50 protein-coding genes are annotated in these 57,024 nt (G+C 63.1%); 23 read left to right on the top strand and 27 right to left on the bottom strand.

Annotated elements, in window-relative coordinates:
* Window positions 1-256 precede the first annotated feature (256 nt).
* Window positions 257-1,036: a helix-turn-helix transcriptional regulator gene (locus tag AC1DZP_RS11080; RefSeq protein ID WP_477302293.1), complete on the bottom strand. Its 780-nt coding sequence runs from the start codon at window positions 1,034-1,036 to the stop codon at window positions 257-259.
* A 160-nt stretch (window positions 1,037-1,196) separates the two neighbouring features.
* Between AC1DZP_RS11080 and AC1DZP_RS11075 the strand changes: the two genes are divergently transcribed.
* The 5 genes from AC1DZP_RS11075 to AC1DZP_RS11055 all read left to right on the top strand — a co-directional run bounded on the left by AC1DZP_RS11075 (window position 1,197) and on the right by AC1DZP_RS11055 (window position 8,462).
* The gene (locus tag AC1DZP_RS11075) at window positions 1,197-3,326 is read left to right on the top strand and encodes a hydantoinase/oxoprolinase family protein (protein WP_477302920.1); all 2,130 of its coding nucleotides are present in this window, start codon (window positions 1,197-1,199) and stop codon (window positions 3,324-3,326) included.
* 13 nt (window positions 3,327-3,339) lie between these two features.
* Window positions 3,340-5,544 (top strand): hydantoinase B/oxoprolinase family protein, encoded by a 2,205-nt coding sequence (locus AC1DZP_RS11070; RefSeq protein WP_477302291.1) that lies wholly within the window; start codon window positions 3,340-3,342, stop codon window positions 5,542-5,544.
* Entirely contained in the window at window positions 5,541-6,026 is a 486-nt protein-coding gene (locus tag AC1DZP_RS11065; protein ID WP_457150140.1) for an acetone carboxylase subunit gamma, read from the top strand. The genes AC1DZP_RS11070 and AC1DZP_RS11065 overlap by 4 nt, the downstream gene beginning before the upstream one ends.
* 77 nt (window positions 6,027-6,103) lie before the next feature.
* Window positions 6,104-6,931, top strand: a complete 828-nt coding sequence (locus AC1DZP_RS11060) for an SDR family NAD(P)-dependent oxidoreductase (RefSeq protein WP_477302289.1) — start codon at window positions 6,104-6,106, stop codon at window positions 6,929-6,931.
* Between the two features lie 217 nt (window positions 6,932-7,148).
* A complete protein-coding gene (locus AC1DZP_RS11055; protein ID WP_477302287.1) occupies window positions 7,149-8,462 on the top strand; it encodes an O-antigen ligase family protein in 1,314 nt (437 codons plus the stop codon).
* Window positions 8,463-8,849: 387 nt separating this feature from the next.
* On the opposite strand, the gene AC1DZP_RS11050 is transcribed toward AC1DZP_RS11055, so the two are convergent.
* Together AC1DZP_RS11050 and AC1DZP_RS11045 are read right to left on the bottom strand one after the other, a co-directional pair.
* Window positions 8,850-10,115 carry a polysaccharide biosynthesis/export family protein gene (locus AC1DZP_RS11050; protein ID WP_477302285.1) on the bottom strand — a complete coding sequence of 422 codons (1,266 nt, stop codon included), beginning with the start codon at window positions 10,113-10,115 and terminating at the stop codon, window positions 8,850-8,852.
* Between the two features lie 82 nt (window positions 10,116-10,197).
* Complete coding sequence (locus tag AC1DZP_RS11045; protein WP_095082866.1) at window positions 10,198-10,875, bottom strand: sugar transferase; 678 nt, start codon at window positions 10,873-10,875, stop codon at window positions 10,198-10,200.
* Window positions 10,876-11,476: 601 nt separating this feature from the next.
* Between AC1DZP_RS11045 and AC1DZP_RS11040 the strand changes: the two genes are divergently transcribed.
* Window positions 11,477-11,752 carry an exopolysaccharide production repressor exox gene (locus AC1DZP_RS11040; protein ID WP_095082865.1) on the top strand — a complete coding sequence of 92 codons (276 nt, stop codon included), beginning with the start codon at window positions 11,477-11,479 and terminating at the stop codon, window positions 11,750-11,752.
* Between the two features lie 6 nt (window positions 11,753-11,758).
* Here AC1DZP_RS11040 and AC1DZP_RS11035 read toward each other — a convergent pair whose 3' ends face one another.
* The 6 genes from AC1DZP_RS11035 to AC1DZP_RS11010 form a co-directional block, all read right to left on the bottom strand.
* Window positions 11,759-13,603 carry an ABC transporter ATP-binding protein gene (locus AC1DZP_RS11035; protein ID WP_477302283.1) on the bottom strand — a complete coding sequence of 615 codons (1,845 nt, stop codon included), beginning with the start codon at window positions 13,601-13,603 and terminating at the stop codon, window positions 11,759-11,761.
* Between the two features lie 8 nt (window positions 13,604-13,611).
* Window positions 13,612-14,613, bottom strand: coding sequence for a phosphoenolpyruvate carboxykinase (ATP) (locus tag AC1DZP_RS11030; RefSeq protein WP_477302281.1), 1,002 nt, complete (start codon window positions 14,611-14,613; stop codon window positions 13,612-13,614).
* On the bottom strand, window positions 14,610-16,553 hold the full coding sequence (locus tag AC1DZP_RS11025) for a lasso peptide isopeptide bond-forming cyclase (RefSeq protein ID WP_477302279.1): 1,944 nt from the start codon (window positions 16,551-16,553) through the stop codon (window positions 14,610-14,612). Before AC1DZP_RS11025 ends, AC1DZP_RS11030 begins: the two co-directional genes overlap by 4 nt.
* Complete coding sequence (locus AC1DZP_RS11020) at window positions 16,550-16,927, bottom strand: lasso peptide biosynthesis B2 protein (RefSeq protein ID WP_477302277.1); 378 nt, start codon at window positions 16,925-16,927, stop codon at window positions 16,550-16,552. Before AC1DZP_RS11020 ends, AC1DZP_RS11025 begins: the two co-directional genes overlap by 4 nt.
* Window positions 16,928-17,051: 124 nt before the next feature.
* Window positions 17,052-17,396, bottom strand: a complete 345-nt coding sequence (locus AC1DZP_RS11015; protein ID WP_477302275.1) for a PqqD family protein — start codon at window positions 17,394-17,396, stop codon at window positions 17,052-17,054.
* 131 nt (window positions 17,397-17,527) lie between these two features.
* The gene (locus AC1DZP_RS11010; protein ID WP_095082854.1) at window positions 17,528-17,680 is read right to left on the bottom strand and encodes a lasso peptide; all 153 of its coding nucleotides are present in this window, start codon (window positions 17,678-17,680) and stop codon (window positions 17,528-17,530) included.
* A 517-nt stretch (window positions 17,681-18,197) separates the two neighbouring features.
* Here AC1DZP_RS11010 and AC1DZP_RS11005 point away from each other — a divergent pair.
* The 8 genes from AC1DZP_RS11005 (at window position 18,198) to AC1DZP_RS10970 (ending at window position 26,670) form a co-directional block, all read left to right on the top strand.
* The gene (locus tag AC1DZP_RS11005; RefSeq protein ID WP_477302273.1) at window positions 18,198-19,328 is read left to right on the top strand and encodes a nucleotidyltransferase family protein; all 1,131 of its coding nucleotides are present in this window, start codon (window positions 18,198-18,200) and stop codon (window positions 19,326-19,328) included.
* Window positions 19,329-19,418: 90 nt separating this feature from the next.
* Window positions 19,419-20,441 carry a glycosyltransferase family 2 protein gene (locus AC1DZP_RS11000; protein ID WP_477302271.1) on the top strand — a complete coding sequence of 341 codons (1,023 nt, stop codon included), beginning with the start codon at window positions 19,419-19,421 and terminating at the stop codon, window positions 20,439-20,441.
* Window positions 20,442-20,731: 290 nt separating this feature from the next.
* Window positions 20,732-21,136: a hypothetical protein gene (locus AC1DZP_RS10995; protein WP_477302269.1), complete on the top strand. Its 405-nt coding sequence runs from the start codon at window positions 20,732-20,734 to the stop codon at window positions 21,134-21,136.
* Between the two features lie 151 nt (window positions 21,137-21,287).
* Entirely contained in the window at window positions 21,288-22,151 is an 864-nt protein-coding gene (gene exoK, locus AC1DZP_RS10990) for an endo-1,3-1,4-beta-glycanase ExoK (protein WP_477302267.1), read from the top strand.
* A 67-nt stretch (window positions 22,152-22,218) separates the two neighbouring features.
* Window positions 22,219-23,550 carry a UDP-glucose dehydrogenase family protein gene (locus tag AC1DZP_RS10985; protein ID WP_095082841.1) on the top strand — a complete coding sequence of 444 codons (1,332 nt, stop codon included), beginning with the start codon at window positions 22,219-22,221 and terminating at the stop codon, window positions 23,548-23,550.
* A 67-nt stretch (window positions 23,551-23,617) separates the two neighbouring features.
* Window positions 23,618-25,060: a GMC oxidoreductase gene (locus AC1DZP_RS10980; RefSeq protein ID WP_477302265.1), complete on the top strand. Its 1,443-nt coding sequence runs from the start codon at window positions 23,618-23,620 to the stop codon at window positions 25,058-25,060.
* A 14-nt stretch (window positions 25,061-25,074) separates the two neighbouring features.
* On the top strand, window positions 25,075-25,524 hold the full coding sequence (locus AC1DZP_RS10975) for a hypothetical protein (RefSeq protein ID WP_095082836.1): 450 nt from the start codon (window positions 25,075-25,077) through the stop codon (window positions 25,522-25,524).
* A gap of 66 nt (window positions 25,525-25,590) precedes the next feature.
* Entirely contained in the window at window positions 25,591-26,670 is a 1,080-nt protein-coding gene (locus AC1DZP_RS10970) for a glycosyltransferase (RefSeq protein ID WP_477302263.1), read from the top strand.
* A 23-nt stretch (window positions 26,671-26,693) separates the two neighbouring features.
* Here AC1DZP_RS10970 and AC1DZP_RS10965 read toward each other — a convergent pair whose 3' ends face one another.
* Together AC1DZP_RS10965 and AC1DZP_RS10960 are read right to left on the bottom strand one after the other, a co-directional pair.
* Window positions 26,694-27,716 carry a phosphoribosyltransferase gene (locus AC1DZP_RS10965; RefSeq protein ID WP_477302261.1) on the bottom strand — a complete coding sequence of 341 codons (1,023 nt, stop codon included), beginning with the start codon at window positions 27,714-27,716 and terminating at the stop codon, window positions 26,694-26,696.
* Window positions 27,717-27,769: 53 nt separating this feature from the next.
* Window positions 27,770-29,266: a lipopolysaccharide biosynthesis protein gene (locus AC1DZP_RS10960; RefSeq protein ID WP_477302259.1), complete on the bottom strand. Its 1,497-nt coding sequence runs from the start codon at window positions 29,264-29,266 to the stop codon at window positions 27,770-27,772.
* A gap of 186 nt (window positions 29,267-29,452) precedes the next feature.
* Here AC1DZP_RS10960 and AC1DZP_RS10955 point away from each other — a divergent pair, with 186 nt between their 5' ends.
* From AC1DZP_RS10955 to AC1DZP_RS10930, 6 genes are all read left to right on the top strand, one after another.
* Entirely contained in the window at window positions 29,453-30,661 is a 1,209-nt protein-coding gene (locus AC1DZP_RS10955) for a glycosyltransferase (protein ID WP_477302257.1), read from the top strand.
* Window positions 30,662-30,686: 25 nt separating this feature from the next.
* Window positions 30,687-31,682, top strand: a complete 996-nt coding sequence (locus AC1DZP_RS10950) for a glycosyltransferase family 2 protein (RefSeq protein WP_477302255.1) — start codon at window positions 30,687-30,689, stop codon at window positions 31,680-31,682.
* Complete coding sequence (locus AC1DZP_RS10945) at window positions 31,682-32,623, top strand: glycosyltransferase family 2 protein (RefSeq protein WP_477302253.1); 942 nt, start codon at window positions 31,682-31,684, stop codon at window positions 32,621-32,623. The genes AC1DZP_RS10950 and AC1DZP_RS10945 overlap by 1 nt, the downstream gene beginning before the upstream one ends.
* A complete protein-coding gene (locus AC1DZP_RS10940) occupies window positions 32,613-33,563 on the top strand; it encodes a glycosyltransferase family 2 protein (protein ID WP_477302251.1) in 951 nt (316 codons plus the stop codon). The genes AC1DZP_RS10945 and AC1DZP_RS10940 overlap by 11 nt, the downstream gene beginning before the upstream one ends.
* Window positions 33,564-33,637: 74 nt before the next feature.
* Window positions 33,638-34,534: a UTP--glucose-1-phosphate uridylyltransferase gene (locus AC1DZP_RS10935; RefSeq protein WP_095082814.1), complete on the top strand. Its 897-nt coding sequence runs from the start codon at window positions 33,638-33,640 to the stop codon at window positions 34,532-34,534.
* A 235-nt stretch (window positions 34,535-34,769) separates the two neighbouring features.
* Complete coding sequence (locus AC1DZP_RS10930) at window positions 34,770-37,163, top strand: polysaccharide biosynthesis tyrosine autokinase (RefSeq protein ID WP_457150023.1); 2,394 nt, start codon at window positions 34,770-34,772, stop codon at window positions 37,161-37,163.
* A 251-nt stretch (window positions 37,164-37,414) separates the two neighbouring features.
* Here AC1DZP_RS10930 and AC1DZP_RS10925 read toward each other — a convergent pair whose 3' ends face one another.
* Together AC1DZP_RS10925 and AC1DZP_RS10920 are read right to left on the bottom strand one after the other, a co-directional pair.
* The gene (locus AC1DZP_RS10925; protein WP_477302249.1) at window positions 37,415-38,500 is read right to left on the bottom strand and encodes an acyltransferase family protein; all 1,086 of its coding nucleotides are present in this window, start codon (window positions 38,498-38,500) and stop codon (window positions 37,415-37,417) included.
* A gap of 92 nt (window positions 38,501-38,592) precedes the next feature.
* Window positions 38,593-40,500 (bottom strand): propionyl-CoA synthetase, encoded by a 1,908-nt coding sequence (locus AC1DZP_RS10920; RefSeq protein ID WP_477302247.1) that lies wholly within the window; start codon window positions 40,498-40,500, stop codon window positions 38,593-38,595.
* A gap of 114 nt (window positions 40,501-40,614) precedes the next feature.
* On the opposite strand from AC1DZP_RS10920, the gene AC1DZP_RS10915 reads away from it, so the two are divergent.
* Window positions 40,615-41,412, top strand: a complete 798-nt coding sequence (locus AC1DZP_RS10915) for a DUF2259 domain-containing protein (protein ID WP_477302245.1) — start codon at window positions 40,615-40,617, stop codon at window positions 41,410-41,412.
* A gap of 300 nt (window positions 41,413-41,712) precedes the next feature.
* Here the strand turns inward: AC1DZP_RS10915 and dhaK are convergent, their stop codons facing one another.
* The 14 genes from dhaK to AC1DZP_RS10845 all read right to left on the bottom strand — a co-directional run bounded on the left by dhaK (window position 41,713) and on the right by AC1DZP_RS10845 (window position 54,495).
* Window positions 41,713-42,699, bottom strand: coding sequence for a dihydroxyacetone kinase subunit DhaK (dhaK, locus tag AC1DZP_RS10910; RefSeq protein WP_477302243.1), 987 nt, complete (start codon window positions 42,697-42,699; stop codon window positions 41,713-41,715).
* A gap of 45 nt (window positions 42,700-42,744) precedes the next feature.
* On the bottom strand, window positions 42,745-43,167 hold the full coding sequence (locus AC1DZP_RS10905) for a hypothetical protein (protein WP_457150028.1): 423 nt from the start codon (window positions 43,165-43,167) through the stop codon (window positions 42,745-42,747).
* A complete protein-coding gene (gene ptsP / locus AC1DZP_RS10900; protein ID WP_477302241.1) occupies window positions 43,164-44,780 on the bottom strand; it encodes a phosphoenolpyruvate--protein phosphotransferase in 1,617 nt (538 codons plus the stop codon). Before ptsP ends, AC1DZP_RS10905 begins: the two co-directional genes overlap by 4 nt.
* Window positions 44,764-45,066 (bottom strand): HPr family phosphocarrier protein, encoded by a 303-nt coding sequence (locus AC1DZP_RS10895; protein WP_477281789.1) that lies wholly within the window; start codon window positions 45,064-45,066, stop codon window positions 44,764-44,766. Before AC1DZP_RS10895 ends, ptsP begins: the two co-directional genes overlap by 17 nt.
* Before the next feature lie 22 nt (window positions 45,067-45,088).
* A complete protein-coding gene (dhaM, locus tag AC1DZP_RS10890) occupies window positions 45,089-45,478 on the bottom strand; it encodes a dihydroxyacetone kinase phosphoryl donor subunit DhaM (RefSeq protein WP_184873275.1) in 390 nt (129 codons plus the stop codon).
* Window positions 45,475-46,077 carry a dihydroxyacetone kinase subunit DhaL gene (dhaL, locus tag AC1DZP_RS10885; RefSeq protein ID WP_477302918.1) on the bottom strand — a complete coding sequence of 201 codons (603 nt, stop codon included), beginning with the start codon at window positions 46,075-46,077 and terminating at the stop codon, window positions 45,475-45,477. The genes dhaM and dhaL overlap by 4 nt, the downstream gene beginning before the upstream one ends.
* 72 nt (window positions 46,078-46,149) lie before the next feature.
* The gene (locus AC1DZP_RS10880; RefSeq protein ID WP_477302239.1) at window positions 46,150-47,790 is read right to left on the bottom strand and encodes a dihydroxyacetone kinase subunit DhaK; all 1,641 of its coding nucleotides are present in this window, start codon (window positions 47,788-47,790) and stop codon (window positions 46,150-46,152) included.
* A 79-nt stretch (window positions 47,791-47,869) separates the two neighbouring features.
* Window positions 47,870-48,883, bottom strand: coding sequence for an ABC transporter ATP-binding protein (locus AC1DZP_RS10875; RefSeq protein ID WP_457150032.1), 1,014 nt, complete (start codon window positions 48,881-48,883; stop codon window positions 47,870-47,872).
* Entirely contained in the window at window positions 48,876-49,988 is a 1,113-nt protein-coding gene (locus AC1DZP_RS10870) for an ABC transporter ATP-binding protein (protein WP_457150033.1), read from the bottom strand. Before AC1DZP_RS10870 ends, AC1DZP_RS10875 begins: the two co-directional genes overlap by 8 nt.
* Before the next feature lie 2 nt (window positions 49,989-49,990).
* Window positions 49,991-50,197 carry a hypothetical protein gene (locus AC1DZP_RS10865; protein WP_457150034.1) on the bottom strand — a complete coding sequence of 69 codons (207 nt, stop codon included), beginning with the start codon at window positions 50,195-50,197 and terminating at the stop codon, window positions 49,991-49,993.
* On the bottom strand, window positions 50,194-51,144 hold the full coding sequence (locus tag AC1DZP_RS10860) for a carbohydrate ABC transporter permease (protein WP_095082780.1): 951 nt from the start codon (window positions 51,142-51,144) through the stop codon (window positions 50,194-50,196). The genes AC1DZP_RS10865 and AC1DZP_RS10860 overlap by 4 nt, the downstream gene beginning before the upstream one ends.
* Window positions 51,141-52,088 carry a carbohydrate ABC transporter permease gene (locus AC1DZP_RS10855; RefSeq protein ID WP_184873362.1) on the bottom strand — a complete coding sequence of 316 codons (948 nt, stop codon included), beginning with the start codon at window positions 52,086-52,088 and terminating at the stop codon, window positions 51,141-51,143. The genes AC1DZP_RS10860 and AC1DZP_RS10855 overlap by 4 nt, the downstream gene beginning before the upstream one ends.
* Before the next feature lie 109 nt (window positions 52,089-52,197).
* Window positions 52,198-53,529 carry an ABC transporter substrate-binding protein gene (locus tag AC1DZP_RS10850; RefSeq protein ID WP_477302237.1) on the bottom strand — a complete coding sequence of 444 codons (1,332 nt, stop codon included), beginning with the start codon at window positions 53,527-53,529 and terminating at the stop codon, window positions 52,198-52,200.
* 276 nt (window positions 53,530-53,805) lie between these two features.
* On the bottom strand, window positions 53,806-54,495 hold the full coding sequence (locus tag AC1DZP_RS10845; RefSeq protein WP_477302235.1) for a PIG-L deacetylase family protein: 690 nt from the start codon (window positions 54,493-54,495) through the stop codon (window positions 53,806-53,808).
* 28 nt (window positions 54,496-54,523) lie between these two features.
* Here AC1DZP_RS10845 and AC1DZP_RS10840 point away from each other — a divergent pair, with 28 nt between their 5' ends.
* The gene (locus AC1DZP_RS10840; RefSeq protein ID WP_457150037.1) at window positions 54,524-55,414 is read left to right on the top strand and encodes a DMT family transporter; all 891 of its coding nucleotides are present in this window, start codon (window positions 54,524-54,526) and stop codon (window positions 55,412-55,414) included.
* A 47-nt stretch (window positions 55,415-55,461) separates the two neighbouring features.
* Window positions 55,462-57,024, top strand: a 1,563-nt coding sequence (hrpB, locus tag AC1DZP_RS10835; RefSeq protein WP_477302233.1) for an ATP-dependent helicase HrpB, incomplete at its 3' end; no start/stop codon positions are given.

The following is a 57,024-nucleotide window of genomic DNA, read 5'->3' as shown; positions in this document are numbered from 1 at the left end:
GCCGCAGGTTCCGCCGGTCGCATGGCGAGCCCATGGCAGGTCATCGCGCATGCCGAACTGTCACTCGGTGTCATGGCTTTCCCATATCTTTCTTGCGTTCTCGTCGATTCGGACGTTGGCAATCATACGCGTGTAGCGCTCCCTTCGTTGCCCCCGTCACGCAGAATTGTAGCTGTATCCACCGACGCAGGGAATGGTCCGGTGGATGGCGCTGTCACATCGCCACCGACGGAAAGGCACGTCTACGCAGGAGCTTCTATCGGTCCACCTGGTGCTGGAAGAACTGCAGGAACAGTTCCCGCTCGGTGGTGATGTCGAGTTTTTCGTAGATGCGGCGGCGATGGTTCTTGACCGTGCCGACGGTGATGCCAAGGCGCTCGGCGATGTTCGCCGTCGGGTGGCCGGCCAGGATCAACTGGACCAGTTCCCGTTCGCGCAGCGACAGTTCCGGCCACAGGCTTGCCGGGATGGTCGGCTCCTGCCGGGGCGAGGCGCCGGGGCCGGTCGGCGCCGAGGTGCGGGAGAACTCGCTTCCGCGTGCCTTGATGTCGAGCGCATGCAACGCCTCGAACACCGGCAGCCGTTCGTCCAGCAGGGCGATCTCGCTGTCCTTGAATGCGGTGGTCGAGCGGTCGAGGAAGATGCCGAGGCACCAGTCGCCGCCATCGGCCAGCATGATGCCAACCTCGTCGCAGATTTCCGACTGCGCCAGGAAGCCGGCAATGTACTGGCCGCGCTTGGCCGCGTCGTCGGCAAGCCGCTTCAGCGGCATGATGCCGAGCCGTCGCTCGCGCCGCCACGAAGCATAGAACGGGTCGAACACGTAGTAGCTGGCGAGATAGCGCTGCACCATCTCGTCCGAGAAGCGCCGGTGCTTGACGAATTCCGGTGTCTGCGTCGCCGAATAGCGCGTCACGGTGACGAGGTCGTGCGCGATGTCCGCGCCGATCAGGTCGATCAGGCAATCGACATGCCTGTCCGTGCCGGTGGCGGCGATCGCTTTGGCGAGYGGCGCCCAGATGGTCCCCATGCGCATGCCCTTTTCTCGGCGATGTCGGTCAGCCCGTCATTGTGTCTTTAGGCATATGGCGCGAGGCCACCCGTCGAATCTAGCCTAGCGACAACTTAGACCAGATTCCGAGGCGACCGTGACCCAGCCCAACCTCACCGGCCCCATCGTTGGCAATCAGCCGATCATTGGCAATCCAATTGTCATCGGTATCGACGCCGGCGGCACCATGACCGACACCATCCTTGTCGATCAGGACGGCCACTTCAAGATAGGCAAGTCGGCGACGACACCGAAGAACGAAGCCGAAGGTTTCCTCGCTTCGGCCGAGGACGCGGCGGACGCCTGGGGCATCTCGCTGGAGCAGCTGTTTTCCGGCGTCAATGTCGTGCTCTATTCCGGTACCGGCATGCTCAACACGCTGCTGTCGCGCACCGGGCGCCGGCTCGGCCTGATCACCACCAAGGGCCTCGAGGACATGATCCTGATGGGTCGCGGCCTGCAGGCCTGGGCCGACTATTCCTACGCCGACCGGCTGCATGCGGTCACCCACCATCATCCCGATCCGCTGGTGCCGCGCCGCCGTACCCATGGCGTTACCGAACGCATCGACCAGTTCGGCGACATCGTGCTGCCGCTCTACGAGCATGAGGTCGCGGTGGCGGCGAAAAAGCTGATCGCCGACAAGGTCGAGGGGATCTGCATCATGACGATCTTCTCGCACGTCAATCCGGTGCACGAGAAGCGCATTGCCGAGATCTGCCGCGAAGAGATCGAAAAGGCCGGCGCCGAGATCACCGTTTACACCAGCCACGAGGTTCGTCCGGTCATCCGCGAACAGTCGCGGCTTAACTCGGTGCTGATCGAGGCCTACGCCACCTCACGTGGCCGCAAGCAGCTCAAGGGGATCGAAGACGTCTCGAAGAAATACGGCTTCAAGTATGGCGTGCAGACGCTGCTCTCCTTTGGCGGCCTGACCTCGATCAATCATCCGCGCCTGCATGAAACCATGATTTCAGGCCCGATCGGCGGCATTCTCGGTGCTGCCTATGTCGGCAAGCTGATCGGCAACGACTCGCTGATCTGTTCGGACATGGGCGGCACTTCCTTCGACATGGGCGTCATCACGCGCGGCCAGACGCGGATCGAGAACGAGCCGCTGATGGACCGTTTCAAGCTCAACGTGCCGACGCTCCATCTCGACACCATTGGTGCGGGCGCCGGCATGATCCTCAAGGTCGATCCGCTGACCAAAAAAGTCAGCCTAGGGCCGGAAAGCGCTGGCTCCGATCCCGGCCCGATCTGCTTCGCCAAGGGCGGTACCGAGCCGACCATCGCCGATTGCGACGCCATTCTCGGTCGGCTGAACCCGTATTACTTCCTCGGCGGCAAGGTCGTGCTGCAGGTCGAGAAGGCCCGCAAGGCTTTCGAGGAAAAGTGCGCCAACGTGCTCGGCGTCGGTGTCGAGGAGGCCGCCGAAGGCATGATCGACATGCTGGAGGCCGACGCCAACAACGCGCTGCGCCGCGTCATCTCGGGCCAGGGCATCCATCCGTCGGAATTCACGCTGCTGTCCTATGGCGGCTCTGGCCCGCTGCATCTGGCCGGCTGCTCCAGGGGCATCGGCTTCAAGGACATCATCACCTTCCAGTTCGCCGCCGCCTTCTCCGCGTTCGGCTGCACAACGGCCGATTTCATGCGCCGGCATTCGGTATCGACGCAGCACGACATCCCCTCGCGCGCCGACGAGGCGACGCTTGCCGCTTTCGGCGCCAAGGTCACCACGGTCTGGAACGATCTGACCAAGGCCGCGGTCGACGAGATGATTGCCGACGGCCATGCGCGCGAAAAGATTAGGACCGCACCGTTCCTGATGATGCGCTACACCGGCCAGCTCGAGGACGTCGAAGTGATGGCGCCGCTCGCTGAGGTCAACTCGGCCGACGACATGCGCAAGGTGCTCGACGAGTTCGAGGCGGTCTATGCCAAAGTCAACCACCGCGTGTCGCGCTATGGCGAGGCCGGCTTCACCATCACCGAGCTCGGCCTGATCGCCACCGCCGATAAGGTCAAGCCGGTGCTGCTCAAGCGGCCGCTCGGTGCCTCCAATCCGGCTGCCGCCCACAAGGGCGTGCGCGAGGCCTATATCAGTGGGCGCTGGCACAAGGCCAACCTCTACGAGATGGATCTCTTGCAGCCCGGTCACGAAGTGATCGGCCCGGCCATCATCGAACACCCCGCCACGACGCTCGTCGTCCATCCGCAAGACCGTGTCCATGTCGATGAATGGACGCTGCTGCACTACACCCACGCTTGAGAGGGCGATCGCCATGTTGGACAAACCTGCCTCGGCCCTGCGCCTTCGCGAAAGACTGCTCGACTCCGAGCGGCTGATGGAAGAGACCGGCTGCTATGACGGCATCACGGAACTCACGCTGCGCAACCAGGATCCGCTGAAATTCGAGACGCTGCACACCAAGTTGCGCGCCTATTGCGTCTCGGCACGCGAAATGGCCCGCCGCATCTCGGCCTCGCCCGGCGTGCGCGAGGTCGGCGAAATGGTGGTCGCCATCTACACCCCCGAGGGCGATGCCATCGCGCTGTCCAACGGCATCATGGTGCATGTCCACACGATGAGCCGCTTCATCAAGTGGATGATCAAGAACAATTACGAGGAAAACCCGCGCATCCACGAAGGCGACATCTTCGCCAACAACGACGCCTTCATTGGCACCGTGCAGGTGCCAGACGTCATGGACGTGGTGCCGATCTTCCACGAGGGCACCTTGGTCGGCTGGGCCGGTGCCGTCTGCCATGAGCTCGAGGCCGGCGGTATCACGCCCGGCGGCGACGTCTGCCTGGCGCAGGAGCGCTTCACCGAAGGCCTGTTCGTCTGCGCCGAGAAGATCGGCGAGAACGACGAGATCCGCCGCGACTATGTCATCCGCTGCGAGCGCAATCTGCGCATGCCGATCTACTGGGTGCTGGACGAAAAGGCCAAGGTCGCCTCCTGCATCGACATGCGCGAAAGCGTCAAGCAGCTGATCTCCGAGATCGGCCTCGACTACTGGATGAAGGTGTCCAAGGAGTTCATCGAGGAAGGCCGCCGCGCCCAGCTTGCCCGTACCCGCCAGCTCACCGTGCCCGGCATCTATCGCGGCCACACCTTCTATGGCCACGTCACCGCAGGCAAGCCCGGCTTCCAGCTGCTCGGCGATCCGGACTGGCTCTACAACATCCCGATCGAGATGGAGATCACCACCGACGGCAAGATCACCATGGACTTCGAGGGCACCCAGCCCTGGGGCTACCATTCGATGAACTGCACGCCGGCCGGCATGGATGGCGGCATGTTCGTGACCTTGACCCAGCACATGAATTTCGAGGGCCTGGTCAATGACGGCGCCTGGATGGCGACCGAGCTGAAATTGCCGCACGGCACCTGGACCAACCCCGACAACGAGATGGTGGCGACAGCCACATCGTGGGCGCTGCTGCTGCCGGCCTATGGCGTGTTCCAGCGGCTGCTGTCGCGCAGCTTCATTGCCCGTGGTTTCGTCGAGGAGGCATTCGTCGGTCAGGTCAACAGCCCGATGATAGAGATGGGCGGCGAAAGCCAGTACGGCACGCCGTTCGGCATGGCGCATTTCGAATGCGCCGCTGCCGGCTCCGGTGCGCTCGCCATCAAGGACGGTCTCGACACCGCCTATGTCGGCTGGAACCCGGAATCCGACATGGGCAACATCGAGGTCTGGGAACAGTCGATGCCGATGGTCTATATCGGCCGCTCGATCGTGCCGAATTCCGGCGGCGCCGGCAAATATCGCGGCGGCTGTTCCTTCGTCTCGACCTGGCTGATCAACAAGACTTCGCATCTACGGCTCCACACCTCGGAACACTCCTCGCGTGTGTTCGACAATGGCGGCATGTGCGGCGGCTATCCGGCGCCGACCTGTCAGAAGCACCGCGCCGTGCGCAATTCCAACATCCATGAACTGGCGGCCAGGGGCGAACCGCTGGCGCATGCGCCAGGCATCGACCCCCATGAGTCGGACTATGAGAAGAATATTGGCGGCGACCATGTCGTGGTCGAGGGCCCCTACATCACCTCGCCGCACAAGGAGGGCGATATCTTCAGCCATTCCTACAATGGCGGCGGCGGCTACGGCGACGTGCTGGAGCGCGATCCGATCAAGACGGCCTGGGATGTCGAGAACGGCTTTCTCACCCGCGAAGCGGCGGACAGCGTGTTCGGCATCGTGCTGAAGGACGATGAAGACGGTTATCCCACGGCCGATATCGATGCGACCGTGACGCGTCGCGCCGCCATGCGCAAAGAGCGTCTGGCGAAAGCAATCCCGGTGGCGGACTGGATCGCCACCGAGCGAGGTCGGGTCGAAAAGGCCGACTTCGCGCCGGAGGTGAAGAAGATGTACGCCAGCGCGATCAAGCTGTCGTCGCGCTTCACCAAGGATTTCAGTGATTTCTGGAACGTCGACGCCAGGTCGATCTTCACGCCGGGAGCAAAGCCATGACCTCGTACAGCAAGGAAGTCATCCGCGATCTGGCTGCCGGCCAGCTGCCCTGGCCGCAGACCCGGCGCATCATGAGCGCCTACAAGGACGATGACCGCTTCTTCAAGATGGTCGCCGTCTATCAGGATCGCGTCGCCTGGAAGGATACGATCCTGCTGCCGGTCTCGGATCACCTGTTCATCTGCCAGAGCGGCGATGAGCGGATAACCCGCTGCGAGTGCGGCCACTCCTTCGGCGACTACCGCAAGAACTGGAAGCTCAACGCCGCGATCAACGTGCGCAACACCGAGCAATCCCTGCGCGAGATCTATCCGAACAGCGATCTTCCCGATCCCGAATGGATGGAAATCCGCGAATTCATCTGCCCGCAGTGCGGTACCTTGCACGAGGTCGAGGCGGCGGCGCCGGGCTATCCGATCGTGCATGATTTCGAACCCGATCTCGAAGGCTTTTATCGCGAATGGCTGGGCAAACCACTTTGACGACACTGATCTTGTGAGGCGCATCGCAGGCAAGGTAGCCTGGTTGCCCGCACCGAATTGTCTGGAGACCATGCCTGATGACAAACCTTTCCGGCCGCAGCGCGATCATCACCGGCGGGTTTTCCGGAATGGGCTTTGCCATTGCCACGGCACTCGCTGAGGCTGGCGCCAATGTCGCCGTCGGCTCCTACATCGCGCCCGCCGGCGCCGACAAATCCGATGCCGCCTATTATCCCGGCGCCGACGAAATCGTGCGCGTGCGTTCGGCTCTTGCCGCCCATGGCACCAGCGTTCACGCCGCCCATCTCGACGTGCGCGACAGCGACGTCACCAGCCGATTCGCGGCGGAAGCCGAAGCCGCTATCGGCCCCGCCGACATATTGGTCAACGCCGCCGGCACCACCGCCGAGCAGCCGGTCTGCGGCCACTCCGACGCGCTGTGGGACAAGATCGTCGACACCAATCTGACCGGCGCCTTCCGCGTCACCCGTGCCGTGCTGCCCGGCATGATCGGGCGCGGCTGGGGCCGTATCGTCAACATAGGCTCGACCGCCGCCTCCGTCGGCTGGAAGGACAACCCGGCGTATTGCGCTTCCAAGGCCGGCCTGCTCGGCCTGACCCGCTGCGTGGCGCTGGAAGGGGCGGCGCATGGCGTCACCTGCGTCATGATCAGCCCGACCTGGGTTGAGACCGAACTGATGCGCCGCAACGTGGCGCAGGTCGTCGAGCGCGAAGGCAAGGGGCGCACGGCGGAGCAAGCCATGGCCGAAATCGCCAGCGGCAACCCGCAGCAGCGCCTCCTGCAGCCACAGGAGATCGCGGCTCTTGCCGTCTTCCTGTGCTCGGATCTGGCCAAGGGCATCACCATGGAAAACATACAGATCACCGGCGGGGCACTGTGGTAGCGCTGATCCAGGCAGCTGTGTGGCCGGACAAGCGCCGGCTGATCTCGGCAATCGCCTCGCTGTAAGACAAGGTGACCGGATTTGCCATTGAGCGCAGGGCGCGATAGGTTATATTGCACTGCACCATGGAGACGCCGTTTATTGCACGCCCTTGTTTGCGGATATGCCGACAGGCCCACAGCCTGCCGGCCTTGGGTCGCGCCGGCGGGACTCTGAGATGAAGATTCCAAAGTCCCTGCTGGTCGATCCCGAGAAGAATTCGGTCTATGGCAGTTTTGCCGTTGCCGTCTCGATCTGGGCATTTTCCTATTCGGTCATTTTCGGCCAGATACTGATCCTCGCTTACTACGCGGTCTGGCTGCCGCTCATCCTGGTCGACTACCAGCGGTTCCTGCGGCACCTGTCCAGTGCCTGGCTGCCACTGCTGTTTGCCGCCTATGTCTGCTTCTCGGTCTTCTGGTCGCAGGCGCCCGGCGTCACGGCGAGGACGTCGATCCAGTATTTTTCCCATATCGCCTGCGCCTACGTCGCGGCGCGCACCGTCAGCGTGCGCACATTGACCATAGGCGCCCTGATCGGGATATTTGTCGTCCTGCTCTATTCGCTGCGGGTCGGAAACTATTCCGAGGACGTTCTCGACGGGACCTACAACTTCGTCGGCGCTTTCGCCTCCAAGAACCAGATTGGCTTTGTCGCCTCGCTCGGCATCTACTTCTGCGTCGTTTTCGTTGCTTTTTACAGGCGCGGCTGGCGGAGCGTCATCCTGGCGGTGCCTATCGTGCTGGTGTCGGCCTATCTGCTGGTCATTGCGCATTCCGCCACCTCGATGGCCTCGATACCGGCGGTCCTGGCGCTGGTCGCGCTTCTTACCATGAGCAAGCTCCTGTCGCGGCGCTATCGGCGGGTGATCTTCCTGATCGGCGCCGGCCTGCTGGTCGTGGTTGCCTTCGTCGCCTTGAATCTCGGGCTGATGGACTTCGTCCTTGGCCTCTTCGGAAAGGATTCGACGCTCACCGGGCGAACCTATCTGTGGGAGCAGGGCTGGAACGCCGTGCAGAAAGCACCGATTCTCGGCATCGGCTATGCCGCCTATTGGGTGCAGGGCTTCGCCGAAGCCGAGCGGCTGTGGAACGAATTCTACATCACCACCCGCACCGGCTTCCACTTCCACAACACCTATATCGAAGCCCTCGTCGAACTCGGCTTCGTCGGAGCGACGCTGGTCTCGCTGATCATGCTGCGCACGCTCTACGGCCACGTCTCGGCGGTGATCTTCAAGGCATGGCAAGCGGATTCGGTGATTCTCTTCGGCGTGATGGTGCTGCTCCTGATCCGCTCCTTCGTCGAGGTCGAGATTCTCAACCCCTACATCATGGGCTCCTTCCTGATGTATTTCAGCTTCTTCAAGCTGGCGCGGCTGCCGGTCACCCGCACGCGGTGGAGCCCCGCCTTCGAGCAGGCTGAGGCGGCCAAGAGAGAGGCCGCCTGGCCCCGGCATGTGAATGGTCCGGCGGCCGCCAACCCGTCCTGAGCCAGTGCTTGGCGCTCAAAACTGCGCAGCGGTTTTGACATGCATCAAAACAAAGGCTTGAAGCGCGTCGCATGAATCCCTTCAAACGCGACGCGCTTTATCGTTTGGGAGGCGGAAGCAGGGCCAACGGCGGTTTCGCCTGGGAGCCTCGCCCAGGCAGGCCTGGCCCAAGGCGGGATCCATCCCTGGCGGGATGGATCGAAACGCCGGATCGTGCCGGGGTTTCCGGGTCTGCTGGCTAGAACAATTCCAGGAAAGTATGAAACGGTTTTCCCGGGAAAAGCGCGTAGCGCGTTCCCTTAGGGAATCGCGTCAAAGCAAAGAGTTGGAGCGGTTCGCTGTTTCCGTGAAACAGTGAACTGCTCAAGGGGTCTACTGGCTGGGGGTCTACTGGCTGGTCAGCGGCGCCAGCTTGACCTTGATCACGTCGCCGGGCAGCACCGGCGTATCTTCCTTCGCCGAGATTTCGCTGCTCTTGCCGTCGACGACCCGCACCAGTGCGTAGAGCAGGCTGGGTTGCTGGTCGGTGTCACTGGCGGACCTCATCGAGGGATCGCTGGCTTGGGCCATCAGGCCTTTCTGCATATTCACCTTGAGCGCGGCCTCGTTGAGGTCGGCTTCGGTCTGCTGCCGGTCGGTGGCGAGATTTGAACTCAAGGTGTTCTGGGCATCGATGGCGTCCTGCGTCGCCTTGCTGATCGCCTGCTTGGCGGTGAGGATGGCCGTTTCGTAGTCCAGGATCTTGCCCTGCAGGTCGGCGACGGACTGCCGCGAATCGAGCAGCCGGGCGTTGGCGATCAGGCCTTTCTGTGCCAGCGGGCCGATGCTGGTGAGCTGCTGCTGTGCCAGGTCGACCTGCTGCTGCTGGTTGACGATCTTCTTCTGCAGCGACTCGATTTCGGACTGCAGAACCCCCTTCAGATCGCTGAGCGCCTCAAGCTTCAGCTTCAGCGCCTTTTGGTCGGACGTCAGGATCGTCATCTCGTCCGCGACGATGGCTGGCAGTCTGGGATCGCCCTCGGCCTCCTTCGGCACTTCGAAACTCGCCTTGCCGGCCATATCGGCGTCGATACGGGCGCGCTTGACGAGCAGCCGAATGCGCTGGTCGTCAGAGATATCGAAATTGCCCTTGGCGGTGACCAGGTCCTTGCCAAGCTGCGGGCCAAAGTCGGCGTTTCGCCTGATCCCCCCGGCGACACTGATGGCCTTCAGCACCGTCAGCTCTGGCACATAGGGAAATTGGCCGGGGTTCTGGACTTCGCCCGAAATGTAGAATGGCCGGTACTGCGCCATTTCGACAGAGGCTTCCGGCTTGTCCGACAGAGCGAGCTTGCGCTGCAATGCCTGGCCGATTGCCGCTGCGATTTCGGACGTGGTCTTGCCGGATGCCGGAAGCTCGCCTGCGAACGGCACCGACAGCGTGCCGGAAGGGCCAACCGTGTACTCGCCATTCACCGCCGACCAGTCACGGAATGTGCCTTCGACCGTCTGCCATTCGGCAACGCGGATGGTGAGCTTGTCCTGCGATCCGAGACGGTATTCGTCGGCCGCGGCGATGTGGGGGATGACCAGCGACATGGCAACGCAAGTGGCCAGCAAACGCACCCGCCGCAGCCGGCCGGAAACCGGGCCGCTGCGAAGGGCTTCAAACATATCTGTTTTCAACTGAACGTTCCGATCCGCTTTAGCCCCATCGCCCGATGATGCTTGCCGCGAAAGCCTGGCATCGCGGCGGTCAGTAAGAGCCGCGTGACATCCAGACGGCGGGGACTGTCTTGATGATGATGCGAACGTCCTCGAACAGCGACCAGTTCTCGACATAGTGGCGATCGAAGGCGACGCGGCTGTCATAGGAGACGTCGTTGCGACCGCTGACCTGCCACAGACCGGTCAGGCCCGGGCGGGATTTCAGATAGTAGACGGCGGAGGTGCCATAGATCTCGAGCTCGTCGCGCACGACCGGACGCGGCCCGACAAGGCTCATGTCGCCCTGCAGGATGTTGATGATCTGCGGCAGCTCATCGAGGCTGAGTTTCCTCAAGACCGCTCCGACGCGGGTGACGCGCGGATCGCTCTTCAGCTTGCGGGTCGCCACCCATTCCGCGTTGGCGTCCGGGTTTGTGGCCAGATAAGCGGCCAGCACCTTGTCGCCATCGGGAACCATGGTGCGGAACTTCAGGCACGGAAAAATCCGTCCCCCGCGTCCGATTCGCCTGTGGCCGTAGAAAATCGATCCGCCGTCGGAAAGTTTGACGAGCAGAGCGATCATGACAAACAGCGGGCTGAGAGCGATCAAGCCAATCAGTGATCCGGTGATATCGAAGCTGCGTTTGAGCAGGCCGCCGATCGGCGGCGGAAAATCGATGTCGACCTGCGAAAAGCCCGCTGTGGCCGACTTGGCAACGTCCCTCATGCCGTAAACTCCATGCGTGAACGAATGGTTCGCCGCAAGATACCAAAAAAATGTTGCAGCGCAACACACAATTTACCAACCGGTTGAAATAGTCGCGTCATGAATTGACTAAATAATAAGCTAGCCATGCACAAATTTCGGGATATTTAGCACATTTGTGACAATAAATGGGCAAACCCCGAAAAATAAGGGCCTTTTTGGGGCGGTTCTTAGGCGGGCTGTCCTATGGGGTAAGGCACGGAGCACAATAGTGCTTTAACAGAGCTCGATACTCAAGGCAAATCCCGTAAAATACTACTTAATATTGTTTCTTTTACTCAAGAATGGCGACCATTCGAGGTCGGTTCAAATCCCTTTGCGTGCATTGCAGCATGGCCGAATCGATCGCAAAAGCTCAATCAAAAATATCCGGAGTTGCCCTTGCCGCCTACTGCTCGCCTTAATAGAATTGCAAATTATACCTGTCAGAGTGGCGACAGGTAGAAAAGGCCGGAAGCAACCGGCCGAGAGCGGGCGACCTTAACAAGCCCGCATGACAAGGGACGGCGCTCGGGTGGGGCAATCGTTATATAGACCCGAGCCGGTTTATGGGCTGTTGGGTATGGCACTTCCAAAATTCATCGTCGGGATGATTTTCGCTCTTTCAATCGTCGTTGCCTGGTCCTGGCTAGGCGGCGCTTCGATCGGTACGACGCTGATCCGCGTCATCATCTGCGCAATTATCATTCAGGCGGGCTACTTCGTGCTCGTCTATGCCATGATCGCCAGAAGCCCGCCGACGCCGGCCGACATGGCTCGCGACGCGGAGAGAAAGCTGAATGCGCCCGAGGTGGCCGAAGGCGAGAAGTTGGGCAGCGCCAGGCGAAGCCTGCACTAGCCAGCCTCACGCGACGTTAGCGGGCTGGCTCTCGGACTGTTCGCCCAAAAGCATTCGCGACAATCGGCTGCCGGCTTTTTCCTTCAGCCGCTGATATTGCCCGACTTCGACAACGCGGCCGTTTTCCATCGCCACAACCCAGTCGGCGAAGGCGATCATCGACGGCCGGTGTGCAATGGTCAGGATCGTCATGGTGCCGCGCAATCCGTCAATCGACTTGGCGATCAGCGACTGGTTCTGCCAGTCGAGCGCGCTGGTGGCCTCGTCCAGGATGAGCAGGGACGGTTTGCGCAGCAGCGCGCGCGCAAGCGCAATGCGCTGGCGTTCACCGCCCGAAAGCCGCACACCCCGGTCGCCAACCACCGTCTCGAGCCTGATGTCGAGCCGTTCGACGAATTCGCCGGCGTGCGCCGAGCGCAGCGCGGTCCACAGATCGTCATCGCTGGCTTGCGGCGCGGCGAGGCGCAGGTTGGCCGCGATCGTGTCATGCAGCAGGAACACGTCCTGCGGCACATAGGCCACCTGGTCGCGCCAGCGGCGGCGGTTACCGGCATCGATCTCGACGCCGTCAACGAGCATCGTGCCGGCGGTCGGCTCGAGCAGGCCGAGCAGCATGTCGGCGATCGTGCTCTTGCCCGAGCCGGAGGGGCCGATCAGCGCGGTGACTTTGCCGGCCGGCAGGCCGAAGGTGATGTCCCTGACGACCGTCTTGGTGGGGTCGTCGCCATAGCCGAAGCAGACGTCCCTGATGTTGAGGCCTGTTGTCAGCGACAGCTTGCCGCCTTCGCTGGTTTCGGCATCGCCCGGCTCGCGTTCGGCGTCGAAACGCGCCTGCATGCCGCGCATCGCCGTATAGGCGGGAAGATTGATCAAGACCTGCTGGGCCTGCGTCTGCATGTCCATGAAGCGCGGCGCGATGCGCATGAAAACCAGCAGAAGGACGACGATCTCGGCCAGCGACAGGTTGAAGCGGACCAGCGCCACATAGATGAACAGGCTCAAACCAACGACGCTCGCCACCTGGAACACCGCGGTGCCGATCGTGCTGTTGCGCACATAGTCGACATTGTCGGCCTTCATCTTCTCGAGCGTCGCTTGCAGCTGTGCGAAATAGGTCGCCTCGACATTCAGGCTCTTGGCCACCTTGATGCCGCCGAGGAATTCCGAAACCGTCCGGTACTGATCCTGGCGATTGGCGGTCAGAACCCGGCCAAAGGCGGTGGCCCGCGATCGAAACGGCTGCAGCGCCACGAACATCACGATGCCGATAATGACCGCAAACAGCGTCATCACCGGCGAGATGAACACTGAAACCAGCAGATAGCCGGCCAGAAGCACGGCGATCTGCACCAGCATCAACAGCGAGAAGGCAGCGCCCTGGACGCGGTCGATATCGCCGGTCAGGGCATGGTCGAGATCGGAACTGCGCATGCGCGTGAAGACGCCCCAGCGTGCCTTGCCGATGCTCTCGAACAAATTCATGCGCACGCGGTTGATGAAATCGAACAGCAGTTTGGCCATGTAGACCGACTTGAAGCGGTTGAACGCCGCCTGCACGGCAACAAGCCCGACCAGCACGCAAAGCACGGTCGTCAGTTGCAGCGTTCCGTCTGGCACCAGCCAGCGTACGAAATCATTGTTCGGCAGCTTGACCGCATAGTCCTGGTCGGCGCGTCCCACCAGATGCAGCAGCGGCACCAGCAGCAGGATCGAGATGCCTTCGGTCAGGCTGCCGAGGATCAGGAAGAGCAGCGCCGTCCATGTTCGCCGGCCGCCGATCTGGGCAATGGCGGCGCCGAATGCGGCAACGTCTCGAAACAGCGACAGGCGAAGGATTGAGGACTTCGACATGATTGCGCTCACGACCACATACGATCAGTCGCCAGATTCCCGGCCGCCAGATCCCTTTCGATCAGGTCCACGGCCTCACCGATCCTGTCGAGGCCCGTCGGGACTTCGAGGCGTCGAACGCCGACATGGTCAGCCAGCCGCGCGCATTGCCGAAGATGCACTTCTGCAAGATCGCTGGGCAGAGCCGCGCGGCCGAACCGCGTCACATAGGAGAATTTGATGATGGCCGGCAGGGCGGCGATGCCGGGCAACGGCGTGATGGCAGCCTTTTCGCCGCGCTCGAGGATATAGATCCTGGTCGCAGGCACCCTGTTGCCGGAAAAGGCGCCATTCAGGCGATGCTGCATCTTGTCGATTGCCGGATGCACTTGCGGTCGCACCTCGGCTTCTCCGAGCGAGATCGCCGCCGCGGCGTCGGCTGCCAGCTTGATCTGCGGAAAACCCGGAACGATCATCGGCTGACCCGGATTGGCGAGGTCCAGCGCCACGACATCATCGGTAAGCAGATCGTGTCCGGCCCGGATCATCGCGCTTGCCGTCGTCGACTTGCCGGCGCCCTTGTCGCCCATGAAGATGGCGCTCGTGCCGGCGACGGCAATGGCACTGGCGTGCAGGACGAGCAGGCCGCGCCGATGCAGCAGCAGCGCCATCACCGGACCCAGCAGCGGAAACGCGATCAGCATGTCGTCGACGCCGGGCGCCGGCTCGACGTCGATGCGGCAGCCATCGCTGATCAGGAATGCGCCGACGGCCTGCCATGCGAGATATTGCCGGTCCGCCTCGAAGCGAAACTCGGTCGCGGCTTCCAAGCCGGGTTTTGGCAGGTCGATCGGGCCGACGGCGATCACGACGTCCGCCGCCCCCGGCGCCGCCGGCTCCAGTTCGGGCAACGCCACCTCGGACGCGATGGTCAGGCCATAGGCGCGGTAGAAGCGGCGCTCTCTCGCGGTCCGGCCATCCGGACGGGGATGATCGCTGTATGCGACGAGCGGCTCGTTGCGCAGCATCATGCGGGGCTCCCGCTGTGCTGGAGCTGCCGCAGCCAGAGCGACAGCGATGCCGAGCGCCAGACATACTGGACATCCAAAGGCGCCGCCCGATCGGGCTGGCGCAGCAGCCGCGCATAGGCAGCACTCACCTGGGGGAGATTGACGTAGGGCGCGATGCGGCTCGCATCCGAGATCAGCAGCTGTTCCAAGAGGTCGCGGTGGTTGCGCAGCATGCCGTTGACGAGATTGGCGGTGAAGTCGATCTTGTCGCGCCGCCACTGAACCGCTGCCGGCAGCACGCCTTCCATGGCGCGGCGCAGCACATAGCGACCAAAGCCGTGGCTGAGCTTTTCCTCACCGGGCAGGCCGAGGCAGAACTCGACCAGCGGCTTGTCCCAGAACGGATAGCGCGGCTCGACGCCGAAATTGGCCGCGGCCTTGTCGAGAACCTCGAAAGCATGCGGGACATAACCGTTCGACAGGATCCAGCGATGGCTCAAGGCGTCGCTGGCCTGGACGCCGGGCGGCATGTATCCGGCCCGGTGAAATCGGTCGACAAGCTCGGTGCGCCTGGCCAGATCGGGATTGATCAGGTCGCGCCAGCCGCGGCCGCGCCGCGCCTGCGCCGGCCTGCGTATCCTGTTCAGGGCGCGATTTGCCAAATGTCTTAGCTTCGCGATCCGCCAGGCCGGCCCGTAGAGGGTCAGGAACTGGAAATACAGACCCAGCGTGCTGTCGCCATAGGTGTCGGAGGCGCTGCGGATCTCACGCCACAGATCCATCCATCTGCCGGCGTTGGCAAGCTCATGCAGATGGCCATGACCTTGTGAAACGACCTCGTCGCCGCCATGGCCGTCCAGCAAGACCTTGATGCCCTTGGCGCCGGCAGTCCGGTAGATGCCGCGGGTCAACGTCAGGCCCGGCGCCAGGAACGTCCCTTCCTGCTCTTCCAGCACCCGTTCGAATTCGGCGAATGGCGCATAGTTGCCGACTGGAATCAGCGTTCCGTCGACCTTCTGCTGATCCAGCACGGCGTCGATGAACGGGCGCTCGTCCATCGACGAGCCCTTTTCGAAAATCAGCGAGAAGGTGGGCAGCCTCGGCCTGCGCCCGGCTGCGTTCTGCAGGCCGGCGACACAGGCGATCGAGGAGGAATCGAGGCCGCCGCTCAGCATCGCGCCGACCGCGGAGGTTCCGCGCATGCGATTGCGCACCGATTGCGAGAACAGATGGGCGAATTCCTCAGGCGCATCCGACCGCATCGGTCGGGCTGACGGCTCGATCTGCCAATAACGGCGCAGCACCACTTGTTGGCCGGTGACGGTCAGGCTGTGGCGCGCCGGCAAGCTGAAGATGTCGCTGTAGGGTGTCGCCTGAGGGTCATCGGGAAGCCCGGCCAGAAACCCGGAGATCTGGTGCTCGGAGACATGTCTGCCGACCCCCTCGACGCCCAAGATCGGCCCGATCTCCGAGGCAAAGGCAAAACGCCGATCCGCCGCATGGTAGTAGAACGGCTTGACCCCGAAATGGTCGCGCGCGCAAAACAGCAGCAGCCGCTCGGCATCCCAGATGGCAAAGGCGAAATCGCCTTGCAGATGCACGGGGCAGGCTTCGCCCCAACGCAGATAGGCCCGCATCAGCAAGGTCGCATCGGCGACCGATCTGTCGCGGATGCCCAGCCTGGCCAGCAGTTCGTCACGGTTGTCGAGCCGGCAGTCTGCGGTGATGGCGAGCTTGCCGTCGGCCATCGTCAGCGGACCGGGGCCGGCTTCATCGGTGGTGTTGAGCCAGGCGTGGCCAAGCGCGATGCCGGTGTCCAGCCACCACGAATTTCCGTCCGGGCCGCGATGGCGCATGCGCGCCAGCATCTGCTGGATATCGGCCGCCGCGACCGCTGGGGCGGGCCCCCGGGCCGCTGCCGCGTGCCCATGTCGAAGCAGGATTCCGGCCACGCCGCTCATCGGCTGCCGTGGTCGACCAGATGGGCGAAACCGTCGATCGATCCGCCAAGCACGATATGATTGTCGCTGACCAGCCAGGCGTGCGCCTTGAGTTGCTCGCCCGTGCCGCGTTCGATGCCAATGCGTATCTTCGAGGCATTACCCTGTCGAGCAAGCATGTATTGGCCCGAAAGCGCCTGGGTCAGGCACGTGGCGTAAGGGACGAAACGGGCCGCTGCGGCAACCCCCCAGGCGACGCGCCGCAGTTCGCCCATGCTGGCGCACTGTCGCGCGTCAAGCCGCGTCACCAGGCTGCGAACACGGTTGTAGGACAACAGTGTCAGTCCCAGCCGAACCGCCGCGACCACGAGCAGGCAGCGGCTAAGGAAGATCATTTCCGAGCCGCTCAGGGAGAGAATCCCAAACAGGCTTCGCCGGCCTTGCCGGCGCCTTCTCTGCTGGGGGCTCCTTTCGGTCGCGGGTTCCTGCCGCAAAACCATGGCCTTATGCGGAACCTGCTTAGACAAGTTCCTCATGATCAAGCCTCGCAAGCCCGTTATCGGCCAGGCCCTTCAGCAGTGCCTCGACGTCGGCCTGGCAGCGCTCTGGATCGACGTTGTAGCGCGCAAGCACCGCACTGCGGATCTCCGCGATCGACCTGGGCTCCTGGATCAAATCCCAGATGAAGGCGCCGACGCCGTTCAGGCTGTAATAGATGTTGGATTTCAGATTGAGGAGCGCCAGGCCATCGCCGAACTCGCAAGCCACGGCATCCTTGGTCGCACTCACACGAACGTGGTCGGCTGAATATCGGTCGGCCAAATCCTGGTCGGCCAACTGCTGGCCGGATTGCTTCCAGTTCATCCCAAAACCTCGCTTACACTACGCTTCGCAGTTCCAGGCAATGAAAGGGGAGTCGGAGGCAGTGCCCCCGACTCTCTTATTTTTAAACCCAGAGACCCAACGTCATCACTCTGGAGTAATTGCGATAGGCTTCAGGAAAACGTCAGGTCGCCGATCGGCGTATGCGCGGGGAAAGACGCGTCGATCGCCGTGCTGCCGCCGCCGCCCTGGGTGATGGTTTCGATCGAACCATGCACCGTCAGGCTTGGCGTCTCGTATTCTTGCTTTTCAACATTCTGTTCCATTTTACTCTCCAATATGGACTGGAAACGGCTTGTCGAGTGCCGTCAGCACTTGCATGCTGCAGCGCAATAGCTGCATGGCAGCATTTATGAGTCAAGCCTGATTTACCAGGCATTAATCAATTACGGGTTGCGCGAGCACCTTATGTGTGGGTCATGCCTAAAATATGACGTCTTCTAGACCGATTCCCTATGTTTGGCGACTATGTCGATGCCGATTCTTTAAGCATTTGATTTTGCTTGAATAAAACATTTGCCAAGTGCCTTTATTTTAGGCATCCCTAATAGGGTGAACTGAGCCGGCAAATCCATGGTGAGGCAAGCTGAAAACGCCTTGTTAGGGGCGGTATTTCAACAGCGGTTTTGACCGGCTTTTCAGAAGTGTCGGTAAACGCTCAGGTTGCAAAATTCTGCACTGCAAAAGGAAAGGCTTTACGCCATCAAGGATTTTGGTGATGCTTGCTTCGCAATTGCAGCATACGCGCCGCGCAAATCGCTTTTTTGGGAGACTGTGCGCTAAATGGGCTTGCCGGATGGTTCCTATGAACGACTGCGCGCCGCCGATTGTGCCGACGAGGTTGCCTATGTGCGGGCCTGCCTGCGGTTGTATTTCGCCGGGGCAGGAGCCACCGCGGGCGACGTATCGATGCCCGGCCCTGGCGGCGCCAATGTTGCCGACATCGCCAGGCTGAACAAGGTCGCGACGTTTGTCCTCAAGGCACTGTCACGCGCGCCTGTCAGTGACAGACCGCCCGAGCTTTTTCATTGGCTGGACAGCTATCGCAGGAGGACGGTTTCGATGAACGCGTCCTGCATCATGGACTCCATGGCGATCCATGAGGTGCTGAGCGAAAGCCGGATCGATTTTGTCTTTCTGAAGGGTCCGTTCCAGCAGCAGCTTCTCTACGACGACCACTTCATGAAGCCCTCGGGCGATGTGGACATTCTGGTTTCGCCGGTCGGCTATTTCAAGGCGCGGGATGCGCTGCGCTCGATCGGCTACGAAGTCGCCGGCAAGTCGCGCTCCGTCTGGTGGGTTCGCTTCCTCGGCGAACAGCATATGACGCGCGGCGACGGACCGAGGCCTTCCACTGTCGATCTCCACTACCGCCTCCAGCAGCCCGGCTCGCCGAGCCCGCGCGACGCGGATGGGTTTCTGCGGCGAAAGCGGCAGGTCGAAATCGCCGGTGCCACGGTGCCGTTCACCTCGGCCGCCGACACGCTGCTTTTGTCCTGCATCAGCGTCGCCAAGGCACTGTTCAACCGGGAACCCTGCGCGGGCTATGTCTGTGACGTGCGCGCCAGCGCCAGCCGCCTCGACGAGGCGGACCAGCGGCATGTGCTCGATGCCGCGGTAGCGCAGGGGCTGGACGATACGCTGCTGCTTGGTATACGCGCAGCCGATGTACTGCTCGGCGGTGCCGGCACGCTGCTGTCGGAGCGTGCGACGCGCATCCTGTCGCGCATCGGCAACGAGGACCTGCTCAACATGGTCATGGCGCCGTGGCTGTCGTCGCTTCGGTGGCCGCAGCGGCGAACGGTGCTGTGGGAACTGTGCGGTCGCGCGCCGGTCCGCTATCTGGCGGAAGCTGGTTGGGCGGCGTCCGCCGACATCAGCCGCCGCATCTTTGAACGGCCGGGCGGTCGTTGAATGAACACAGATTTGGCGCTGGTGGCAATCGGGCATCGAACGGGTACGGGGCGAACACAAATCGATATCACCTGTACGAGAGGCTAATCCATGTCGATGACGAAATCCCAGGTCTGCGTGATCATCGCGGCCAAGAACGCGGCGGCGACAATCGCCGTCGCCATCGCATCCGCGTTGCGCGAACCGGAAGTGGCGGAAGTCGTCGTCGTCGACGACGCCTCCACGGACGACACCGCGGCAGTCGCGCGATCCGCCGACGACGGCAGCGGCCGGCTTGCGGTGATGCGCCTCGATGTCAATCGCGGCCCCTCCTACGCTCGCAACGCCGCGATCGCCAGTTCGAGATCGCCGTTCATCAGCATTCTCGACGCCGACGATTTTTTCCTCGAAGGCCGGTTTCGCAACCTGTTTGCCGTCGCCGACTGGGATTTCGCGGCGGACAACATCATGCTCATCAGGGATGATGCAACCGGCGACGCGACGAAAATCGTCGCCCCGCAATTTGCCGCGGATCCGGAATTCCTCGATCTCGAGCGCTTCGTCGAAGGCAATATTTCCAGGCGCCGCGTGCAAAGGGGCGAACTGGGCTTCCTCAAGCCGGTGATCAGCCGCGCCTTCCTCGATCGCCATGGATTGCGTTATGACGAGAGCCTGCGGCTCGGCGAGGACTATGAGCTCTACGCCCGTGCTGTCGCCTGCGGGGCGCGCTTCAAGGTCATCCGCTCGTGTGGCTACGGCGCCATCGTCCGCGCCGATTCGCTCAGCGGCCGTCACAAGACGCAGGACCTGAAGCGTCTGGCCGATGCCGATCTCGCGCTGCTGGCGATCGACAGTCTGCCGGAAGGCTCGAAAGCGGTGCTGAGACGGCACGAGCGGCACGTGCGCGACAAATACCGGCTGCGCAATTTCCTCGACGTCAAGGCCGAGCGCGGGCTGGCATCGGCAGCGGCCTACGCATTCGCCAGCCAATCCAACCTCGTCCCCATCGTCCAGGGCGTGGCTTTCGACAAGATCGAGGCGCTGTTTCGCCGCGTCGGCCTCGTGTCCAGGCACAAGCACGTGCCGCCATTGCGTTTTTTGATGGCCGGCACCAGCACCGGCAAGGAGCGGTGAAACTGTCCGTTTCGTCCGGGTTGACCCGCCGGCGACAAGTTGATCGCGCAAACCATTTCGGTCGGATTTATGAGTTTACGAACTGGGTGGTTGCCTCGCGGCCCAGACGATGGCAGTCTATGTTGCGGTGCAGCAAATTGGACGACCAGCCGAACTGGCCCCCGATCGGATTGGTCTGATGTCTCTCCCTCGCAGGAGCAGGACAAAGCAGTATGAGTTTTTTGAGCCCCGGCTGCGGGGATCGGCCAGAAGCCCGGCCCGTAGGCCGGCGATGACAGGAATCTGAGTTCATGGCTTCGATATTCGGTTTCAGATCCAGGGATCCGGCCCGTGACCGGCAGACCGATGGTTCACGCCTTGATCGCCTGGCAAAGCTGTTTGAGCAGATCGCGGTCGAGATCGAGGCTGAGAGAGCCGGGTTGGAGAATCGCTATCGGACGAAGGCGACCAACGCCGCTTTCCTGGTCGAAGCGATGGAGAACGGCTCCACCTCAGACCGCCGGTCGTCCGAAGTCAGCGCACTGACGAAGTCGATCCTGAATTGCGAACGCCGCATCGCGGACCTGTCGCGCCAGAACGGCATGATGAAAGAACTCCGTCATTCGCTGGATACGGTCTTCGACGAGAATGCGGCGTCCGATTCGGCCACCGTAGCCGCCGAGTACACCAGGCCGGCGGGCGCTGGCAGAGGTTGAAAGTGAAGGTTCGCAATTGCTGCAACAGATTTGATGCGAGGCAGGACAAGGTCAGGGGAGGGTCAAGCAGGAGGTCAAGGTTGGCCCGTTCAAGAAGTGGTTCGAACGTCGACTTTGGGTTGGGGATGCACAGCACAAAGGTGAGTTTGGTATGAATTCGAATCCGAAGACTACGTCCACCATCGCAACCGGCGGAACGCCGTTCACAAGCCAGGACAGACAAGCCGGCCTCAAGCGGCTGAGTGCGATCAGTGCGTTGCTGCTCGTCGCTCTCGGGAGTTTGGTGACGGCTCCCGCCCACGCCCAGGACATTCAGTCGTCGCCTTCATTCGTCGATGATTTCACCAGCTTCGATCGTGCACGCTGGTATGTTTCCGACGGTTGGTCGAACGGCAGTCATCAAAACTGCACCTGGTCGAAAGGCCTGGTCGCGCTGTCCGACGGGGTGCTGTCGCTCGGCTTCGAAAAGCAGAAGCTGAAGGACCGCGACTACGCTTGCGGCGAGATCCAGACCAAGCAGCGCTTCGGCTACGGCACCTATGAGGCGCGGATAAAGACCGACACCGGCTCCGGTCTCAATGCGGCCTTCTTCTCCTATATCGGTCCGTCCGACAAGCAGCCCTGGGACGAGATCGACTTCGAGGTCCTGACCAAGGACACCTCCAAGGTGCAGGTCAACGCCTACATCGCCGGCAAGGGCAACAATGAGAAGCTGGTCGACGTGGCGGGCGGCACCGACAAGGCCTTCAACGACTATGCCTTCGTCTGGCAGAAAGATAGCTTGCGCTGGTATGTCAACGGCCAGCTGGTCAACACGATCACCGATCCGGCGAAATTGCCGACGCATGCCCAGAAGATATTCTTCAGCCTTTGGGGCAGCGACAAGATGACCGGTTGGATGGGAGCGTTCGCCGATCCAGGCCGCAAGCTCACGCTGCAGATCGATCGCGTGGCGTTCACGGCCTTGGGCGAGCCCTGTCAGTTTCCAGAATCGCTGGCATGCAGCATAAAGTAGTTGGGAAAGTCGATTTGAACTGGCCGGGCCGAGAGCGGTCCGCTGCCTTGCATGGGAATGAAATCGAATGAATTTGACGGTCTTTGGAATTGGCTATGTCGGTCTCGTGCAGGCAGCGGTGCTTGCCGAAGTCGGGCACCAGGTGGTGTGCGTCGACATCGACGCCAACAAGGTCGAGCGGCTCAACCAGGGGTTCGTTCCGATTTTCGAGCCCGGGCTCGAAAGCCTCGTCAAGGAGAACCATGCCGCTGGCCGCATCAAGTTCACCACCGACGCAGCGGCCGCGGTCAGGCACGGCGAAATCCAGATGATCGCGGTCGGCACGCCGCCGGGCGAGGACGGTTCGGCCGATCTCAAATATGTGCTGGCGGTCGCCGAGACCATCGGCCGTGAGATGGACACCCCCAAGATCATCGTCGGCAAGTCGACCGTGCCGGTCGGCACCTGCGAAAAGGTGAAGGCCAGGGTCGCCGAGACGCTGAAGAAAAGAGGGCGCGAGGACCTGTCCTTCGACGTCGCTTCGAATCCGGAATTCCTCAAGGAGGGTTCCGCGGTTGCCGATTGCATGAAGCCCGACCGCATCATCGTCGGCACCGACAGCGAGGGCACCGAAGCGGTGATGCGCGAGCTCTACGCTCCCTTCAACCGCAACCACGAGAAGATGATCGTGATGGACGTGCGCAGCGCCGAATTCACCAAATACGCCGCCAATTGCATGCTGGCGACCAAGATCAGCTTCATGAACGAGATGGCCAACCTGGCCGAGCAGCTCGGCGCCGACATCGAGGAGGTCCGCAAGGGCATCGGCAGCGATCCGCGCATCGGCTACCACTTCATCTATCCGGGGCTTGGCTATGGCGGCTCGTGCTTCCCCAAGGATGTGCGCGCGCTGATCAAGACCGCCGAAGGTGTCAAGTTCGACGCCAAGCTGCTGCGCGCCGTCGAGGAACGCAACAACGAGCAGAAATCCGTCCTGTTCGACAAGGTGAATCGCTATTTCAAGGGCAATCTCAAGGGCAAGACCTTTGCGCTGTGGGGGCTGGCCTTCAAGCCCAACACCGACGACATGCGCGAGGCGCCCGCCCGCACGCTGATGGAGGCGCTGTGGAACGCCGGCGCCAAAGTGCAGGCCTATGACCCCGAGGCGATGCAGGAATGCCAGCACATATACGGGCTGCGCGACGACCTGTTGTTGTGCGGCACCAAGGAAGCCGCGCTGCGCGGCGCCGATGCGCTGCTGATCGCCACCGAATGGAAGAGTTTCCGCGCGCCGTCCTTCGACGCGATGAAGGATGCGCTGACCACGCCGATCATTTTCGATGGCCGCAACCTCTATGACCCCAAGGTCATCGCCCGCCACGGCATCGAATATCACTCGATCGGCAGAATGGCGGCATGAGGCCGGCAGCGAAGACCCGGAAGCGGAATCCGGCGGGTGCGCCCGGCGCGTCAAGGAGTTGTGGCTGATGGTGCTGGACGTAAAGCCCGAGCAAATCACCAGCGATCATTTCGATCTCGTCGCGATCGGTTCCGGCTTCGGCTCGGCCTTCTTCCTGCACGAGTTCGCCAAGCGCCGAAAGGCACGCGTCCTGGTGCTCGAATGGGGCCGGCACAACACCCATGAATGGCAGCTCCAGCAGAATGCCAACACCGACATCGACGACGAGACGACCTACAAGACCAATTCCGACAAGCCGTGGAATTACACCATCGGACTGGGGGGTGGAACGAACTGCTGGTTCGCGCAGACGCCAAGGTTCCATCCCAATGACTTCAGGCTGAAAAGCACCTACGGCATCGGCAATGACTGGCCGATCAGCTATGACGACGTCGAACCGTTCTACTGCGACGCCGAAGACATCATGTCGATCTCCGGCGATCCCGACATGGCGGCGATGCTGCCGCGCTCGAAGCCGTTTCCGCAACCGCCGCATCGCATGTCGACGCCGGACCGGATGATGAAGGCGGCGCAGCCCGGCCAGCATTTCGTCATGCCGACGGCGCGGGCGCGTGTGCCGATCGCGCAGCGCACCTCGTGCTGTGCCAATCTGCGCTGCTGGCTGTGTCCGGTCGACGCCAAATTCACCGTCAACAACGGCTTGATGCATGTCTTCGAGCATCCCGACATTTCGGTTTGCCTCGGTGCGGAGGTGCGGCGGCTCGATCATGTCGGCGGCACGGTCCGCTCGGTCACGTTCATGCATGACGGCAAGGAATACCAGGTTAGCGGCGACCTTTTCATTCTCGGTGCCAATGCCATCCAGAGCGCGGCGATCATGCTGCGGTCCGGCCTGGGCGGCGAATTCGTCGGCCGCGGCCTGCACGAATCATACGGCTGGAACTTCGAGGTCTATCTCGACGGTGTCGACAATTTCGACGGCAGCACCATCACCACCGGCCTGAACTTCGGCCTCTATGACGGTCCGCACAGATCGGAGCATGCGGCGGCACTGGTCTATTTCGAGAACCGCTGGCAGCACGGAATGCGTGCCGAAAAGGGGCGGCTGCGCCAGGCGCTGCCGCTCGTCGTGGTCACCGAAAACCTGCTCGACCACGAAAATTTCGTCACCCTCGACGAAGACGACAACGCCTTCGTCAACTTCAAGGCGCCGTCGGACTACGCGGTCAAGGGCATGGCCCGCGCGCTGGAGAAATTGCCTGACCTTCTGGCTCCGCTGCCGGTCGAAAAGCTGTTCGATCGCGGCATCCGGCCAACCGAATCGCACGTCCAGGGCACGCTGAGGATGGGAACCGGCCCGGCCGATTCGGTCATCGACAGCGACATGATCCATCACCAGTTGAGAAACCTGGTTGTCGTCGGCACCAGCACCTATCCGAGCTGTTCCTGCGCCAACCCGAGCCTGACCGCCGCGGCCCTCTCCCTGAGGGCGGCGAGCCGCATGGCGTGAGAGGAGGGCATCGGATGATCGAAGTTTCCAGACGCTCGGCCTTGGCCATCGTGGCCGGTGGGGTGGTGTCGACGGGCGTTGCCTTTGCCGCCGTCAGCTCGTTTTCCGATGAGGACCTGGTGCGCGTCACCCTCGAAAAATACCTCGGCAGGCTCAACATCCGTATCGAGCATCTGCAGCAGTTCGTGCTGGAGTTCCGCAACCGGAACCCGTGGATATTTCCCAGCGACAAGCTCAGCGACGCCGTCACCCTGGTCGAGGAGCTCAAATTGGGCGCCGTCCGCCGCCTCCTGCCGCAGGAGAAGCGGGAAGATCTGATCCAATTCGATCGCTGGGTCATCGCCGAATTCCATATGCTGACGGACTACGCATGGCGCAGTTCGCCCAATGACCCGATCCGGTTTACCGGCTGGCAATCCTGTACCAACCCGTTCGCGAATCTGGAGCCGCCGAAACTCGCCTGACGTCGAAAGCGAGGCGCCGCCGGTTGCCTCGGAACGAAATACGATATGCGACAAGGAGCCCGATCCATGAAAGTCCTTTTTGCAGGTGGCAGCGGCTATCCACCCGAGTTCAGCGGCGGCGTTCAGTCGAGCACGCACCATCTGGCCGAACAGTTGATCGAACATGGCCATGAAGCCGCTGTGCTCGCCGCCCTGTTCGGCGATGGTGTCTTCGGCTTGAAGGCGCGCGCCAAGATGAAGCTGTTGCGGCAACCGGGGGTCATCGACAGCTATCCCGGCTATCCGGTGGTGCGGGCCTGGTTTCCCTGGGAAGCGGCAGCCTTTGCCGTCGACAGGCTGAAGCCGGATGTGGCCGTCGTCCAGTGTCACAAATCGGTTCCGATCGGCAAGGCGCTGCAGGCGGAGGGCGTGCCTTTGGTCGTCTATCTTCGCAATGTCGAATTCCATGAACTGGGCGGCGACCTGCGCGAACTGCGTTCTGCACTATACATCGCGAATTCCGAGTTCACCGCGCGCACCTACAAGAACGAGTTCGACATCAACGCGACGGTGATCCCGCCGACCATCAATCCGGCGCATTACAGCACGCCGACGACGGGCCAGTTTGTCACGCTGATCAATCCCTATGAGGAAAAGGGTTTCGAGCTTGCGGTGCGCATCGCCGGCGCCTGCCCCGAGATACCGTTCTTGTTCGTCGAAAGCTGGAAGCTGGAAGACGATCATCGGGCGCGGATCGAACAGACGATCGCGCCTTTGGGCAATGTCGTGTTGGAGAGCCGCACCAGCGACATGAAGACGGTCTACGGCCGCACCAAGATCCTGCTTGCTCCCAGCAAATGGGAAGAGGCATGGGGCCGCGTCGCGTCGGAAGCCCATTGCAGCGGAATCCCGGTTGTCGGCTCGCGGCGTGGCGGCCTGCCCGAGGCGATCGGCTCAGGTGGCGTGGTGCTCGACTACGATGCACCGCTCGCCGACTGGGTCGCGGCCGTCAGGCGGCTGTGGAACGACAGCCAGGAATATGACCGGGTCTCGGGCCTCGCGCGCAGCTTCGCCGCGCGGCCAGAACTGGAACCCGACCGCCAGTTCATCACCTTCTTCTCGATCGTGGACAGGGCGATACAGCAGCGCGCGCGGCAAGCCGCTTAGCAAGCCTCGTAGCGTCGTGCGGATCAGGCCGGGCGTTTGACCCGGCTCTTTAGCGTCTCGTAACCGCGCGCGCCGAGCAGGGCGCGGGCAAGAGTCTTGGCGGCGCTTTTGCGGCCCTCTTGCGAGTTGATCTGCCGCAGCCTTGCCGGCAGGTTGCGGGCCGCCTGGCCGAGCGCCGGCAGCGACAGCGCATCGGGAAAGCTCACCATATGCGTTTCGACGCACAGCACCGGCTTGCCGGACAGTTCGGTGATCCTCAGCGCCTGCTCGTGCTCGCTTTCGATGAACAAGATGGCATCGGATTTGCGGTAGAAATCGGCCTTGAAACTGCCATGCGCGCCAAGCCGCTGCCGCTCCGCCTTGCTCGGCAGATCGAGCATGATCAGCCGGTCGTATTTGATCTCGTGTTTGGCGAGCCATGCCTCGGTCAGCGCGCGATATTTCTCCAGCCGGCTGGTGACCAGCCAGCCGATCTTGTGTGTCGCAACATGGAGAGGCCGCGCCTCGCTGAGGAATTTCTCATAGGCCGGCCCATCGTCGTTTTCGGCTTCGGTCGGATCGAGGCACAGCACGCCGTCAATGTCGACGCAGCACTGCGCCAGGAATTTGTGATGCATGAAATTCCACTGGAACATGCGCGGATGCGGCACGACCTCGAAGACGACATCGGTTTCCTGATGTTGCGGCTGCAGGCCGAACACCGCGGCAAAGGTGAAATCGGCCTTGATGCCGGCAGTCTCGATGCGCGAGCGTGCATCGCGCATGGCGTTGCCGCCGGCGACGCTGTCGTCGATCACCAGCACCTTGCGCATTTCGGAGACCTTGCGGTCGAGTGCCGCCCGGCGCTTTGTGATGCCCGACGTGTAGATCCGCCCGGCCAGGAAGCTGTCCAGATCGGTCATTGGAATGTTCGCCGCCAGGCTCACCAGCGTTGCCGCGAGCACACCGCTTCTGGGAACGCCGACGACCAGGTCGATGTCGCGCGGCAGCCGGTGCAGGCCCCTGACAATGGCGTCGTTCATGTCGGAAATCGATCGGTAGTGCATAGGGTCAGACCTGGTCCTGGAGTGAATATCCGTACCTGTCGAGGTCGCGCAAACTATTGCGCCTCGCGTGGTGCTGCTGCGGGCAGCCTTGCCGGCAGCATCTTCAAGGCCTCGCGCAGGGCTTCGCGGCCGGATGCGAATGCCAACGCGACGACGATGGTGATCAGATAGGCGAGAACGGCGCCGCTGGCCAAGCCAATGACATGCTGCTGCGGCAGGAGCGGCTTGATGAACCAGATGGCGGCCAGCGCCAGATGGGCGCCAAGCACGAACGGCGTTGCCGCGCGCAGCACGTGTTGCGCCTGCAACGGACCGCTCTTGCCGACATAGAGCCACAGGAATGGGGTCCTCAGATACTCGCTGATCGCATAGGCAATCGCCACGCCCAGCGCGCCATAGGGCAGGCCGAGCGCGAAGGCCAGCACCGACGTCACCGCCGTTATGATGCCCCAGCGCATGAAATCGCCGGAGCGGCCCTGGCTGACGAAAAGCCATCCCGCCGGATTGTTGAGCGGCTGCAGCAGCCCGGCAAAGCCGAGCGCCAGGAAAATGTCGGCGCTCGCGCGCCATTGCTCGCCGAGCACGAAGGGGATCAGTACGTCCGACATCGCGGTGGCGAAGGCGACGCCGGGAAGCGCCACCAGCAGGATCAGCGGCATGACGCGCAGATAGGCGCTGCGGTAGCGGTCCGGCTCGTCCTTCAGCCTGGACAGCGCCGGAACCATCACCTTCGACAACGGATTGGTGATCTGGCTCAGCGGAAACAAAAGCAGCTTGTAGGCTCGGTCATAAAGGCCGAGCTGGGCTTCGCCCCAGTATTTGCCGATCAGCACATTGTCGAGGTTGCGGGCAAAGAAATTGGCGAAGTTGAAGCCGGTGATGCCGGCGCCGAAATTGATCAATTCGCTGATTCCGGCGACCTTACGCGGCAGGCCGGGACGCCAGCGCGAGCTTGCCCAGTAGCAGAGCGTCGGCAGCACGGCACCGGTCAGCGTACCGGCAAACAGTGCCCAATAGGAGCGGTCGATGAAAGTCCAGGCGATCGATACGGCGAGCCCCACGACGGCGCTGGCGACGTCGATGACGGCCAGCCGGCCGAACTGCATGCGGCGCGTCAAAAGCGCCAGGTGCTGCGCGCCCAGCCCATAGGCCATGATCTGCAGCCCGAACGCCGCCACCAGGCCGGCCACGCGCGGCTCGCCGTAGAAAGCGGCGACCAGAGGGGCGGCACCTGCGAGCACGCAGGCCAGAATCGCGCTGACGGCCACATTGATCCAGAAGAGGTAGTTCACTTCCTCATGCCGGATGCCGCTCTTCTGGATTGTCGCCTGGGTCAGGCCGAAATCCTGGAACAGCGCGATGAAGGCCAGCACCGGCGCGCACATCGCCACGACGCCGAAATCCTGCGGCGACAAAAGCCGCGACAGCACGATGACGGATATGATCTGTGTCGCGACGCGCACCGATTGCGCCATGGCCGTGACAACCGCGCCGCGCCCAACGGATTTGCGCAGGGAGCCTTCCGGCGGATCGAATGCATTGGCTTCCAAATTCAGGATTCCTGACTTTTGTGCGGATTTCCGACCCCGAAAAAATCCACCACCTCCGCCAACGACAAACTACGGCAATAATTTTGCAGTGCAACAGAAAAGGTGGATCGTTGCGCCAAAAATGTTGCGATGCAGCAAGAGCTGTACTAGGTTCTCCTTGGGTGGGCCAACAGCGGTCGAGTTTTCATGCTGCATGTCTTGTACCTTGTGCACGACGTCTCCGATCCGGCCGTGCGCCGGAGGATCATAATGCTCAGGGCAGGTGGGGCCGAGGTCACGTTGGCCGGCTTCCGTCGCACCACAAATCCGATTGCGGATATCGAGGGATTGCGGCCGATCGACCTTGGCGCGACGCGTGACGGGCGATTCGGCCAGCGGCTCGCGGCGGTCACCAAGGCGGCGGTTTCGATCGGCTCCAGGCTTGGCGGCATGCCCAGGCCCGATCTCATCATTGCGCGCAACCTGGAAATGCTTGCGCTTGCCCGTCGCGCCAGATCCGCCTTCGGTGCATCGGTTCCGATCGTATACGAGTGCCTCGACATTCATCGCCTTGTGCTTCGCAAAGATGTCCTGGGCAAGGCGTTGCGCGCCGTCGAACGCTTCCTGGCCAGGGACGTGAAGCTGCTGGTGACCAGTTCGCCTGCCTTCATCGCCAATTACTTCAAGCCGTTCGGACAGGTTGCGGCGCCGATCGAACTGGTCGAGAACAAGTATTTCGAGGCAGCCGCGATTCTGCCCGGCAGCCCTGAAGCGCCCGTTAGCCCTGAAGCGCCCGTTAGCCCTGAGGCGGTTGAGAGTCCCGTCGGACCGCCATGGCGAATCGGCTGGTTCGGCGCGCTGCGCTGCCGCCGCTCGCTCGAACTGCTGGCCGATTTCTCCCGCCGGATGGAAGGACGAGTCGAGATCGTGCTGCGGGGCCGTCCGGCTCTATCCGAATTCCCGAATTTCCATGCCTTCGTCGAATCAGAGCCGTGGCTCTCGTTTGGCGGGCCCTATCGCAACCCGGAGGACATGGCGTCGATCTATGGCGACGTCCATTTTTCCTGGGCGATCGATTTCTTCGAAGCGGGACAGAACTCCGAATGGCTCCTGCCCAACCGCCTCTACGAAGGCTGCCGCTTCGGCGCGGTGCCGATCTCGATGGGCGACACCGAAACCGGGCGGTTCCTCAGCAAGCAGGATATCGGCATTCTCTTGCCGGAGGCTTCGCCCGAGGCGCTCGAAGCGACACTTGGCAAGATGGATGAGCATCGTTTCGCCGGGTTGAAGGCGCATGTTCTTGCCCGCAACCCGAGGATCTGGAGCTACGACCGCAGCGATTGCCGGGCGCTTGTCGAGCGGCTGCGCAGCCTGACCGCCGTATCGGGTTCATTTGCAGCCGAGGCGTTGGCATAAGATGGCTGAACATGGACAGAGGCTGATGACGCAGACTAAAAAAACTTCATCCAGCCTGATCGTTATTCCGTGCCTGAACGAAGCGGCCCATATCGGTGTGCTGCTCGATCAACTGCGTCCCGCCGCGGCAAGGCTTGGCGCCAGGATCATCGTCGCCGACGGCGGCAGCACCGACGGCACGCTGGCTATCGTCAAGGACATCGCAAGCAAGGATCCGCGCGTTATCCTGCTTCACAACGAACGGCGCATCCAGAGCGCGGCGATAAACCTCGCCGTCGGTACCTTCGGCGAAGGAGCAGACTATCTCATCCGCATCGATGCGCATGGCGGCTATCCCGACGACTATTGCGACCGGCTGGTCGAGGAGGCATTGGCCACCGGAGCGGATTCGGTTGTCGTTTCGATGCTGACCAGCGGCAGCAGCACCGTGCAGAAGGCTGCCGCGGCGGCGCAGAATTCCAAGCTCGGCACCGGCGGCTCCAAGCACCGGCACCGCTCCGCCGGAGAGTGGGTCGATCACGGCCATCACGCGCTGATGAGGATATCGGCGTTCGGCTCTGTCGGCGGCTATGACGAGACATTCAGCCACAACGAGGATGCCGAACTCGACTACAGGCTGAGACAGGCCGGCTACAAGATCTGGATGAGCGGCAAGACGCATATGATCTACTACCCGCGCACCTCGCTCAGCGGCCTCTATTTCCAGTATCTCGGCTATGGCCGCGGCCGCGCCAAGAATGTGCTGAAGCACCGCGTCATCCCGAAGGTCCGGCAGATGGTGCCGCTCCTGGTGTTTCCGGTCGTGCTGCTGGCGGCGCTCTCATTCGTGCACTGGCTGGCGGCGGTGCCGCTGCTGCTGTGGGCCTCGGTGTGCCAGGGTTACGGCCTGTGGACGGCGATCCGCCAGCGCAATGCCGACATCGCGCTGGCCGGCGTCTCGGCGATGGTCATGCACCTTGGCTGGTCGATCGGCTTTTGGCTGCAGCTTCTCGGCCTCGGGTCGCGGCGCGGGGTGGCGTGATGGCCAAGAAGCTCAGCATCGACATCGGCGTCTGCACGTTCCGGCGGCCGGAGCTGGCCGACACCCTGCGCTCGCTCGACGCCATGGAGATGCCGGCCGGGTTCGATATCTGCATCATCGTCGCCGACAATGACGACACGCCGACCGCCCGCGACCTGGTGACGGCGCTGTCGCGGCAATTGACGGTGCCGGTCCGCTATCAGCATTGCCCGGCCCGCAACATTTCGATCGCCCGCAACGCTTGCCTCGACGCCAGCACAGCGGATTTTGTCGCTTTCATCGACGACGACGAGACGGCCACGGCGCGCTGGCTCGCCGAACTGGCCGCGGTGGCGCAAGCGAGCGGAGCTGCCGCCGTGCTCGGCCCGGTCCGGGCGCGTTATCGCGCGGATGCGCCGGACTGGATGCGGCGCGGCGATTTCCATTCGACCTTGCCCGTCTGGGTTCGCGGCGAGATCCAGACCGGCTACACCTGCAACGTTTTGCTCCGCATGGGGTCGGACAGCCTGCGCGGCCGCCGCTTCAGCCTGGCGCGCGGCCAGACAGGCGGCGAGGATACCGAGTTCTTCGACCAGATGCACAAAGCGGGCGGCCGCATCGTCTTTTCGCCCGACGCCTGGGTCGACGAGGTGGTGCCGCGCTCGAGGGCGGCATTCGACTGGCTCGGGCGCCGACGCTTCCGCGTCGGGCAGACGCATGGGCATCTTCTGGGGCGCAACGCGCGCGGCATCGGCCTGGTCAAGCAGGTCGGCCTGGCGTCGGCAAAGGCCATCTATTGCTTCGCCTCTGCGCTTCCGGTCGTCATCAGCCCGGTTCGAAGGAACCGCAGCGTGCTGCGCGGCATTATGCATGTCGGTGTCGTCAGCGGCCTTGTCGGCATCCGCGAAATCCGCCTCTACGGCCAGCCTTCGCCGCAGGAAGGGGGCAAGCGTGCAGCCTGACGTCAGCTTTGTCATCGCCGCCTACAACGCCGAGGCGACCCTCGACCGGGCGATCGCCAGCGCCATCGCGCAGAAAAACGTCAGCGTCGAGATCATCGTCGTCGACGACAAATCGCGCGACGCGACGCTCGACGTGGCGCGGGCCTATCCGCAAGATATCGTTCGCGTCGTCGCCCTGGCCAGCAATCGCGGTCCCGGCGGCGCCAGGAATGCCGGGCTCGATGTCGCCCGCGGCAGATGGATCGCGGTTCTCGATTCCGACGACGCCGTTTTTCCCGACCGCATCGCGGCCATGATCGCTCGTGCCGAAAAGGCGGGCGCCGAGATCGCCGTCGACAATTTGCAGGTCATTCGCGAGGACGGTGTCGTCGAGGACGCGATGTTTCCAACACGCTATCTGGAGGATTTGAGCGAAATCTCGCTGGCCAGCTACATCGCCGGCAACGTCGTTTTCGAATCGAAGTTCAATCTCGGCTACCTCAAGCCGATCTTCCAGCGCGCGTTCCTGGACGAAAACGAGCTTCGCTATGATGAAAAACTGAGCATCGGCGAAGATTACATCCTGCTCGCCAACGCTTTGGCCAAGGGCGGCAAATGCGTGGTCGAGCCGGCGATCGGATATGCCTATCATATCCGCAGCGGCTCCATCTCCCGCGTGCTCGAGCTTCACCACGTCGAAGCGATGCGCAAGGCAGATGCCGTGTTCGCTCAAACCCATTCGATGGACGAGGCCGCGCAAGTCGCGTTCGCCCGGCGCAGCCGCAGCCTGCGCAAGGCCGCATCGTTCCTGTCTATGGTTCAGCACATCAAGGCGCGGTCCCCGCTCAAGGCGATCCGGACTGCGCTCAGCGACCCGGCGGCGGTCAGGCATATGGGCATGCCGATCGCCGTGCGGTTGCGAAGAGTAGCGGCGCAGTTTGCCGTTGGGGTGGGGAGGTGAAGATGCAGGCACATGAAGGGATTTTTCGTGGCTTGTGAATGGACTGAAGTCGATCTCCTCAGAAGGAATTTGCGATGAAGAAAATCAGGAAGGCCGTGATACCGGTGGCAGGACTTGGAACAAGGTTCCTGCCGGCGACCAAGTCGATGCCGAAGGAAATGCTCCCCGTCGTCGACAGGCCTGTCGTGCAATATGCGGTGGACGAGGCCTTCGAGGCGGGCATCGAGCACATCGTGTTCGTCACCGGCCGCAACAAGGCGGTCATCGAGGACTATTTCGACCTGCATCCGGAATTGATCGGAACCCTGGAGCAGACCGGCAAGAAGACCCAGCTGGAGGCGCTCGAAAGCATGCTGCCGGTGGCCGGCGCCACCTCCTTCATCCGCCAGCAGTCGCCGCAAGGCCTCGGCCATGCTGTCTGGTGCGCGCGCGAAGTCATCGGCAACGAGCCCTTCGCCTTGCTGTTGCCGGACATGGTGTCGTTCGGTGGCCGCGGATGCCTGGCCGAGATCGTCGATCTCTATGCTGAAACCGGCGGCAACGTCATCGCCGTCGAGCGCTGCGATCCGACCGAGACCAACAAATACGGCATCGTCGGCCGTGGCGCCGATATCGGCGGCGGTTTCGAGGTGACGGCCATGGTCGAAAAGCCCGCGCCTGCCAACGCGCCGTCGAACTTCTACATCAACGGCCGCTACATCCTGCAGCCCGAGATTTTCGCGCTTCTGGGCAATCAACAGCGCGGCGCCGGCAACGAGATCCAGTTGACGGATGCCATGGTCCGGCTGTCGCGGGACCAGGCGTTCTTCGCCCAACCATTCAAGGGCCGCATGTTCGACTGCGGTTCGAAGGAAGGGTTCATCCAGGCCAACATCGCCTTCGCGCTGGCGCGCGACGACATGAAGGGCCCGATTTTCGAGATGCTTCAGGAGTTCGTCCGGTCGCATGAACGCCAGGAAGAAGCCGCATAATGCCCATGTTTTGGGAGCATTTACAGATGGCCGGCGACGCGGGGCGATAGCTCCCGCGCCGCCTGGCACGAAGTTTGCGTTTTATTGCGCAATGCTCCCGATCTTGGCGGCTGTGCAAGCCCCGGCATGATCCCGAAAAATGACCACCGGTTTTCGGAAAAGATCATGCTCAAACGCTGAGATGGATCCCCATCCCGATCGTCGGGATGGAACAGGCTCTGGAATTGGACCGAAGATGAATTATGCCAACTTTCCTCTCGACAAGAGGATGCCATTGCCGAATTCGGACGCAGGAGACGGCGAAGACTTCATCGACATCGAGCGGCTGCTTGGCATGGCCGCACGGCAAGCCAAGGTGGTTGCCGTGTGCGCCGTCATCGGTCTCTTTCTAGGCCTGCTCTATCTGCAGACCACGCCGCCCCAATATCAGTCGGTCTCAAGCGTGCTGATCGACGAGGGCTTGAACAAGATCGTCGATGACATTTCGGCGGCGTCGACAACCATGCAGACCGATTCCGCCATCCTGAGCCAGATCGAGATCCTGACCTCGACGCGGCTTGCCGCCGTGGTCGTCGACAAGCTGAAGCTCGACCAGAACGATGCCTTCCTGAATCCGCCCGTATCGGCTCTGGCAAGGGGCGTCGGTCTGATCCGGGGCCTGATCCAGTATGTTCGCCCGAGCCCCGTCATGCCGGGCGTCGGTGACATCAGCAAGCTCGACCCCGCCGCCCGCGATGCGCTGATCGCCACGTCCCGTCGCGACTACGCGATCCTCAAGCTGCAGAACGAGGTGCGGGCGGAGCGCACGGGGCGAAGCTACGTCATCGCCCTCGGCTATCAGTCGACGGATCCGGCGCTCGCCCATGCGATCACCAAAGCCTATGCCGATGCCTATCTCGCCGATCAGCTCGATGCCAGCTTCGACGCCACCGAGCGGGCGGCGGTCTGGCTGCAGGGCCGGTTGACGGAATTGCGCGAGAGCTCGCAGGCGGCATCGCTCGCGGTCGAGAAATTCAGGGCCGAACATGGCCTGGCCGCCAACAGCGATGGCCAGTTGATGAGCGACAAGCAACTGTCCGATCTCAACGCCCAGCTCATCGTCGCGCAGGCCGACACCGCACGCGCCAGTGCCCGCTACCAGCAGTACAAGGCGATTGTCGAAAGCGGCTCCGACAACGCTTTCAAGGATGCCGCCATATCAAGCGACCAGCCGAGCAGCTCGGTCATCGCGGCCCTCAAGACCCGTTACCTCACTGTCTCCAAGCGGCTGCAGGACGTCGAGGCGAATTTCGGCGCCCAGCATCCGCAGGCGTTGGCGCTGGCCAAGGAGAAGGCCGACATATCGACGCAGATCTTCGGCGAACTGAAGCAGCTGACCGAAAGCTATCGCAACGAATATGAGGTGGCGCTGGCGCGCGAGACCGCGCTCAGGGCCAATGTCGCGGCCGCGCAAGGCAAGAGTTCCGTCGACAACCAGACGCAAGTCAAGCTGCGGGAACTCGATCAGCAGGCGACGGCGCTCACCACGCTCTATCAGACATTCCTCGGCCGCTACGAGGAAGCCGCGCAGCAGCAATCCTTCCCGGTCGGCAAGATCCGCATCATCTCCGACGCCTCGATGCCGCTCACCGCGTCAAGCCCACGCACGATCATCGTGATTGGACTTTCGCTGGTGCTTGGCACGCTGATGGGCGCCGGCTTCGGCGGCCTGAATGAATTCAACGAACGTTTCTTCAGGACCGGCGAGGAGGTGCGCGACCGTGTCGGGCTGAAATTCCTCGGCTATCTGCCGACGATCGGCGGCAAGCTGAGCAAGGAAGAAAAGCCGGGCGATACCCAGGTGGATGACAAGACCGCCAGATCGCTGTCGTCCGCCGAAAGGCGGGCGCGCATGCGGGTGAGCATCGATTCGCCTGCGTCGATGTTCTCCGAAACGCTGCGCAGCGCCAAGATCGCCTTCGACGTCGTGATGGAAGGGCAAGGCAGCCGCGTTATCGGCATCGTCTCGGTGCTTCCCGGCGAGGGTAAGTCGACGGTCGCGGCAAATCTCGCCGGATTGCTTGCCGCCAACGGCGCCAAGACGCTGCTCATCGACGGCGACCTGCGCAACCCCGGCCTCAGCCGTGGTCTCGGCATGGAAGCCGAGCAAGGTTTGATGGAAGCCGTGGTCAACGGCCAGGCGTGGCAGTCCGTTGGCAAGATCGACCGGCAGACGAAGCTGGCCATCATCCCGGCCGTGTCGCGCGGTCACTTCTCGCACACCAGCGAACTTCTCTCCTCGGCCGGGATGCGGCGCTTCATCGATAACGCCAAGGAGACCTTCGAATACATCGTCGTCGATCTGCCGCCGCTCGGACCGGTGGTCGATGCCAAAGCATTCGCGCCGCTGGTCGACGGGTTTGTGCTCGTCACCGAATGGGGGCGCACGCCCCGCGCGATGGTGAGGTCGATGCTGGAATCCGAACCCTATGTTGCCAACAAGATCATCGGGGCGGTGCTGAACAAGGTCGATCTGAAGAAGCTGGCCAAATACGGATCGTTCGGCGGCTCCGAGAAATTCTTCGACAAATACTCGACCTACTATCTGGAAAAGTCGGAAGTGCGCAGCAAGGCAAAGGCAACGGTCTGACGTTGTTCGAGTAGGCCCTTTCGAAAGCGCATTGCGTTGAAACAGGGCCGGTCGACGCGCCCTGAATCTTTGCTTTATGCATGCCCGAACGCCGCGCGCTTTGGGTGATGCATTAGGAGCAGGTCAGCCTCCAGAGGCACATGGGTCAACCTTCTTCGCGGGTCCGGCGATTCCTGTGGCAGTCGGCCGTCCGCTCTGGAAGGCCGCAGTGCCGAGCCGGGCCTAGGAGACCCGCGGATGATCAGTCGCGACTACACAGCCTTGAGCCGATAGCGGAAAACGGTGTGGTCGAGCAGCAGCCGGATGCGTGGTTCGGCCTCGGTCGCCACCAGCCAGCTTGCCGCGATCATCGTCGCGCCGACGATCACCATCGAGAAGAGATGCGGCAGACCCGCGCGGACCAGGACGCCGAGCAGGGCCGCGCCGACGACGTCATGGAGGAGGTAGAGCGGATAGGTCATCAGGCCGATCCGGCGCCAGCCGCTCCAGGAGAGGTCGAGCCGAAGCGACCATGCCATCAGTGCGACCCCACCGAGGAAGATGAGGATCGGCGGCGCGAACGGCATCTCTTGCCCGACCTTCAGGATGTGAACGTCGACCGAACTGGCGATCTGCAGCACGCCGCCGCCCAGGAACAGGGCGCAGAAGGCAAGGCGAGCCGTCGTCACCGCCTTGAAGCGCATCAGCCACAACATGACGCCGGTCGCGAAGAAAACGCCGTGATGCACCAGCAAAAGGTCGAGCGTGCGTGTCTCGGCAAGGTCGGCCCAGCCGAGCGGGTAATCGAGGCACCAGAAAAGCGTGCTGACCATGCCGATGGCAATCGCCACCCATTCCATCTGATGGAAGCGGCCAAGCCGCAGCAAGGTCCAGACGATGGCATAGAAGGCGATCTCGATGCCGAGCGTCCAGTAGACGCTGTCCACCCAGGGTGCGTCGGGAACGAACAGGCCGGTGCGAACCAGCCTGTCGACGGCATCGGTCGGCCAGCTCAGGCCGCCGATCAGAAGCACGACCGCGGTGACGGGTGCGCAGATCCAGACCGCCGGCGCCAGTCGTTTCACCCTTGCTTCGAAAAACCGCAGCGGCGTCGATCTCTCGGCGCTGAAGGCGATGACGAAGCCGCTGATGACGAAGAAGATCTGGACGCCGACCCAGCCGGATTCGACCCAGGCGCCTATCGCCGGCTGCGCTGGAATACCGCCCGTGGCGCGTGCCGAAACGCCGTCCGGAAACGCCCACACCCAGAAGCCGTAGTGGTAGACCATGACCATGACGGCGGCGAGGAACCGCAGGATGTCGACGCCGCCAAATGTGATTTTCTTCTGCTGAGCCATACCGCCTCGCCGGATGGCCCCCCGATCGAGGGTGTAAGGTGGATTGCTGCATTGCACAACAAAAGATTGCGGCGCCGACCTCGCCGATTTTCCTAAACCACGATCCCTCGCTCCCTCAAGGCGGCGGTTATCTCGTCGAGGATCAGCGGATCGTCGATGGTTGCCGGCATCGTCCATTCTTCCTTGTCGGCGATCTTCTGCATGGTGCCGCGCAGGATCTTGCCCGAACGTGTCTTGGGCAGCCGCTTGATCGTCACCACCGTCTTGAAGGCGGCGACCGGGCCGATGCGTTCGCGCACCAGGCCGACAACTTCGCTTTCGATGGCACCGGTTTCGCGCGAAACGCCTGCATTCAGCACCACGAAGCCAAGCGGCACCTGGCCCTTCATGGTATCGGCGATGCCGATGACGGCGCATTCGGCAACATCGGGATGGGCGGAAAGCACTTCCTCCATGGCTCCGGTCGACAACCGGTGGCCGGCGACATTGATGATGTCGTCTGTGCGGGCCATGACATAGAGATAGCCGTCCTCGTCGACCATGCCCGCATCCGCCGTCTTGTAGAAGCCGGGGAACTCGTCGAGATAGGCCTGGCGGAACCGTTGATCGGCATTCCACAGCGTCGGCAGGCAGCCGGCCGGCAGCGGCAGCTTGACCACCACATTGCCCAGCGTGCCGCGCGGCACTTCGTGGCCGGCATCGTCGAGCACACGAATGTCGTAGCCCGGCATCGGCACGCCGGGCGAGCCATATTTCACCGGCAGGAGACCGAGGCCGGCCGGATTGATCGTCATCGGCGAGCCGGTCTCGGTCTGCCACCAATGGTCGACCACCGGCACGTTGAGCTTCTGCTCCGCCCATTTGATAGTTTCGGGGTCGGCGCGCTCGCCGGCGAGGAACAGCGTGCGGAATTTCGACAGGTCGTATTTCGGAATGAACTCGCCTTTCGGATCCTGTCCCTTGATGGCCCGAAACGCGGTCGGCGCGGTGAACAGCGCGACGACGCCATGCTCTGCTATCACCCGCCAGTAGGTGCCGGCATCGGGCGTACCGATCGGCTTGCCTTCGAACAGCACGCTGGTGCAGCCATGCAGCAGCGGCCCATAGACGATATAGGAATGGCCGACCACCCAGCCGACATCCGACGCTGCCCAGAACACCTCGCCCGGCTTGACGCCGAACTCGTTTTCCATCGTCCATTTCAGTGCGACCATGTGGCCGCCATTGTCGCGCACGATGCCCTTGGGCTGGCCGGTCGTGCCCGATGTGTAGATGATGTAGAGCGGGTCGGTGGCAAGCACCGGAACGCAGTCGACATTGGCGCCGGCTGCCCGTTCGCGGGCGACGGCATCGGCATAGTCGATGTCGAAATGCTCCTTCAATTCGCAGGGCAACTGGTCGCGCTGCAGGATCAGGCAGCCGTCCGGCTTGTGGCGGGAAATCTCGATCGCTCTGTCGAGCAGCGGCTTGTAGGCAACGACGCGGCCCGGCTCCAGCCCGCAGGAGGCCGAGATGATCAGCTTCGGCTTGGCGTCGTCGATGCGGGTGGCAAGCTCATGCGAGGCAAAGCCGCCGAAGACGACCGAATGCACGGCGCCAATGCGGGCGCAGGCCAGCATGGCGAAGGCAGCCTCCGGCACCATCGGCATGTAGATGATGACGCGGTCGCCCTTGCCGATGCCGCGGTTCTTCAGCACCGAGGTCAGTGCGACCACCTCGCGCTTCAGTTCGGCATAGGTGAATTTCTTGATCGTTCCGGTGATGGCGCTGTCATGGATCAGCGCGATCTGCTCGGCGCGTCCGCCCGCGACGTGGCGGTCGATGGCATTGTAGCAGGTGTTGCAGGTCGCGCCGGTAAACCAGCGGCCGTAGACGCCGGCCGTGGCATCGAACACGTTGTCATAGGGCGAATACCAGTCGATGGCATCGGCCGCCTCCGCCCAGAACCTTTCCGGATCGCGTTTCCAGCCGTCATAGACCTCGTGATAGCGTGAAGTCATCCGACACCTCCCCAGGAATGTTTTTCTTCCCACCAGATAGCGCGCTCTAACCTTGGCCGCAAATGTGCGCCATTGTGCGGCCGGCATCGATCTGGCGCTTGGGGGCAAGCTGCGATGAAATTGCGATATCGGATTGGAGCGGCCGTGCTGGCGGCGCTGTTATTGACGGCCGCGTCCGCCGCCTGGGCTGGCGATGCGGCGGCACGGCGCATCATCGGTTTTTCGCCCGACGGCAACTATTTCGCCTTCGAGCAATTTGGAACGCTCGACGCCGGCGCTTCGAACTCCGGCTATTCGCAGATCGACATCATCGACACCCGTACCGACGCCTTCGTCGGCGGCAAGCCGATCCTCGTCGTCGACGAGTCCGAGGAGGCGACGCTGACCCTCGAACAGGCAAGGGCACAGGCCGCCGCCAAGGCGGCGCCCATCCTTGCCAAATATGCCATCGCATCGCGCGGCGAGCAGACGGCTTCCGACAAGTTCACCTTTCCCGATGAGATGGTTGCCTACAACGACATTTCCCGCCTCGAGCAGGTGTCGCAGAAATGGCTTTCGCCGCTCTATGACCAACTCGACATTTCGACCATCCAGCTCGACCAGATCCTGGCCAGCAGCACCACAGACTGTTCAGCGAGTTTCGACGCCACGCAGCAAGGCGACATATCGGGCAAGGCGCTCGGCTTCCGACTGGCGCTGCAAGGGCAGGACGGCAAGCCCTTCAAGGTCCTGCATGAAGACAAGACCGTGCCGGGGTCGAGGAATTGCCCGACCTCCTACAGCCTCTCGGAATCCTACGAATTCACCCCGGCCGGCAAGCCGGCCGTCATTGTGGTGCTGGTGCAGCGCTTCAGCCAGGGCTTCGAGGGCCGCGACCGCCGCTTCATTGCGGTGACCGGCCAACCGCGCTGACAAAGTCGATTGCTCTAGATCGGCAAAGCCACAAGCATGAGGCCGATGCCACCGAAGATCAAAATGGCTGTCGCCAGGGCTTTTCTGTGACGTTCGAAGCTCGTCGGAGCCCGCTCCCAATTGTAACGCATACGCTATCTCCCGAAGGCCCGAGGAGTCTTTACCTTACTTAGGGGAAGAAAAGCAACGGTCTGGCGCGGACGGCCCGTGTGCCCCCGCATCGCGAAGAAGACTATATCTGGGACGATACCTGCTGGAAGCCGGCGGCGGGCGCGTTCCAGTCGCCGGCTGGCAGGAAGTCTACATGCCCCAGCGCAGCGCCGCCGTATGCACCGGCGCATCCCAGAACGCGGTCGTTTCCGCGTCGAGCATGGTCAACGTGATCGAGCAGCCGGCCATGTCCAGGGAGGTGACATAGGAGCCGACCAGCGAACGGGTCACCGTCACGCCATGCTTCTCGAAAATCCGCCGCGCGCTGTTGTACATGAGGTAGAGCTCCATCAGCGGCGTGCCGCCAAAACCGTTGACGAACAGCAGCGCCGGGCCCTTGGCTCCGTCGCCGAGATCGCCAAGGATCGCGGCACAAATTTCCTCGGCAATGGCATCGGCGCTTTTCAAGGCGTCGCGTCGCCGTCCGGGCTCGCCGTGGATGCCGACGCCGAACTCCATCTCGCCGTCGCCGATGTCGAAAGTCGGCTTGCCGGCCGCCGGCACGGTGCAACTGGTCAGCGCCACGCCCATCGAGCGGGTAGCCGCGTTGACGCGTTCGCCCAGCGCCTTCAGCGGCGCCAGCGCCAGGCCATGCTCGGCCGCCGCGCCGACGATTCTTTCCACCACCAGCGTGCCGGCGACGCCGCGCCGGCCGGTCGTGTAGGACGAATTCTCGACGGCGACATCGTCATTGGTGACGATTTGCACGACGCCTTCCGACATTTCAGCCGCCATCTCGAAGTTCATCACGTCGCCCTCATAGTTCTTGACGATGAACAGGCAGCCGGCGCCGGTGTCGACGGCCTCCGCCGCCGCCAGCATCTGGTCCGGCGTCGGCGAGGTGAACACCTGGCCGGGGCAGGCGGCATCAAGCATGCCGTGGCCGACAAAGCCGCCATGCAGCGGCTCGTGGCCGGAGCCGCCGCCGGAGATCAGCGCCACCTTGCCAGGCCGCAAGGTCTTGCGGCGGACGAATTTATGTTCCTCGCCAAGCACTAGGATGTCGGCATGGGCGGCAACGAAGCCGTCGAGGCTTTCGGTCAGCACCGTGTCCACCGAATTAATAAATTTCTTCACGGCCGTCTCCTCCCGAAATGGGCCTTGTTGAACCGCTCTAACGGATCAGCCACCCTTGCCGGTGATGCTGGTGATCTTCTGGATAAAATCATTCACTGCCCGATCGAGTGCAGCGTTCTGCTTGTCGTCGCCGAAATCGGGCACGATGAGCGAAACATGCCGAGTCTTGCGCATGCCTGCCGCGACAGACATTTTTCCCGGATGCGCCTGATGGTAGGCGGCAAGAAACTGATCGCGCTCGGCCGGGCTGAAATGGCAGACCGAAAAGATCGAAGGCAAATGCTTTGACGGAATCGGGATCGAATAGGCCGGGCTGGATATCTGCGTGACGAAGCTGCGGTGCTTGCCAAGCGCATCGGCAAGCCGCTGGCGCATGCCGGACGGTCGCTGGTCGATGACATGCGACAGGATCGTCTTATAGGCGCGGATCGCCTCTTCGGAACCGGCTTCAGGTATCTTGTCGATCATGCCGGCTGCGCCTGGATCGAAACGTCCGCGATCGCCGCCTTGGCCAGGGCGAGTTGCGCCGGAGCGACGGACAGATCGCGTAGGCCGGCCTCGAGCAGCGACGGGATCGCGGCGGGGTCACCGCCTGCGTCGCCGCACAGGCTGACCGGGATTTCTTCGCGCAGGCCAAACGCGGTCACCGCAGCGACCAGCCGCAGCACGGCTGGATGCCGGACCGAATTGAGGTGCGCCACCAGAGCGTTGTCGCGGGCGGCTGCCATGACATACTGGGTCAGGTCGTTGGAGCCGATAGAGAAGAAGGCGACCTCGGTAAAGGCCTCGGGCGCGATCGCCACCGACGGCACCTCGACCATGATGCCGAGCGGCGGCATCTGTTGCGCGATGCCGCGCGCGGCAAGCGCTGCCTGCTCTTCGGCGAACATCGCTGCTGCCTGTCTGTATTCCTCCACAATGGCGATCATCGGGAACATCACTTTCAGACTGCCATGGACGGCGGCGCGCAGCAGTGCCCGGATTTGTACACGAAACACTTCCGGCCGCGCTAGCGACAGCCTGATGCCGCGCAGGCCGAGGAATGGATTGCCTTCCTCGACGGTGAAGCCGGGCACCGGCTTGTCGCCGCCGGCATCGACGGTGCGGATCGTCACCGGCTTGTCGCCGGCCCATTCCAGCACCTTGCGATAGGCGCGATACTGCGTTTCCTCATCGGGCAACGTCTTTCCGAACAGGAATTCGGTGCGCATCAGGCCGACACCGTCGCAGGTGGCGATGTCGATGCCGTCGACGTCGGACGGGTCGGCGATGTTGACCCGCACCCGCACCGCTATCCCGGTCCTGGTCACCGCCGGCCGCGCCAGAAAAATCCCGGCCAGGTCGCGGCGCGCCGAGAACAACGACGACGATTGGCGAAAGGCATCGATCTCGGCCTTGGAAGGCGACAGCACGATGTCGCCATGTTCGGCATCGAGCAGTGCTATGCCGGCAAGATTGGCGGGCGCGTTGCCAAGCCCCACCACCCCAAGCCCAACAACCATGGGTACGCCGCGCGAGCGCGCCAGCATGGCGACATGGCTCGCCGTGCTGCCCGCCTTCAGCGCGATGCCGCCACCGCCACTCCAGTCGGTTTCGAGAAAACGCGTCGGCGCGATGTCCTCGCCGTAGAGGATGGCGCCGGATGGTGCTTGCACCCCGCCATCCTCGGTCAGCGCGCGCAGCACCTGGTCCCTGATGTCTCGTATGTCGGCCGCACGGGCGCGGAAATAGTCTTGATCCGAGGTCTCGTAGCCGGCGATTTCCACATCCAGCGCCTGTCGCCATGCCGCATCGGCGGGGTGTCCAGAGGCAATCGCAGCAAAAGCCGGGCCGCTCAACGCGTCGTCCTCCAGCATGGCGATCTGAAATTCGAGGATGTCGGCGGCGTCACCGTCAGCGATTTTGATCAATCCAGCGAGGCGGCCCGTCGCGACATCGATTGCGGTCTCGAGCGCAGCCTTCTCGTCGTCGGCATTTTCCTTGCAGGCATAAGAAATGACAATCTGGTCGAGGTCAAACAGCGGTCCCTCGGCATACCCGGCCGAGGCCGAAATGCCTTGCAGCCTAAGCGGTTCGGACATGGTCCGCGCCTTCGTCGAAATCGCGCCGCACCAGTTCGACCAGTGCGTCGACGGCATCATTGGCGCCATCGCCGCTGGCGCGAATGTGCAGCACCGTGCCCTTCGGCGCCTTGGTGGCCATCACCTTGACGATGCTCTTGGCGTCGAACCATGGCCCGTTGGCGGCCAGTGCTATTTCCACCTCGGCGGCGAAGGTCTTGGCCAGCTTGGTGAACTTCACCGAAGGACGCGCATGCAGACCCACCTCGTGGGTGATCAGGACGGTCGCTTCGGCGGCTGCGGACATGTCTTTTAAAGTTCCCCTTCGTTCACGACGGCGACAATTCGTGCGCCGTCGCCACCACTTCGCGCAGCGAGGCGCCGCCGGACGCCTCGGTCGCCGCCATCACCGCGCCTTCGACGATCGGCGCGTTGCAGACGATGATCTTCTGCGCACGCGGCTCGCCAATCATCTCCACCGCCATTTCGCTGTTGGTCTCGGCACCGCCGAGATCGACCAGGATGGCGACGCCGGCTTCCGACCAGGCCCTGTCGATGGCGCTCATGATCGCCTCGACATTGGTGCCGAGCCCGCCATGGCCGTTTCCGCCGCACCATGCAAGCGGCACTTCGTCGCCCACCATCTGCCGCACCATGTCGGCCGTGCCCTCGGCGACGAGCGGCGAATGCGAAACGATGACGATGCCGACATTGCTCATGCGCTTTCCCCGACGGTTTCCGCCACTGTCCGCACCAGAAGCGCGGTTGAACGCGCGCCGGCATCCATATGGCCGATCGAGCGGTCGCCAAGGAACGAGGCGCGGCCACGCAGGGCCTTCATCGGCACGGTTGCTTCGGCGGCCGCGTCGGCGCTGTCGGCGATCTCCGCCGCCGTCTTTCCTTGAAGCAGCGCCTCATGCACAGGCTGCAGCACGTCGAGCATCGTCTTCTGCCCGACCTGCGATTTGCCCCGCGCCGCCACGGCTTCGATGGCCTTGCCGAAAGCCAGGGTCAGACTGGCGCGGTCGGGCGCGGCAGAAATTTCCTTGCCGAGCGCCATGAACAAGGTGCCGAACAGCGGACCCGAAGCGCCGCCGACCGTCATCACCAGCTTGGTGCCGATCGCCTTGAGTGCCTCGGGTAGCGGTTTGGCGGCAAACGCCTCGGCCTCGCTGCGTACGGCCTCGAAACCGCGCTTCATGTTCAGCCCGTGGTCGCCGTCGCCGATCGCCTGGTCCAGCGCCGTCAACTCCTCGGCGTGAGCGGCAATCGTATCCGCGGCCGCCACGATCAGCCTGGAAAGGTTCAACGCCGCCATGTCAGCCAAATTCTTGGTTCCCACCCTGCCGGCAGTAGCGAAAGAATTTTCATTCGACAACTGTAGCATGCGTCAGGCCGCTGCAAGCAGCGCGGCCGCGGCCGCAAAGGCCTCGGCCACCGCATAGGCGCCGGGGTCGACCACGCCCTGCAGCTTGCTGCCGACATAGGCGGACCGCCCGGCTTTCGCCCGGTCCATGGCGGACGTGGCCTCGGCACCGCGTCGAGCCGCTGTTGCCGCGTCCTCCAGGCCGCGGGCGTCGAGCGCTTTCAGGGCAGGCTCGAGGGCATCGATCATGGTGCGGTCGCCGACCTCCGCGCCGCCATAGAACGTCATCCGTTCGAGACCGGCAAGCAGCGCCTTGGCCACGCTGGCGCCGCCGTCCAGGGCCTGCGCCGCCGCGGTGAAGAAGATCGACAGCAGCACCCCGCTGGAGCCGCCCATGGACGCGCTCAGAATGTCGCCCACCGCGCCAAGGGTGGCCGCAGGATCGGCAAGCGGCAGCGTATCAAGCCGCTCGAGCACGCTGCGCGCGCCTGTCGCCACCGTCGAACCGGTGTCGCCGTCTCCCGCCTTGGCGTCCAGCCCGTTCAAAGTGCCTTCGAGCGCGATCAGCTTTTCGCAGATGCTGACGACAAGGCGCCGGGTGCGGGCATCTTGGCTGGGTTTGCGCGCCGCGCCTTCAGCAGGTTTCGCGATGGGCACGACAGAGGGCGATACAACAGGCTTTGCCGGCATCCAGGCGTGCGGACCAACCGGCGCCAGCAGGGCTTTCTCGCGTACGGCGTCGAGCCGGATCAGCGACAGCGAGAGGCCGTTCATGTTGAGCGCCGTCATCAACGGTCCTGGGCCGATCGTGAGCTTGATGGATTTGGCCAGCGGCGAAGCAAGCACCGCATTGGCGACCAGCGACATTTCGAGCGGCGGTACCGAACCGAGATTGTTGATCAGCAAGGCATGGCTGGCCGCAGGATCGAGCCGTGCCGCAAGCCGCTCCGCCATGATCGCGACCAGCGTGTCGGCGCTTTGCACGGCAATCCGCTCGACGCCCGGCTCACCATGAATGCCAAGGCCGAGCTCGCCATCGTTTTCGCCAAATCTGTCTTCGTGCGGCAGCCCAGGGATCGAGCAGGACGACAGCGACATGCCGAGCGACACGATGTCCTTCGCCGCGGCTCGCGCGACCGCCGCGATATCAGCCAGATCGTGGCCGGCTTGCGACAGATGGCCTGATATCTTGTGCACGAACAAGGTGCCGGCAACGCCGCGCGGCTGGGCAATGTCGGGGAGCGCGATATCGTCGGCGACGATCACCATCTCGACGCGAAAGCCTTCGGCGCGCGCCTTCTCGGCCGCCAGACCGAAATTGAGGCGGTCGCCGGTGTAGTTCTTGACGATCAGCAGGCAGCCGGCCGGGCCGGTGACCGCGCGAATGGCCGCCAGCACCGCCTCGACGCTTGGCGAGGCAAAGATCTCGCCCGAGACAGCGGCCGTCAGCATGCCCTTGCCGACGAAGCCGGCATGTGACGGCTCGTGCCCGGCGCCGCCGCCGGAGACGACGCTGACGTTGGTCTTGTCCCAGTCGGCGCGCAGGACGACCTTGATCTCGGGATAGCCGTCGAGCCGCGCGAGGTCGCCTGCGCCAATGGTCCGCAAGAGGCCGTCCAGCGCCTCGGTGACGATCGTTTCCCTGCGATTGAAAAAGTGCTTCATCGAATTCGTCCAGTCACTTGTCTGCAGTCATCAATCAGAAGCCGGTGTTGACCCTTGGCAGGGAAACACCGAAAACCGTTCATATCAGCCTTTGTCCGTCGGCACCAAAATAGAGCGGCGACCGGTAGCGGATCACCACCCTGTCGCCTTGCCCCAGATCCGTTTCGGGATCGGTCAGCGTCACCAGCTTCCTGGCCCCCACCGTCACATGCAGGTGGTTCTGGTCGCCAAGATGCTCGACCCAGTCGACGACGCCGTCGGCATGGCCATTCGCGGCCTTCTCGATCGACAGATGTTCGGTGCGTGCACCGATCGTCTTGGTGCCGGCCGGTGCGCCGCCATCGGGCAGCAGCCCGGTTGGCAATAGATTGATCGCCGGCTGGCCGAGCCTGGCCGCGACATGCAGGTTTGCCGGCTCCGAATAGATCGTACGGGGCGAGCCGATCTGCACCAGCACGCCATCGGCAAGGATGCCGATGCGGTCGGCCATCGTCATAGCCTCGATCTGGTCATGCGTGACATAGAGCATGGTGGCGCCGAGTTCGGCCTGGATGCGTTTAAGTTCGAGCCTGAGATCCGCCCGCAACTTGGCATCGAGCGACGACAGCGGCTCGTCCATCAGATAGATGGAAGGCTTGCGCACCAGCGCACGGCCGATGGCGACGCGCTGCATTTCGCCACCCGACAGCTTGGTCGAGCGGTTGGCGAGCTTGTGGTGGATGCGCACCATTTTCGCCACCTCCTCGACCCGGCGGCGGATCTGTTCTTCCGGCATTCTTCGTGCCGGCGAGCGCAGCGGGAAGGCAAGGTTGTCGAAAACCGACAGATGCGGATAGAGCGAGTATTGCTGGAACACGAAGGCGGTGTCGCGCTCGGCCGGCGACAGCGTCGTGGCATTGTGGCCGCCGATTTCGATGGTGCCGGCATCCGGCCGCTCCAGCCCGGCGATCAGCCGCAGCGTCGTCGTCTTGCCGGCGCCGGTCGGCCCGAGCAGCACGACGAACTCACCATCGGCGATGGAGAGGTCGAGACCGTTGACGGCGACATGGTCGCCAAAACTCTTGCTCACATTCTTGATGTGCACGTCAGCCATGCTGTGCCCTCCGCTCCGAGGCGGCATCGTGGATCGCGGTTCTCACCGCGCGGCCCGATCCTTTCTCGAACAGTGACAGCCGCGCGCTGCTCAGCGTCAGGCCGACATGGTCGCCGGTCGAGAGCCGGATTTCGGCCGGCACCCGGGCCTTGATGATGCCGTCCGCCGTCTCCACCGCGACGATCTGTGTGGTGCCGAGATATTCGGTGCCGTAGATTGCGCCACGCAGCTTGGAGTTGTCGTCGAAGCGGATATGTTCCGGACGGATGCCCAGCGCCATGTCGGCCGGGGCGATATCCTCGCGCACTTCCGGCACCGCGACCTTCGCGCCCTGGACGATGATTTCCTTCACGCCCTTTGCCAGTCCACCGCCGAAGCCCAGGAAATTCATCGGCGGCGAGCCGATGAAATCGGCGACGAACATGGTCGCCGGCCGGTCGTAGATCTCGCGCGGCGTGCCGAACTGTTCGATGACGCCATGGTTCATCACCGCGATCTTGTCGGCCATCGACATCGCTTCCATCTGGTCGTGCGTGACATAGACGGTGGTGGCGTGGATGCGGTTGTGCAGTTCGCGCAACTCATGGACCATCAAATCGCGGAACTCGGTATCAAGGGTCCCGAGCGGCTCGTCCATCAGGAAGCACTTTGGCCGCCGCACGATGGCGCGGCCGAGCGCCACCCGCTGGCGGTCGCCACCGGCGAGGCCTGAGACGGATTTGTTGAGCAGATGGTCGATGCGCAGAAGCTTGGCCGTCTCTTCGACGCGCTGGCGAATCTCGGCTGACGGCATGCCTTGCGCCAGCAGCGGGAAGCCGATGTTCTTGCGCACGTTCATGTGCGGGTAGAGCGCGAACAGCTGGAAGACGAAGGCGATGTCGCGCTCGCGCGCCCGCAGCATGGTGACGTCGTCTCCGCCAAGCAGGATCTGGCCGCCGGTCGGCAGTTCGAGTCCGGCGATCATGCGCAAGGTCGTCGTCTTGCCGCAGCCCGACGGTCCGAGCATGACGAAGAACTCGCCATCTTCGACGACGAAGTTGGAATCCTGCACGGCGACGAAATCGCCGAAGGCCTTTCTCAGGTGCTGAACGCGAATTTCGGCCATGGCTATTCCGGGAACTTCGAGACGATGATGAACATCACGGTGCCGGCGAGCATGGTGATGAAGGAATAGGTGTAGAGCGACAGCGCGAAGGGCTGGAACAGCATCAGGAAGCCGAGGGCGATCAACACCGTGGCGATGTTTTCCATCAGCCCGCGCCTGGCCCAGACCGGCCAGCGCGATTTGCGTTTCTGAGGGCTGGTCAGGCTCATTTGCGCACCGCGCCGAAGGTGATGCCGCGCAGCAATTGCTTGCGAAGCAGGATGGTGAAGACGAGGATCGGTACCAGGAAGATCGTCGTGCCGGCCGCCACCGCCGGCCAGTCCTGGCCGCCTTCGCCGATGATGGTCGGGATGAAGGGCGGCGCGGTTTGCGCCGTGCCCGAGGTCAAAAGCGCAGCGAAGGCATATTCGTTCCAGGCGAAGATCAGGCAGAAGATGGCGGTGGCGGCAATGCCGGTCGTCGCTTGCGGCAGCACGGTGCGCCAGAAGGCCTGCAGCCGCGTATAGCCGTCGATCATCGCCGCCTCCTCGTATTCGCGCGGGATCTCGTCGATGAAGCCTTTCAAGAGCCACACCGCCAGCGAGACATTGACCGCCGTATAGAGCAGGATCATGCCGAGCGCGGTGTCGGACAGGCCAAGCTCGCGGTACATCAGGTAGATGGGAATAGCGACGGCGATCGGCGGCATCATGCGCGTCGACAGGATGAAGAACAGGAGGTCGTCGGCGAGCGGCACCTTGAAGCGCGAGAAACCATAGGCCGACAGCGTGCCAAGGAAGACGGCGCAGAAGGTCGAGCCAAAGGCGATGATCAGCGAATTGACGAAGCGCGGCAGGAAGTTGGACGGGCCGGCGATCACCATGTTGCGCTTGCGCGTGGTCTCGTCGCAAAAGCCGGTCGCCGGTCCGAGCGAGTTGATGTATTCCGGCGTTTGCCGGGTGCGCGTCGTGAACAGGTTGCAGTAGCCCTCGAGGCTCGGCTGGAACAGCAGCTTCGGCGGGTAGGCGATCGAATCCGGCGGCGTCTTGAAGCTGGTGGCGAAGATCCACAGCAGCGGCACGATCGAGATCAGCGCGTAGGCGATGATGATCGCGCCGGCGATCCGCTTGGAATTTGCCGAAGGTGCGACGACCGAGTGGGCAGTGGTCAGGCTCATCTCTGCTTCACCTTGTTGAGCGCCTTGACGTAGATGTTGGCCAGACCGAACACCGCGACGAACAGGATGATGGCGAAGGCCGAGGAATAGCCCGTCCGCCAGCTTTCGAACGCCTGGCGTTTCAGCGTGATCGAGGCGACCTCGGTGGTCGAGCCCGGCCCGCCGCCGGTGAGCAGATTGACCATGTCGAACATCTTGAAGTTCTCGATGCCGCGAAACAGCACCGCCAGCATGATGAAGGGCAGCGCCATCGGCAGCGTGATCGACCAGAACTGCCGCCAGTTGGAGGCGCGGTCGACCTCGGCCGCCTCATAGATGTATTCGGGGATCGACCGCAGCCCGGCGAGGCAGATCAGCATCACGTAGGGCGTCCACATCCAGGTGTCGACGATGATGATCGACCATGGCGCCAGCGACACGTTGGAGAGCATCTGGATATTTGTTGGCGGGATGCCGGTGACGAAGGAAATGGCATAGGCGAAAAGGCCGATCTGCGGCTCGTAGAGGAAGCGCCAGAAATTGCCGACCACCGCCGGCGACAGCATCATCGGAACCAGGATGAGCGTCGTCCAGAACGCGTGGCCACGGAACTTTCTGTCGATCAGCCAGGCCAGCGTGAAGCCGATCAGCGTCTGCAGCAGGATGGTCCAGAACACGAAATGCGCCGTCGTCTGCATGGCGATCCAGATGTCCTTGTCGGCGAGGATGCGCTGGTAATTGGCAAAGCCGAGGTTCTTCACCACCTCGTTCGGGCGGTTGGCGCGGAAGTTGGTGAACGACAGATAGATCGCCCAGAACAGCGGGAAGATGTTGATGGCGAGCAGCAACAGGATCGTCGGCGAGATGAACAGCCAGGCGAGGCCCTTGTCGCTGATGCCCCGGACCTTGCGGGCCAACGGTTCCGGGGTCGCCCGGGCAACGTTCTCCGCAGTCCGATTGAGCATGGTCAGTCCTGCTTCGGTCACTTGGGTCGTCTCTGTCATGGAATTTATCTGAACTGCGTCCCGTGCCAAGGTGGCACGGGACGCCTGGGCCTAGCTCGGGAGGAGCCTGTTACATCTTGCCGTCGTCCTGGAAGACCTGCGTCCAGTCCTTGACCAGGCCGTCGAGGGCATCCTTGGCCGAACCCTGGCCGGCAACGACATAGTCATGGAAGCGCTTCTGCGACGCCTGCAGCAGCGGCGCGTAGCTGGGCTCAGCCCAGAAGTCCTTCACGATCGCCATCGAGTCGAGGAAGGTCTGCGCATAGGGTTGGCTGGCCGGGAACTTCGGGTCCTTGACCACCGCGTTGAGGCAGGAATAACCGCCGAGCGACCACCATTTGGCCTGCACATCCTTGTTGGCGAACCACTTGATGTATTTCAGTGCCGATTCCTGCTTGTCGGAATAGGACACCACGGAGATGCCCTGGCCGCCGAGCTGCGCGAACTGGTCGCCGTCAGGCCCCTTGGGGTTGACGAAGTAACCGATCTTGTCGCCGCCGACATTCTCGTCCTTCTGCAGGCCCGGCCATGTGAAGGCGAAGTTCATGTGCATCGCTACCTGGCCGGATTTGAAGGCATCGACGCCTTCGCCCATGTAGCTGTTCGAGGCGCCCGGAGGGGTGCAGCAATCATAGAGCGCCTTGTAGAACTCCAGCCCCTTAACCGACTTGTCGGAATTCACGAAGCCTTCCATTTCGTAGGGCTTCTTCGGGTTCTCGTACTGGAAGCCGTAGCTGTAAAGCACGTCCATGGCGCCCATGGTGATGCCTTCCGAGCCGCGCTCGGTGTAGATCGAGGCGCCATAGACGGTCTTGCCGTCGACCTGCCGCTTCTGGAAGAACTCGGCGATCTGCTTCAGCTGGTCGAAGGTGGTCGGCGGGCCGAGGTCCCAGCCGTACTTCTCCTTGAATTCCTTCTGCAGCTCCGGCTTGGAGAACCAGTCCTTGCGATAGGTCCAGCCGACGACGTCGCCCATGGCCGGCAGCGCCCAGTAGTTGGGCGTGTTCTTCGGCCATTCCGAATAGCCGACGACGGTTGCCGGCACGAAGTCGTCCATGCTGATCTTCTCCTTGTCGAAGAAGTCGTTCAGCTTGACGTAGTGGCCGTTCTCGGCGGCGCCGCCGATCCACTGGCTGTCGCCGATGATCAGGTCGCACAGCTTGCCGTGCGAGTTCAGCTCGTTGAGGAAACGGTCGGCATAGTTGGTCCACGGCACGAATTCGAATTTCATGCCGATGCCGGTTTCCTTGGTAAAATCCTTGGACAGTTCGACAAGTGCGTTCGCCGGGTCCCAGGCGGCCCAGCACAGCGTCAGGTCTTCAGCGTGCGCGACATTCGAGACGGCTGTCGACGCTGTAATCGCCGAGGCCAGTCCAAACGCCAGTTTCAAGCTCGATTTCATGCCTTCCTCCCATTTGCGAAACGCGTCCGGATGACGGTTTCAAGAGCTCCAAACCCCTCTCCTCAGGGGCCCAAACATGGCGGCGCGGCAGCGCTGCAGATGTTTAGTAATTTGTTTAGTGATGCAATTTTTACTAAACAACGCAAGCGAATTCGTTGCTGCGCCGCAGCATGCTTGCGGCGGTGCCTGAAAACGTTGGGAAAAGCGTGTATCGCGGATCCGATTGTGGAAGCCGCGCAGGCCGGGCCCGGCCAGACTCGAAGGTCGTCCCGGCTCTCAGTCGACCCGTTTGGTGCTCACCATGACCGGCCGGATCGCCGGTGCCGGCGGCAGCAGCGCCCGGATGTCGGCGAAGGGAAACACAGGCTCGAAGCGGAAGGCTTCGGCCAGTGAACCCTGCGCACCGTTGCACTGGCCTGAACGAAAAAGGTTTTGCGTTCGCGCGCCGTCGACGAAGCGCTCCGGATCCTGCGACTGATGCATGCGGATCGCCTCGGCCTTGACGTCGGCATGCGCGGAAATATCGACATAGTGCGTCGGCGAAAAACCGGTGCCGCCGAGCGTGTCGGCATGCAGCACCGGCACAGCGAAAGAAGCCGCGATGCGCACGCCGTCCGACAGCGCGCGGTGGTCGCCATGATAGTCGTTCGGCGCATGGGTGATCGCCAGGTCCGGGCCGATCTCGCCGATCAGCGCATTCAGAGCCTCGATCAGCGCCGCATCGGCGACCAGCGCGCCATCCGGGAAGTCAAGAAAGCGCGGCGTGGCCCCAAGCAGGCTTGCCGCTTGGCTCGCCTCCTTGCGCCGCGCCCGGGCAAGCGCGCCGGGATCGCCCATGCCGCCCTTGGCCCCATCGGTGGCTATGGCAAAAGTGAGTTCTGCGCCTTGCGCAGCATAGGCGGCCATCGTACCGAACATGAAGATCTCGATGTCGTCCGGATGCGCACCGAGCGCCAATATCTTCAACCCACTCTCTCCCCGGAAATCAAAAAACGTGACGAACGGAATCCTGCTCGCCCTGATCGCCTATGCAAGCTATTCGGGCAGCGATGCCGTTGTCAAAAGCCTCGGCGGACAGTTCACGGTCTTCGAGATCGGATTTTTCACGACGCTGTTTGCCGGCTTCTTTCTTTTCTTCACGCGGCCGGTGGGCGAGCGCTGGCGTGACTTCTGGCGCACCAGGCGGCCCTGGGCGGTGCAGGCGCGCGCCTGGGCGGGCATCGCATCCGGCGTGCTCAGCGTCTACGCTTTCACCACCATCCCGCTGGCGGAAGTCTATGCGCTGGTCTTTCTGGCGCCGCTCTGCGTCACCATCCTGTCCACCGTCATCCTCAAGGAGAAGGTCGGCCCGTGGCGCTGGCTGGCGGTGGTCGCCGGTTTTGCCGGTGTCATGCTGGTGGTGCGGCCTGGGTTTCGCGAGCTCAATCTCGGCCACCTTGCCGCCTTCGGCGTTGCCTTCCTCGCCGCCGCCAGCGTCATCCTGATGCGCTCGCTGGCACAGCAGGAAAAGCGCACGACCATGCTGGGTGTCCTGATCGGCTACGGCCTATTGTTCAACGGCGTGGGAGCCGCCGCTACCTCATTCACCGTTCCGCACGGCAAGCAGCTGGTGTGGCTGGTGATGGCGGGTGCCTTCACCGCTTGCGGGCAGCTGCTGCAGCTGCTGGCTGTCAAATATGCGCCCGCCAACCGGATCGCGCCGACGCATTATTCGCAGATCGTCTGGGCGGTCATCCTCGGTGCGTTGTTCTTCCAGGAATACCCCGACTGGCTGTCGCTGGTAGGCCTCGCTGTCGTCGGCGGGTCCGGCCTGCTGACCATGGTGCGCGAGGAAGCGCGGCTCGGCACGGTGCGCTGGAACCCGTTTTCGCGCACCCGGCTTTGAACCTGTCCAGGTTGCACGGCGACCGCGACCGCTGATATGCGGACGCGATGACGACAAAACCCTTGCCGGAGCTTCCCGTATCCGCCGTGCTGCCGGCGCTGAGTGAAGCGCTGGCCGAACGCAACAGCGCCGTGCTGGTGGCGCCGCCCGGCGCCGGCAAGACGACGCTGGTGCCGCTGGCGCTGCTTGGTGCGCCCTGGTTGGGGGCCGGCAAGATCGTTCTGCTCGAACCGCGCCGGCTCGCGGCCCGCGCCGCCGCCCGCCGCATGGCCGAACTCGTCGGCGAGGAGCCCGGCGCCACGGTCGGCTACGCCATGCGCATGGAGAACCGCACCTCGGCCAAGACCAGGATACTGGTCGTCACCGAAGGCGTGCTGGCCCGCATGATCCTCGATGACCCCGAATTGCCCGGCGTCTCGGCTGTGATCTTCGACGAATTCCACGAGCGCTCGCTCGATGGCGATTTCGGCCTTGCGCTGGCGCTCGATGTGCAGGGCGCGCTGCGGCCGGATCTGCGAGTGCTGGTGATGTCGGCGACGCTCGACGGTGCGCGCGTCGCGAAGCTGCTGTCGGGCGCGCCGGTGATCGAGAGCGAGGGCCGCGCCTTCCCCGTCGACATCCGCTATGACGAGCGTCCGGCCGGCACCACCATCGAGGACGCCATGGCCAGGGCGATCCGCTCCGCGCTTGCCGACGAGAGCGGCAGCGTGCTGGCCTTCCTGCCCGGCCAACGCGAGATCGAGCGCACCGCCGAGCGGCTGGCCGGCAAGGTCGGCGCCGACACCGATATCGTGCCGCTCTACGGCATGCTCGACGGCAAGGCGCAGGACGCGGCGATCAAGCCGGCGCCTGCCGGCCGCCGCAAGGTGGTGCTGGCCACCTCGATCGCCGAGACTTCCATCACCATCGACGGCGTGCGCGTGGTCATCGATTCCGGCCTGTCACGGCTGCCACGCTACGAGCCGGCCAGCGGCCTCACCCGGCTGGAAACCGTGCGTGTCAGCAAGGCGTCCGCCGACCAGCGCGCCGGCCGTGCCGGGCGCACGCAGCCGGGCGTCGCCATGCGGCTGTGGCGGGCCGAGCAGACGGCGGCACTCCCCGCCTTCACGCCACCGGAAATCCTCGAGGCCGATCTGTCCGGCCTGTTGCTCGACTGCGCCGCCTTCGGTGTCGCCGATCCCATCAGCCTCGCTTTCCTCGATCCGCCGCCCGTTCCGGCGCTCAACGAGGCAAGGCTGCTGCTGCGGGCGCTGGATGCCGTTGACGAGGCCGGCCGCCTGACGGAGGCGGGCATGGCGATGCGCAAGCTCGCTCTGCCGGTGCGGCTGGCGCATATGGTCGCCGAGGCCGCCAGGAGTGGCCATGCCGGCGAGGCGGCCATGCTTGCCGTGCTGCTGACGGAACGCGGGCTTGGCGGCGACGGCGCCGATCTGGAGCGACGGCTGATGCGCTTTCGCTCCGAGCGATCGCCGCGTGCAACGGCGGCGCGCCAGCTTGCGGAGAGGTTAGCGAGGCAGGCCTCTTCACCCTCCCCCTTGTGGGGAGGGTCGATCCGCGAAGCGGAGCGGGGTGGGGGTGGGCCGAGCGTGGGACCCCCACCCCCCCCCCAC

This window comes from Mesorhizobium sp. P2_F8 (genome assembly GCF_056403655.1).
The sequence above is the reverse complement of the archived record's forward strand: the minus strand, read 5'-3'. Positions and strand labels throughout refer to the sequence as shown.

Excerpts from the sequence above, each read along its gene's own strand:
- AC1DZP_RS11070 (WP_477302291.1), top strand. The coding sequence starts at position 3,340 with ATGTTGGACAAACCTGCCTCGGCCCTGCGCCTTCGCGAAAGACTGCTC.
- AC1DZP_RS11065 (WP_457150140.1), top strand. The coding sequence starts at position 5,541 with ATGACCTCGTACAGCAAGGAAGTCATCCGCGATCTGGCTGCCGGCCAG.
- AC1DZP_RS11060 (WP_477302289.1), top strand. The coding sequence starts at position 6,104 with ATGACAAACCTTTCCGGCCGCAGCGCGATCATCACCGGCGGGTTTTCC.
- AC1DZP_RS11055 (WP_477302287.1), top strand. The coding sequence starts at position 7,149 with ATGAAGATTCCAAAGTCCCTGCTGGTCGATCCCGAGAAGAATTCGGTC.
- AC1DZP_RS11050 (WP_477302285.1), bottom strand. The coding sequence starts at position 10,115 with ATGTTTGAAGCCCTTCGCAGCGGCCCGGTTTCCGGCCGGCTGCGGCGG.
- AC1DZP_RS11045 (WP_095082866.1), bottom strand. The coding sequence starts at position 10,875 with ATGAGGGACGTTGCCAAGTCGGCCACAGCGGGCTTTTCGCAGGTCGAC.
- AC1DZP_RS11040 (WP_095082865.1), top strand. The coding sequence starts at position 11,477 with ATGGCACTTCCAAAATTCATCGTCGGGATGATTTTCGCTCTTTCAATC.
- AC1DZP_RS11035 (WP_477302283.1), bottom strand. The coding sequence starts at position 13,603 with ATGTCGAAGTCCTCAATCCTTCGCCTGTCGCTGTTTCGAGACGTTGCC.
- AC1DZP_RS11030 (WP_477302281.1), bottom strand. The coding sequence starts at position 14,613 with ATGATGCTGCGCAACGAGCCGCTCGTCGCATACAGCGATCATCCCCGT.
- AC1DZP_RS11025 (WP_477302279.1), bottom strand. The coding sequence starts at position 16,553 with ATGAGCGGCGTGGCCGGAATCCTGCTTCGACATGGGCACGCGGCAGCG.
- AC1DZP_RS11020 (WP_477302277.1), bottom strand. The coding sequence starts at position 16,927 with ATGATCTTCCTTAGCCGCTGCCTGCTCGTGGTCGCGGCGGTTCGGCTG.
- AC1DZP_RS11015 (WP_477302275.1), bottom strand. The coding sequence starts at position 17,396 with ATGAACTGGAAGCAATCCGGCCAGCAGTTGGCCGACCAGGATTTGGCC.
- AC1DZP_RS11010 (WP_095082854.1), bottom strand. The coding sequence starts at position 17,680 with ATGGAACAGAATGTTGAAAAGCAAGAATACGAGACGCCAAGCCTGACG.
- AC1DZP_RS11005 (WP_477302273.1), top strand. The coding sequence starts at position 18,198 with ATGGGCTTGCCGGATGGTTCCTATGAACGACTGCGCGCCGCCGATTGT.
- AC1DZP_RS11000 (WP_477302271.1), top strand. The coding sequence starts at position 19,419 with ATGTCGATGACGAAATCCCAGGTCTGCGTGATCATCGCGGCCAAGAAC.
- AC1DZP_RS10995 (WP_477302269.1), top strand. The coding sequence starts at position 20,732 with ATGGCTTCGATATTCGGTTTCAGATCCAGGGATCCGGCCCGTGACCGG.
- exoK (WP_477302267.1), top strand. The coding sequence starts at position 21,288 with ATGAATTCGAATCCGAAGACTACGTCCACCATCGCAACCGGCGGAACG.
- AC1DZP_RS10985 (WP_095082841.1), top strand. The coding sequence starts at position 22,219 with ATGAATTTGACGGTCTTTGGAATTGGCTATGTCGGTCTCGTGCAGGCA.
- AC1DZP_RS10980 (WP_477302265.1), top strand. The coding sequence starts at position 23,618 with ATGGTGCTGGACGTAAAGCCCGAGCAAATCACCAGCGATCATTTCGAT.
- AC1DZP_RS10975 (WP_095082836.1), top strand. The coding sequence starts at position 25,075 with ATGATCGAAGTTTCCAGACGCTCGGCCTTGGCCATCGTGGCCGGTGGG.
- AC1DZP_RS10970 (WP_477302263.1), top strand. The coding sequence starts at position 25,591 with ATGAAAGTCCTTTTTGCAGGTGGCAGCGGCTATCCACCCGAGTTCAGC.
- AC1DZP_RS10965 (WP_477302261.1), bottom strand. The coding sequence starts at position 27,716 with ATGCACTACCGATCGATTTCCGACATGAACGACGCCATTGTCAGGGGC.
- AC1DZP_RS10955 (WP_477302257.1), top strand. The coding sequence starts at position 29,453 with ATGCTGCATGTCTTGTACCTTGTGCACGACGTCTCCGATCCGGCCGTG.
- AC1DZP_RS10950 (WP_477302255.1), top strand. The coding sequence starts at position 30,687 with ATGACGCAGACTAAAAAAACTTCATCCAGCCTGATCGTTATTCCGTGC.
- AC1DZP_RS10945 (WP_477302253.1), top strand. The coding sequence starts at position 31,682 with ATGGCCAAGAAGCTCAGCATCGACATCGGCGTCTGCACGTTCCGGCGG.
- AC1DZP_RS10935 (WP_095082814.1), top strand. The coding sequence starts at position 33,638 with ATGAAGAAAATCAGGAAGGCCGTGATACCGGTGGCAGGACTTGGAACA.
- AC1DZP_RS10930 (WP_457150023.1), top strand. The coding sequence starts at position 34,770 with ATGAATTATGCCAACTTTCCTCTCGACAAGAGGATGCCATTGCCGAAT.
- AC1DZP_RS10925 (WP_477302249.1), bottom strand. The coding sequence starts at position 38,500 with ATGGCTCAGCAGAAGAAAATCACATTTGGCGGCGTCGACATCCTGCGG.
- AC1DZP_RS10920 (WP_477302247.1), bottom strand. The coding sequence starts at position 40,500 with ATGACTTCACGCTATCACGAGGTCTATGACGGCTGGAAACGCGATCCG.
- AC1DZP_RS10915 (WP_477302245.1), top strand. The coding sequence starts at position 40,615 with ATGAAATTGCGATATCGGATTGGAGCGGCCGTGCTGGCGGCGCTGTTA.
- AC1DZP_RS10905 (WP_457150028.1), bottom strand. The coding sequence starts at position 43,167 with ATGATCGACAAGATACCTGAAGCCGGTTCCGAAGAGGCGATCCGCGCC.
- ptsP (WP_477302241.1), bottom strand. The coding sequence starts at position 44,780 with ATGTCCGAACCGCTTAGGCTGCAAGGCATTTCGGCCTCGGCCGGGTAT.
- AC1DZP_RS10895 (WP_477281789.1), bottom strand. The coding sequence starts at position 45,066 with ATGTCCGCAGCCGCCGAAGCGACCGTCCTGATCACCCACGAGGTGGGT.
- dhaM (WP_184873275.1), bottom strand. The coding sequence starts at position 45,478 with ATGAGCAATGTCGGCATCGTCATCGTTTCGCATTCGCCGCTCGTCGCC.
- dhaL (WP_477302918.1), bottom strand. The coding sequence starts at position 46,077 with ATGGCGGCGTTGAACCTTTCCAGGCTGATCGTGGCGGCCGCGGATACG.
- AC1DZP_RS10880 (WP_477302239.1), bottom strand. The coding sequence starts at position 47,790 with ATGAAGCACTTTTTCAATCGCAGGGAAACGATCGTCACCGAGGCGCTG.
- AC1DZP_RS10875 (WP_457150032.1), bottom strand. The coding sequence starts at position 48,883 with ATGGCTGACGTGCACATCAAGAATGTGAGCAAGAGTTTTGGCGACCAT.
- AC1DZP_RS10870 (WP_457150033.1), bottom strand. The coding sequence starts at position 49,988 with ATGGCCGAAATTCGCGTTCAGCACCTGAGAAAGGCCTTCGGCGATTTC.
- AC1DZP_RS10865 (WP_457150034.1), bottom strand. The coding sequence starts at position 50,197 with ATGAGCCTGACCAGCCCTCAGAAACGCAAATCGCGCTGGCCGGTCTGG.
- AC1DZP_RS10860 (WP_095082780.1), bottom strand. The coding sequence starts at position 51,144 with ATGAGCCTGACCACTGCCCACTCGGTCGTCGCACCTTCGGCAAATTCC.
- AC1DZP_RS10855 (WP_184873362.1), bottom strand. The coding sequence starts at position 52,088 with ATGCTCAATCGGACTGCGGAGAACGTTGCCCGGGCGACCCCGGAACCG.
- AC1DZP_RS10850 (WP_477302237.1), bottom strand. The coding sequence starts at position 53,529 with ATGAAATCGAGCTTGAAACTGGCGTTTGGACTGGCCTCGGCGATTACA.